The 56,812-nt window shown below is 72.0% G+C and carries 47 protein-coding genes and 1 tRNA gene (1 of these 48 only partly in view); 20 read left to right on the forward strand and 28 right to left on the reverse strand.

Going from position 1 to position 56,812, the window contains the following annotated elements:
* The 4 genes from AB0L21_RS04590 to AB0L21_RS04605 all read right to left on the reverse strand — a co-directional run.
* A partial coding sequence (locus tag AB0L21_RS04590) for an AAA domain-containing protein (RefSeq protein WP_365782192.1) occupies nt 1-1,274 on the reverse strand: 1,274 nt, incomplete at its 3' end.
* Nucleotides 1,271-2,860 (reverse strand): hypothetical protein, encoded by a 1,590-nt coding sequence (locus tag AB0L21_RS04595; protein ID WP_365782194.1) that lies wholly within the window; start codon nt 2,858-2,860, stop codon nt 1,271-1,273. The genes AB0L21_RS04595 and AB0L21_RS04590, both read right to left, overlap by 4 nt.
* Entirely contained in the window at nt 2,851-3,966 is a 1,116-nt protein-coding gene (locus AB0L21_RS04600; protein WP_365782344.1) for a hypothetical protein, read from the reverse strand. Before AB0L21_RS04600 ends, AB0L21_RS04595 begins: the two co-directional genes overlap by 10 nt.
* Before the next feature lies 1 nt (nt 3,967).
* On the reverse strand, nt 3,968-4,912 hold the full coding sequence (locus AB0L21_RS04605) for a phosphatase PAP2 family protein (protein ID WP_365782196.1): 945 nt from the start codon (nt 4,910-4,912) through the stop codon (nt 3,968-3,970).
* Between the two features lie 241 nt (nt 4,913-5,153).
* Between AB0L21_RS04605 and AB0L21_RS04610 the strand changes: the two genes are divergently transcribed.
* Nucleotides 5,154-5,750 carry a histidine phosphatase family protein gene (locus AB0L21_RS04610; protein ID WP_365782198.1) on the forward strand — a complete coding sequence of 199 codons (597 nt, stop codon included), beginning with the start codon at nt 5,154-5,156 and terminating at the stop codon, nt 5,748-5,750.
* Between the two features lie 140 nt (nt 5,751-5,890).
* Here the strand turns inward: AB0L21_RS04610 and AB0L21_RS04615 are convergent, their stop codons facing one another.
* Nucleotides 5,891-7,399, reverse strand: coding sequence for a hypothetical protein (locus AB0L21_RS04615; protein WP_365782200.1), 1,509 nt, complete (start codon nt 7,397-7,399; stop codon nt 5,891-5,893).
* Nucleotides 7,400-7,665: 266 nt separating this feature from the next.
* On the opposite strand from AB0L21_RS04615, the gene AB0L21_RS04620 reads away from it, so the two are divergent.
* Both AB0L21_RS04620 and AB0L21_RS04625 read left to right on the forward strand, forming a co-directional pair.
* Nucleotides 7,666-8,076, forward strand: coding sequence for a hypothetical protein (locus AB0L21_RS04620; protein ID WP_365699576.1), 411 nt, complete (start codon nt 7,666-7,668; stop codon nt 8,074-8,076).
* Nucleotides 8,077-8,190: 114 nt separating this feature from the next.
* Nucleotides 8,191-9,060, forward strand: a complete 870-nt coding sequence (locus AB0L21_RS04625) for a fused MFS/spermidine synthase (protein WP_365699578.1) — start codon at nt 8,191-8,193, stop codon at nt 9,058-9,060.
* A 57-nt stretch (nt 9,061-9,117) separates the two neighbouring features.
* Here the strand turns inward: AB0L21_RS04625 and AB0L21_RS04630 are convergent, their stop codons facing one another.
* Entirely contained in the window at nt 9,118-9,636 is a 519-nt protein-coding gene (locus AB0L21_RS04630; protein ID WP_365782202.1) for a hypothetical protein, read from the reverse strand.
* A gap of 99 nt (nt 9,637-9,735) precedes the next feature.
* Here AB0L21_RS04630 and AB0L21_RS04635 point away from each other — a divergent pair, with 99 nt between their 5' ends.
* The 3 genes from AB0L21_RS04635 (at nt 9,736) to AB0L21_RS04645 (ending at nt 13,411) form a co-directional block, all read left to right on the forward strand.
* Complete coding sequence (locus AB0L21_RS04635) at nt 9,736-10,443, forward strand: response regulator transcription factor (RefSeq protein ID WP_365699582.1); 708 nt, start codon at nt 9,736-9,738, stop codon at nt 10,441-10,443.
* The gene (locus AB0L21_RS04640) at nt 10,440-11,843 is read left to right on the forward strand and encodes a HAMP domain-containing sensor histidine kinase (protein WP_365782204.1); all 1,404 of its coding nucleotides are present in this window, start codon (nt 10,440-10,442) and stop codon (nt 11,841-11,843) included. Before AB0L21_RS04635 ends, AB0L21_RS04640 begins: the two co-directional genes overlap by 4 nt.
* A 110-nt stretch (nt 11,844-11,953) precedes the next feature.
* Nucleotides 11,954-13,411 carry a cellulose binding domain-containing protein gene (locus AB0L21_RS04645; RefSeq protein ID WP_365782206.1) on the forward strand — a complete coding sequence of 486 codons (1,458 nt, stop codon included), beginning with the start codon at nt 11,954-11,956 and terminating at the stop codon, nt 13,409-13,411.
* 67 nt (nt 13,412-13,478) lie between these two features.
* On the opposite strand, the gene AB0L21_RS04650 is transcribed toward AB0L21_RS04645, so the two are convergent.
* Nucleotides 13,479-14,906 (reverse strand): GH1 family beta-glucosidase, encoded by a 1,428-nt coding sequence (locus tag AB0L21_RS04650; RefSeq protein ID WP_365699588.1) that lies wholly within the window; start codon nt 14,904-14,906, stop codon nt 13,479-13,481.
* A 460-nt stretch (nt 14,907-15,366) separates the two neighbouring features.
* Entirely contained in the window at nt 15,367-16,416 is a 1,050-nt protein-coding gene (locus tag AB0L21_RS04655) for a LacI family DNA-binding transcriptional regulator (protein ID WP_365782208.1), read from the reverse strand.
* A 492-nt stretch (nt 16,417-16,908) separates the two neighbouring features.
* Here AB0L21_RS04655 and AB0L21_RS04660 point away from each other — a divergent pair, with 492 nt between their 5' ends.
* From AB0L21_RS04660 to AB0L21_RS04680, 5 genes are all read left to right on the forward strand, one after another.
* Nucleotides 16,909-18,225, forward strand: a complete 1,317-nt coding sequence (locus tag AB0L21_RS04660) for an extracellular solute-binding protein (protein ID WP_365782210.1) — start codon at nt 16,909-16,911, stop codon at nt 18,223-18,225.
* A gap of 264 nt (nt 18,226-18,489) precedes the next feature.
* The gene (locus AB0L21_RS04665; protein WP_365699594.1) at nt 18,490-19,482 is read left to right on the forward strand and encodes a sugar ABC transporter permease; all 993 of its coding nucleotides are present in this window, start codon (nt 18,490-18,492) and stop codon (nt 19,480-19,482) included.
* A 14-nt stretch (nt 19,483-19,496) separates the two neighbouring features.
* Complete coding sequence (locus AB0L21_RS04670; protein ID WP_365699596.1) at nt 19,497-20,417, forward strand: carbohydrate ABC transporter permease; 921 nt, start codon at nt 19,497-19,499, stop codon at nt 20,415-20,417.
* A gap of 264 nt (nt 20,418-20,681) precedes the next feature.
* Nucleotides 20,682-22,124, forward strand: coding sequence for a GH1 family beta-glucosidase (locus AB0L21_RS04675; protein WP_365699598.1), 1,443 nt, complete (start codon nt 20,682-20,684; stop codon nt 22,122-22,124).
* A 126-nt stretch (nt 22,125-22,250) separates the two neighbouring features.
* Complete coding sequence (locus AB0L21_RS04680) at nt 22,251-23,306, forward strand: LacI family DNA-binding transcriptional regulator (RefSeq protein ID WP_365699600.1); 1,056 nt, start codon at nt 22,251-22,253, stop codon at nt 23,304-23,306.
* Between the two features lie 70 nt (nt 23,307-23,376).
* Here the strand turns inward: AB0L21_RS04680 and AB0L21_RS04685 are convergent.
* The 4 genes from AB0L21_RS04685 to AB0L21_RS04700 form a co-directional block, all read right to left on the reverse strand.
* Nucleotides 23,377-23,449 (reverse strand) — tRNA-His (locus AB0L21_RS04685).
* 104 nt (nt 23,450-23,553) lie between these two features.
* Nucleotides 23,554-24,156 carry an oligoribonuclease gene (gene orn / locus AB0L21_RS04690; protein ID WP_365699603.1) on the reverse strand — a complete coding sequence of 201 codons (603 nt, stop codon included), beginning with the start codon at nt 24,154-24,156 and terminating at the stop codon, nt 23,554-23,556.
* A gap of 128 nt (nt 24,157-24,284) precedes the next feature.
* A complete protein-coding gene (locus tag AB0L21_RS04695) occupies nt 24,285-25,490 on the reverse strand; it encodes a helix-turn-helix domain-containing protein (protein ID WP_365782213.1) in 1,206 nt (401 codons plus the stop codon).
* A gap of 377 nt (nt 25,491-25,867) precedes the next feature.
* The gene (locus AB0L21_RS04700) at nt 25,868-26,137 is read right to left on the reverse strand and encodes a hypothetical protein (protein ID WP_365699607.1); all 270 of its coding nucleotides are present in this window, start codon (nt 26,135-26,137) and stop codon (nt 25,868-25,870) included.
* Nucleotides 26,138-26,463: 326 nt separating this feature from the next.
* Between AB0L21_RS04700 and AB0L21_RS04705 the strand changes: the two genes are divergently transcribed.
* Nucleotides 26,464-26,991 carry a universal stress protein gene (locus tag AB0L21_RS04705; protein ID WP_365699609.1) on the forward strand — a complete coding sequence of 176 codons (528 nt, stop codon included), beginning with the start codon at nt 26,464-26,466 and terminating at the stop codon, nt 26,989-26,991.
* A gap of 136 nt (nt 26,992-27,127) precedes the next feature.
* Complete coding sequence (locus AB0L21_RS04710; RefSeq protein ID WP_365699611.1) at nt 27,128-27,682, forward strand: hypothetical protein; 555 nt, start codon at nt 27,128-27,130, stop codon at nt 27,680-27,682.
* A gap of 64 nt (nt 27,683-27,746) precedes the next feature.
* On the opposite strand, the gene glmS is transcribed toward AB0L21_RS04710, so the two are convergent.
* Together glmS and AB0L21_RS04720 are read right to left on the reverse strand one after the other, a co-directional pair.
* Entirely contained in the window at nt 27,747-29,564 is a 1,818-nt protein-coding gene (glmS, locus tag AB0L21_RS04715; RefSeq protein ID WP_365699614.1) for a glutamine--fructose-6-phosphate transaminase (isomerizing), read from the reverse strand.
* A gap of 62 nt (nt 29,565-29,626) precedes the next feature.
* Complete coding sequence (locus AB0L21_RS04720; RefSeq protein WP_356123474.1) at nt 29,627-29,884, reverse strand: hypothetical protein; 258 nt, start codon at nt 29,882-29,884, stop codon at nt 29,627-29,629.
* Between the two features lie 165 nt (nt 29,885-30,049).
* On the opposite strand from AB0L21_RS04720, the gene AB0L21_RS04725 reads away from it, so the two are divergent.
* Nucleotides 30,050-31,615: a metallophosphoesterase family protein gene (locus AB0L21_RS04725; protein WP_365782214.1), complete on the forward strand. Its 1,566-nt coding sequence runs from the start codon at nt 30,050-30,052 to the stop codon at nt 31,613-31,615.
* Nucleotides 31,616-31,664: 49 nt separating this feature from the next.
* On the opposite strand, the gene AB0L21_RS04730 is transcribed toward AB0L21_RS04725, so the two are convergent.
* A complete protein-coding gene (locus AB0L21_RS04730) occupies nt 31,665-32,537 on the reverse strand; it encodes a DUF4429 domain-containing protein (RefSeq protein ID WP_365782216.1) in 873 nt (290 codons plus the stop codon).
* A gap of 80 nt (nt 32,538-32,617) precedes the next feature.
* Here AB0L21_RS04730 and AB0L21_RS04735 point away from each other — a divergent pair, with 80 nt between their 5' ends.
* The gene (locus tag AB0L21_RS04735; protein ID WP_365782218.1) at nt 32,618-34,219 is read left to right on the forward strand and encodes a beta-N-acetylhexosaminidase; all 1,602 of its coding nucleotides are present in this window, start codon (nt 32,618-32,620) and stop codon (nt 34,217-34,219) included.
* 63 nt (nt 34,220-34,282) lie between these two features.
* Here the strand turns inward: AB0L21_RS04735 and AB0L21_RS04740 are convergent, their stop codons facing one another.
* The 10 genes from AB0L21_RS04740 to AB0L21_RS04785 all read right to left on the reverse strand — a co-directional run bounded on the left by AB0L21_RS04740 (nt 34,283) and on the right by AB0L21_RS04785 (nt 47,167).
* Nucleotides 34,283-36,052 (reverse strand): IucA/IucC family siderophore biosynthesis protein, encoded by a 1,770-nt coding sequence (locus tag AB0L21_RS04740; protein WP_365782220.1) that lies wholly within the window; start codon nt 36,050-36,052, stop codon nt 34,283-34,285.
* Nucleotides 36,049-36,591 carry a GNAT family N-acetyltransferase gene (locus AB0L21_RS04745; RefSeq protein ID WP_365782222.1) on the reverse strand — a complete coding sequence of 181 codons (543 nt, stop codon included), beginning with the start codon at nt 36,589-36,591 and terminating at the stop codon, nt 36,049-36,051. The genes AB0L21_RS04740 and AB0L21_RS04745 overlap by 4 nt, the downstream gene beginning before the upstream one ends.
* Entirely contained in the window at nt 36,588-37,874 is a 1,287-nt protein-coding gene (locus AB0L21_RS04750; protein WP_365782224.1) for a lysine N(6)-hydroxylase/L-ornithine N(5)-oxygenase family protein, read from the reverse strand. The genes AB0L21_RS04745 and AB0L21_RS04750 overlap by 4 nt, the downstream gene beginning before the upstream one ends.
* The gene (gene desA, locus AB0L21_RS04755) at nt 37,858-39,324 is read right to left on the reverse strand and encodes a lysine decarboxylase DesA (RefSeq protein WP_365782226.1); all 1,467 of its coding nucleotides are present in this window, start codon (nt 39,322-39,324) and stop codon (nt 37,858-37,860) included. The genes AB0L21_RS04750 and desA overlap by 17 nt, the downstream gene beginning before the upstream one ends.
* Nucleotides 39,325-39,437: 113 nt before the next feature.
* Entirely contained in the window at nt 39,438-40,280 is an 843-nt protein-coding gene (locus tag AB0L21_RS04760; protein WP_365782228.1) for a siderophore-interacting protein, read from the reverse strand.
* 48 nt (nt 40,281-40,328) lie between these two features.
* Complete coding sequence (locus tag AB0L21_RS04765) at nt 40,329-41,375, reverse strand: ABC transporter substrate-binding protein (RefSeq protein ID WP_365699633.1); 1,047 nt, start codon at nt 41,373-41,375, stop codon at nt 40,329-40,331.
* Nucleotides 41,376-41,518: 143 nt separating this feature from the next.
* On the reverse strand, nt 41,519-42,679 hold the full coding sequence (locus AB0L21_RS04770) for an acyl-CoA dehydrogenase family protein (protein ID WP_365699635.1): 1,161 nt from the start codon (nt 42,677-42,679) through the stop codon (nt 41,519-41,521).
* Between the two features lie 5 nt (nt 42,680-42,684).
* Nucleotides 42,685-43,629, reverse strand: coding sequence for a hydroxymethylglutaryl-CoA lyase (locus AB0L21_RS04775; protein WP_365782230.1), 945 nt, complete (start codon nt 43,627-43,629; stop codon nt 42,685-42,687).
* Nucleotides 43,626-45,539, reverse strand: coding sequence for an acetyl/propionyl/methylcrotonyl-CoA carboxylase subunit alpha (locus tag AB0L21_RS04780; protein ID WP_365782232.1), 1,914 nt, complete (start codon nt 45,537-45,539; stop codon nt 43,626-43,628). The genes AB0L21_RS04775 and AB0L21_RS04780 overlap by 4 nt, the downstream gene beginning before the upstream one ends.
* An 11-nt stretch (nt 45,540-45,550) precedes the next feature.
* Entirely contained in the window at nt 45,551-47,167 is a 1,617-nt protein-coding gene (locus tag AB0L21_RS04785; RefSeq protein WP_365782234.1) for a carboxyl transferase domain-containing protein, read from the reverse strand.
* Nucleotides 47,168-47,265: 98 nt separating this feature from the next.
* On the opposite strand from AB0L21_RS04785, the gene AB0L21_RS04790 reads away from it, so the two are divergent.
* From AB0L21_RS04790 to tesB, 4 genes are all read left to right on the forward strand, one after another.
* The gene (locus tag AB0L21_RS04790; RefSeq protein WP_365699644.1) at nt 47,266-47,862 is read left to right on the forward strand and encodes a TetR/AcrR family transcriptional regulator; all 597 of its coding nucleotides are present in this window, start codon (nt 47,266-47,268) and stop codon (nt 47,860-47,862) included.
* A gap of 63 nt (nt 47,863-47,925) precedes the next feature.
* Nucleotides 47,926-50,562 carry a DUF6185 family protein gene (locus AB0L21_RS04795; protein WP_365782236.1) on the forward strand — a complete coding sequence of 879 codons (2,637 nt, stop codon included), beginning with the start codon at nt 47,926-47,928 and terminating at the stop codon, nt 50,560-50,562.
* A gap of 150 nt (nt 50,563-50,712) precedes the next feature.
* A complete protein-coding gene (locus AB0L21_RS04800; protein ID WP_365699648.1) occupies nt 50,713-51,870 on the forward strand; it encodes an acyl-CoA dehydrogenase family protein in 1,158 nt (385 codons plus the stop codon).
* Nucleotides 51,871-51,917: 47 nt separating this feature from the next.
* Nucleotides 51,918-52,790: an acyl-CoA thioesterase II gene (gene tesB, locus AB0L21_RS04805; protein WP_365782238.1), complete on the forward strand. Its 873-nt coding sequence runs from the start codon at nt 51,918-51,920 to the stop codon at nt 52,788-52,790.
* Between the two features lie 250 nt (nt 52,791-53,040).
* Here tesB and AB0L21_RS04810 read toward each other — a convergent pair whose 3' ends face one another.
* From AB0L21_RS04810 to AB0L21_RS04820, 3 genes are all read right to left on the reverse strand, one after another.
* Nucleotides 53,041-53,469: a hypothetical protein gene (locus AB0L21_RS04810; protein ID WP_365782240.1), complete on the reverse strand. Its 429-nt coding sequence runs from the start codon at nt 53,467-53,469 to the stop codon at nt 53,041-53,043.
* Between the two features lie 99 nt (nt 53,470-53,568).
* The gene (locus tag AB0L21_RS04815) at nt 53,569-54,357 is read right to left on the reverse strand and encodes a phosphatase (RefSeq protein ID WP_365699654.1); all 789 of its coding nucleotides are present in this window, start codon (nt 54,355-54,357) and stop codon (nt 53,569-53,571) included.
* 78 nt (nt 54,358-54,435) lie between these two features.
* Nucleotides 54,436-55,935: a PucR family transcriptional regulator ligand-binding domain-containing protein gene (locus AB0L21_RS04820; protein WP_365782242.1), complete on the reverse strand. Its 1,500-nt coding sequence runs from the start codon at nt 55,933-55,935 to the stop codon at nt 54,436-54,438.
* A 188-nt stretch (nt 55,936-56,123) separates the two neighbouring features.
* Between AB0L21_RS04820 and AB0L21_RS04825 the strand changes: the two genes are divergently transcribed.
* Nucleotides 56,124-56,812 carry the start of a sodium:solute symporter gene (locus tag AB0L21_RS04825; RefSeq protein WP_365699658.1) on the forward strand. The gene runs 772 nt beyond the window's last position, so 689 of the gene's 1,461 nt are visible here — the first part of the coding sequence; the start codon lies at nt 56,124-56,126; the stop codon falls past the right edge of the window.

The raw sequence follows: 56,812 nt of genomic DNA on the forward strand, positions 1-56,812 counted from the left end.
CCGTCCGGGAACTTCACCAGCGTTCCCAGCTGGACCGGTTCTGTGGAGGGGTAGTCGTCCAGCAGGTCGGTCACCCCCGCGCGGCAGATCATGATGCAGGCGTGCCGGTGCCGGGAGGCCAGGACGCACAGGCGGCCCGTCTCCAGGTGGAAGGCGGTGGCGTCGGGGCGGCCGGAGAGCGGGTGCAGGACGACCGTGACGTCGTACTCGCGGCCCTGGAGACGGTTCGCCGTGTCGACGGTCACGTCCGGGACGCCGAGGCCGGCCAGGGCCGCGCGGATCGCCGCCGCCTGGTCGCGGTGGGCCGTGCCCACGGCGATGCGGTCGGCGGTGAGGGGGGTGGGATCGGGAGCGCGTTCCGACACGGCCGCGCCGCCCCGGTCCAGCAGGCGGCGGACCACCGCCGCCACCGCCCGGACCGCCTCCGGGTCCGTGCGCGGGGTGTGCCGGGCGGGCAGCTCCAGCAGACCCCAGCCGGACTCCGCGGCCTCGTCGATCACCCGGTCCGGGCCGGAGCCGTCGGAGGGGACGGCGAAGGTCAGCCGGCGGTCGCCGTGGGACGTGCCGCTGCGGAAGGGGGTGTACGGGTAGAAGGCGTCCGAGACCAGGGGGGCCGCCGACGCCGGCAGGCGCCAGGAGACCGGCAGACGGTGCTGGGGGAGGTCCGGGTTGTGGGCCAGGAGGGTGGTGACCGCCGAGGCCGAGGGGTCGTACGACAGGCCCGCCCACTGCTCGCTGCCGACGATGGAGAAGGGGTCCAGCTGGCCCGGGTCGCCCACGAACAGCGCCCGTTCGAACAGCCCGGCCACGGCGAGCAGGGAGTCGGAGCGCATCTGGTACGCCTCGTCCACGATCGCGTGCCGCCACGGCTCGTCCACCTTCACGTGCGCCCACTTGGCGGCCGTGGAGAGGACCACCGGCAGGCCGTTCAGGTCGGCCGCCTTCGCCGACGTGCGGACCTGCGGCAAGGCGTCCAGCGCCGCATCGTAGGCGTCGGTGTCGCTGCTGTGCAGTCGGCCGACGGGCAGGTCCGGGTCCTTCTCGGCCAGACGCAGGACCAGGTCGTCCACCTGGGCGTTCGTCTGGGCCACCACCATCAGGGGGCGCCCGGCACCGGCGAGTTCGAGCGCCGCGCGGACCACCAGCGTCGACTTGCCGGCGCCCGGCGGGGAGTCCACCACCACGCCCCGCTCGGCGCCGTGCAGCGTGTCGTGCAGGATCGCGTCGGTGGCGCGGCCGGCCGCGGCTCCGGGATCGAAGTCGACAGTCGTCACAGCACGTCCTCCTCGGTCACGACGTCGGGGGCCTCCGGTGCCGGCTCGCCCGGCGGGCCGCCGTGCGTCCACGGGGTCTCCTCCGGGTCGGGCAGCTTCGCGCCGCCGCGCTGCTCGTGCTCGAACAGGGTGAAGCAGACCCGGTCGCCCTTCTCCGGCACCGAGCCGGGCTCAGGCTCCTTGCCGCGGCCCATCTTGTCCAGGACGCGCAGGACCAGCACACCGTCGGCCTCCTGACCGACGAACTCCGCCGACTGCGGCTTGCCGCCCAGCGAGCGGTACACCTTCGCCCGCTCCGCCAGATGCGGCCGGTCGTCCGTGCGGACCGTCACCAGCGGGCGCGGGCTCGGCCGCCTGCCCTCGCTGTACGCCATCACGACGTCGGTCACCTCGCCCGCGAACGCCTCCCCGGCCAGCCGCCGCCCCGCCATCACCAGCGGGTCGTCCAGCGCCTCCTGCGCCTCCAGCCGGGCCTGCTCGCGCTCGCGCGTGGCCAGCTTGTTCGCCGCCGTCACCGCGTCGTCCCGGCGCGGCTGCGGGGGTTCACCGGCCAGCACCCGGTCCCGGTGCCCGGTGAACGACCAGCGGTCCCGGGTCCAGCGCCCCTCCACGTGTGCGCCCTCCGGCAGCGTCCGCAGCAGGTCCAGGCCCCGCCACACCGCGTCCCAGGTGGGCCGGGTACGGCTCTCGACCAGGTCGCGGATCTCCCGCTCGGCCCGGGTGAGCGCGGCCAGCCGGTCGTCGGCCTCCAGCGGGTCCTCGGCGGCGGCCAGGGCCGTCCGCGCGCGGTCGTAGCGCTCGATCGCCGGGGCCAGCAGCCTGTTGTCGAACGCCGGGTCCGTGGCGGGGCCGGCCGGCGGGCACAGCAACTGGCCGTCGGCGTCCCGGGCGAGTTCGGCCCGGCGGGCGGCCTCGGCGCCGGTCAGGCCCTCCGGGGGGTCGATCCAGGCCAGCAGCGCGCCCAGGTGCTCGTCCTCCAGGCCCGACTGGCCGGTCGCCCAGTGCCGGGACAGCACATCGGTCAGGGCGAGCAGCAGCGACGAGCCGGGGACCCGGGCCCGCTCGCCGTAGTGGGTCAGCCAGCGGCCGAGCAACGGCACCCGGGGCGGCGCCGGATAGGGCGCGTCCGGGTCCTGCTCGGCGGTGCGCCGGAACCGCATGGAGCGGCCCAGCAGCCGTACGAAGTCCAGGCCCGTGCGGCTCGGCACGATCAGCTGGGGGGCGTCCGCGCACAGCTCGGCCGCCACCTTGACCCGCTTGCCGGTCTCCGGGTCGGTCTCGGTGCGCTCGGCCGCCTCCACCGAGTCGGCGTACGCGTCGATGTACGGCAGGACGATGTCGGCCAGGTCGGCGAGAAACGTGAAGCGCAGATCCCGGTCGCGGGGCTGCGGTACGACCAGCAGCCGGGGCGCGTCCCGGTCGGTGCCGACCAGCGCGCCGAGCGGGGCGCCCGTCTCACCGGCCGTGGTGAGCGGCACGAACACCAGCGGGTGGTCGGACAGATGCCGGTGCCGGACGGTCGCGGCGGGCTGCGCCCGGCCGGTGCCGACGGCTTCCAGCCGGGCGAGGGCGGTGATCAGGGACACGCGACCGCCTCCCGGGCCTCCCGCAGAGCCTCCGCGCGCAGGGCGGCCGCCCGGCGCAGGGCGGCCACCGCCGGGTCGTCCGGGTCGCCGCTCTCGCCGTGGGCCGCCGCCAGGACCTCCTCGACCGTGGCCAGGCCGCCCAGTTCGGCCCGCAGCGGCCGGCCGAGGCGGGTGACCGCGCCGGCCGCGCGGGCCCGCTCCCGGCAGTGGAAGGCCAGCTCGCAGGCGGACAGGCACTCGGGCGCGTACGTCGCCGGCACCGCCTCCACGGCCGCCGTCAGCTCTTCGGCGGGCCGGTCGGGCGCGAAGCACGTGCCCTCGGGCAGCGCGTCGGCGATCTCCTCGACGCGGGTGAGCCGGGCCAGCTGGCGGGCGGTGACCGCGCGCTGCTTGCGGACGTCCACGGCGGAGCCCGTGGGCAGGTTGGAGAAGTCCTTCGGGCACACCAGCAGCACCTGGTGCCGCACCCGCGGCACCGCAGCGCTCCCTCGGGCGCGCCCCTCCTGCTCCCCGTCGAGACGGTTCGCGACCTCCTCCAGGGCGAGCACGTACACCGCCGCCTGGCGGGCCGCCGCACCGACCTTCGCCGGGTCCGCGGCGCCGTCCACCATCGGGAAGGACTTGATCTCCACCACCGACCAGCTGCCGTCCGGGTGCACCACGACCGCGTCCGGCTCCAGGAAGGCGAGCGAACCGGCCACGTCCAGGGCGAGCATCGGATGGTCCAGCAGCGTCCAGCCGCCGGCCCGCGTGGCCTCGCGCAGCGCCAGCGCCGTACGGGCCGTACGCCCCTCGGGGCCGTGCGCGGTCAGGTCGGGTACGGCCGCCGCGGCGGGGGGTTCGGCGCCGGGGTCGAGCCGGGCGTGCGCCAGCCGCAGCAGCTCGGCGCCGCCGTCCGCCTTGACCCGCGCCTCGAACGCGTTGCCCCGGGTCAGCGCGAACTGCGACTGCCCGAAACCGGACGGCGCGCCCAGCGCACCGGCCAGCCGTGCCTTGTCCACCCCGGCGCCGTCCAGGATCGCCCGCCGGGAGCAGCCCGGGTTCGCGGCGAGCGCCGCGAGGGCGCGGGCGTCCAGGGCCTTGGCCGGTACGTCGGGACCGCGCAGCTCAGCGAGCCGGTGCCGGAGCCCCTTCGCCCGCGTCGCTGGGGGAGGCGTCCGGTCCGGCCGCGGGGTCGAGCCGCGACTCGCGCTGCCGTGGAATTCGCTCACCCGCCGAAGTCTGGCATCCGGCACTGACAATCGGGGAGCCCGTGCCGCCCGTGACCGGTGCGGTACGACGGGACAGCCGGGCCCGGACGAGGTCCGCGGCCCGCATCACCTGCGGTGCCAGCAGGAGGCCGACGCCCATCACGGCCACGCCCGCGACCGCGTCCAGGAGGTAGTGGTTGGCGGTGCCCATGACCACCAGCGCGGTCACCAGCGGGTAGACGACACCGAGGACCTTCGCCGGGCGCGTGCCGCCGTACCGCCACAGCATCACACCGCACCACAGCGCCCAGCCCACGTGCAGGCTCGGCATCGCCGCGTACTGGTTGGTCATGCCGCCCATGCCGCGCGGGGCGCTGGCCTCGCCGCCCCACCAGCCGTACGCGCTGTACTGCGCCATCGTGTCCACGAAGCCGTGACCGGCGGAGAGCAGGCGGGGCGGGCAGGTCGGCAGCAGGGTGAAGCCGATCAGGCCGATGAACGTGGACGTCATCAGCCAGGTGCGGGCCGCCCGGTAGTGAGGGGCACGCGCGCGGAACAGCCAGACCAGGATCACGGGCGTGATCAGGTAGTGCAGTGAGGCGTACCAGAAGTCGGCCGGCACCCCGAGCCAGGGCTCGCGGGTGAACAGCCGGTTCAGCGGGTGCTCGGCGTTCAGGTTCAGGGCCTTCTCGACGCGCAGTATCGCCAGGCCGTGGTCGACGGCGCTGGTGACGTCACCGCGCGCGAGGAGCCGGCCGGCCGAGTAGCAGCCGTAGACCAGCAGGATCAGCGGCAGCTCGGTCCACCAGCGCAGCCGGGGTCGCGGGGCCACCTCGGTGCCCGGTGTCTCGGTCTGCGGCATCCGATCGCCCTCCCCCTTCTGCTGTGCGGCGGCGCCCCGGCGGGCGACCGTGCCACTTTACGGTGTCCCTACTCCGCCCAGGACGGGCGCTCGGATCCCGCTCGGTGTGTGTCAGCCCTCGAAGACGCGGAGATCGCCCGGCGGGTTGCCTGGGAGCGGGGTGCGCGATGATGGAGGGACCGGCGCACCCACTCGTCGTGCGTCCCTTGTCGTGCATCCGCTTGTTCTTCGGAGAGACCCCATGGCACCGCGCATTCTGCTGGCCCGGCACGGACAGACGGCATGGTCGCTGTCCGGCAAGCACACCGGCAGGACCGATGTGCCGCTGCTGGAGGAGGGCCGGCGCGGGGCCAAGCTGCTCGGTGAGCGGCTGCATCGCGCCCCGCTGGACGGGCTGGCGGGCGTGGAGGTGCGGACCAGCCCGCTCTCACGCGCGCGGGAGACGTGCGAACTGGCCGGCTTCGGGGACCGTGCCACGGTGTGGGACACGCTGATGGAGTGGGACTACGGCGCCTACGAGGGCATGACCCCGGCCGAGATCCAGGCCGTGCGGCCCGGTTGGCTGATCTGGCGGGACGGGGTTCCGGAGGGCGAGACCCTCGACGACGTCACCGCGCGCGCGGACGAGGTGGTCTCCTGGGCCCGTTCGGCCGACCGTGACGTCCTGGTCTTCGCCCACGGGCACATCCTGCGGTCGATCGGGGCACGGTGGCTGGGGCTGCCCCTGGACTTCGCGGCGCGGATACGGCTGAATCCCACGTCGCTGTCCGTACTGGGCTGGGCCTACGGGGAACCGGCGATCGAGAGCTGGAACGATTCGGGGCATCTGGCGGGCTGACGGGGTGCCCGGTGCGGGGGCGCCCTGAAGGGGCGCGGGGCTGTGGCGATGTGCGGCTGCGCCGCGTGGGCGCGACCAGCTCCCACCGGTCCGCGGACCGATGACCACGCCGGCCCCCCCGCCCCGCACCGGGCAACCCCCTACACCCGCCGGGGAACGGACGCGTGGCGGTCCAGGAACTCCGACACCCCGGGCGCCCGCCGGTGCGGCGACAGCACCCGCGCCGTCCCCGCCAGCATCGTCTGGATGCGGGAGGACTGGACCTGGTCCAGCAGCGCCAGCACCCGCAACCCCGCCTCCGCCGCCTCGTCGGGACGGCCCTCGCGGGCGAGATCGTCGGCCAGCTCCGCGGTGTACAGCGCGATGTTCCGCGTGAAGTGCGGGTCCTGCAGACGCGCCGCCCGCCGGGCGTGCCGGGACGCCCGCCGCCAGTCGCCCAGCGTGGACCAGCACTGCGCCTCCAGCCCCTCCAGCTCGGCCTCTCCGTAGAAGCTCATCCACTCGGGGTCGGCGTCCGAGCGGCCCCGCTCGAAGAGGGCGTGCGCCCGGGCCAGGGCCTGCGCGCAGCCGGTGCGGTCGGCGAGCCCCGCCCAGCCGCCCGCCTCGCGCAGCGCCAGCAGGGACATCAGCCGGTCGGAGCCGAGCGGCCGGGCGGCGCGCTGCGCGGCCTGCGCGGCCCGTACCGCCTCCCGGGGCCGTCCGGCGTCCCGGGCCAGGAACGCGGTGTTGCAGAAGGCGTGTGCCTCCAGCGCCGGATCGCCGGTCATGCGAGCGGTGGCCAGTGCCTCCGCGTAGTGCGAACGGGCGTCGTCGAAGCGGCCGGAGTCATGGGCCAGCCAGCCGACGGAGATGGCGAGTTCACCGGCGCCCGCGTGCAGCCGGTCGGCGGTGGTCTGCCGGGTCGCGCCGGCGTCGAGCAGCTCGTACGCCGCGCGCAGCGGAGCCGCCGCGCGCCGGTAGAGGCCGTCCGCGCCGTGCCGGTCGTCGAGCAGCCGGATGCGGCGGACGGCCTCCTCCAGCGCCGCCGCCTCGGAGGTGCCGGCGCGCCGCAGCGGCCGTTCCGCCGCCGTGGCGGCGGTGGTGAGCCCCAGCGGGGCCAGCGTGGCGGCGGCCACCGTGGCGCCTCCGCCGGTCATGAATGCGCGACGCAGCACGTCGCTCTCCTCGTGGTTCAGGGGGTCTTTCGCAAACGGTTCGTGCGGTTCGTACAGCTGGTGCGGTTCCTGCGGGCCCCGTTCACCCGGGTCCCGCCTGGCGCGGGGCCCACCGGTCTCACCTGCCTCATACGGCTCGAAGGCCCCGCGAGACTCAGCGGGCACCCGCTCCGCGGGGCCCGTCTCCACCGCCGTACGCGCGGCTCGTCCGCGGACGGACGAGCGGGGGGCGAAGCCGAGGTCGGTGAGCGTGCGGCCGGGAAACATGTGCAGGAACACCCGTTCGTACGCGTAGTTGGGGCAGCGGATCTCGCCCGCCTCGACTCGGCCGATGTAGCGCGCGTCACAGCTCACCCGCTCACCGATCTCGCGCGCGGCCCGCCGTACCAGCGCCGCGAACTCCGCCGGTGAGCGCCGGCCGCGCAGCCGCCGGAAGGCGAGGTTCGGCCGTGGTGGCCGTTCGGGCTGTGACGAGGTCACGGTTGACGACGCCATGGCCGGGTCCTCTCGTGCGAACCGTCGAACCACGCCGGGACCCGGGCGATTCCGGGACGAGTTGCCCGTGTGACGCCCTGGTTCCGGCGGGCATGAACGTACCTGCTGTGAAGGACCCGCCACGCGGTGTTTGGCTACAAACCGGATATCTCATGCACGATCTGCCATGAAGTGCCATCCTTTGCGGCGCACTGGTGCCGTTGCCGTTGACGCGCTCGCGCGTTGGACCCCATGGACCGCAACAGGGCTGTGTGGTGGAGGCCGGCATGGAGACCAGCCAGAGCAACGATCCTTGTACGTCGCCGTCGTCGTCCGCGTGTGCGGGAGGTGACGCGAGATGCGACCTCGTGACGGTACCGACCCGGCAGGGGCTGGAGGCGGTCGACATCCTGCGGCGGGGCGCGGCGGACGCGGTCGGGCCCGTGCTGCACGACGACGGCTGCGGCACCCTCGGCTTCCTGGTGCCGGCCGGTACGGCCGCCGGCTGGGACGTGCCGGGCAGCACCTGCACCGAGACCGACGGACGCGGGCTGCGGCTGAACCCCGATCCGCCGGTGGAGGGCTCCGACTGGCTGCTGCCGCCCGGCGAGGCCGACCTCGCCACCGACCCGGTGGTCCTGCGCCGGGCCCTCGGCGAGGCGGCCCGTCTGATCGAGGCGGCCGACAACTGCCGGTGACGCGCGCCCGCGGTACCCGTCCGCACCGGTGACACACCTGTCCGGCGAAGAGGCCCCCTGCCCTGCCCGGCCACCGGTGACGCGCCTGCCCGCGGCGGCTGCGAAAATGGGCGGATGGGCAGGTCCAGGAACACACGGCGCAGGTCGGCCGCCGTAGCCGCGGTCGAGGAGCCGGTCGACGGCGGGCTCGCGCAGCTCGTGCCCGATCCGGACCGCGCCCGGGCCTGGACGCTGCTGATCGACGGCGCGCCCCAGTCGCACGTCGACCTGGACGACCCGGCGTACCTGTCCTTCGAGTACCAGCGCCGCCTCGGCCATGTCATCGACCTCGCCGCCCCGCCCGGCAAGCCCGTGCACGCCGTGCACCTCGGCGGCGGCGCCCTCACCCTCGCCCGGTACGTCGCCGCGACCCGGCCCCGCTCCACCCAGCAGGTCGTGGAGCGGGACGCGAGCCTGGTGCGACTCGTCCGCCGGGAGCTGCCGCTGGACCCGGGCGCGCGCATCCGGGTGCGGGCCACCGACGCCCGCGCGGGGCTCGCCAAGGTGCCGGACGGCTGGGCCGACCTGGTCGTCGCCGATGTCTTCAGCGGGGCCCGTACCCCCGCCCACCTGACCTCCACCGAGTTCCTGGACGAGGTCCGGCGCGCCCTGAAGCCCTCCGGTGTCTACACGGCCAACCTCGCCGACGGCCCGCCGCTCGCGCACCTGCGCGGCCAGATCGCCACCGCCGCCGCCCGGTTCGGTGAACTCGCGCTGATCGCCGACGCGGCCCTACTGCGCGGCAAGCGCTTCGGCAACGCGGTCCTGGTCGCCTCCGACCTCCCGCTGCCGCTCGCCGAACTCACCCGCCGCGCCGCCTCCGACCCGCACCCCGGCCGGGTCGAACACGGCAGGCAGCTCACCGACTTCACCGGTGGCGCGGTGCCCGTGACGGACGATGCCGCGGTGGCCTCCCCGGCACCGCCGCCCTCGGTGTTCCGTTAGCACCCCGCCGGCGGCACCGTCCATGTCGTCCGCGCACCCTGATCACCGCCAGGTGGGTCAGTACGTGCCCACCTCGACCCGCGGCGGCCCGTCGTGCCAGGTACAGAACACCGTCACCCGGTCCGCGCCCCGGCTGAACTCCACCCGGATCCAGCTCTCCGTCTTCCACACCTGCATCGACCAGCCCGTCCCCGGGGTCGCCGACACGAGTGTGGCGTCGGCCGGCCGCAGGTCGAACACCGCCCGGCCGCCGTCGGTGGGGTAGGACTTGACCCGGCCGGACGCGGTGGCGGAGGCGGTGGGGGGCGGGGACGGTGTGCGGGCCGGCGTGCGCGCAGGCGACGGCGTCGCCGTCGGCGGGACCGGCCGCTCGCGCGACGGGGCCGGTGACGGAGAGGGCGCCCTGGACGCGGACTTCACGTCCCGGGTGTCCGCGCCGGCGGCCGTGACCGGAAGCGCGCGCGGCGGCTCGTACGCAGTCCCCGCCATCACCGTGTGGACACCCCACCACGACAGCGTGACCGCCGCTCCCGTCGCGGCTAGCCACGCCAGTACGTGTACGAGTCCTCTGCGCATCGCGGGCCATACTGCCCCAGCAGCACCGCCGTACGCACATGCCCTGAGTTGTCCACAGGCGCCCGCCCGGTGGTGTCCGCATGGCGTACGGTGCGGCGCATGGCACGTGTTCTCGTGGTCGAGGACGACCAGTTCGTACGCTCGGCGCTCATCCGGCACCTGACCGACGCCGCACACACCGTGCGCAGCGTCGGTACGGCACTGGAGGCGCTGCGCGAGGTCGCCCATTTCCGCTTCGACCTGGTCATCCTGGACCTCGGACTGCCCGACCTGGACGGCTCCGAGGCTCTGAAGATGCTGCGCGGCATCACCGACGTGCCCGTCATCATCGCCACCGCCCGGGACGACGAGACGGAGATCGTCCGGCTGCTGAACGCCGGGGCGGACGACTATCTGACCAAGCCGTTCTCCGTCGAGCACCTCTCCGCCCGGATCGCGGCCGTGCTGCGCCGCGCCCGTTCCGGCAGCGGGGAGGCCCCGCCCTCGTCCGTGCTCCGCGTCGGCGGCCTGACCGTCGACCCACTGCGCCGCCAGGCCGAGTTGGACGGGGTCCGGCTCGACCTCACCCGCCGCGAGTTCGACCTGCTGGCCTTCCTGGCCGGGCGGCCGGGCGTCGTCGTCCCGCGCAGGGAACTCCTCGCCGAGGTCTGGCAGCAGTCCTACGGCGACGACCAGACCATCGACGTCCATCTGTCCTGGCTGCGCCGCAAGCTGGGGGAGACCGCCGCCCGGCCGCGCTATCTGCACACGCTGCGGGGCGTCGGTGTGAAGCTCGAACCACCCTCGGACGGGCAGGACCCGCGATGAGGTGGGCTCTGGTCAAGGTCTGCCTGGCGGTCACCACGATGGTCGTGGTCGCCTTCGCCGTGCCGCTCGGCCTGGTCGTCAAGGAGATGGCCCGCGACCGCGCGTTCTCAGGCGCCGAGCGGGAGGCTGCGGCGGTCGCGCCCGCGCTGTCCATCACCACCGACCGGGACCAGCTGGAGCGGGTGGTGGCCTCGGCCGGCGCCGACTCCGGGATGGCGGTCCACCTGCCCGCCGAGGGCGGCCGGGCCGCGCTCGACCTCGGCCGGCAGCGCGCCGCGGGACGCGACATCGAGGCCGTACGACGACTCGGCCGCGCCTCCACCACCACCGTGCCCGGCGGCTCCGCCCTGCTCCAGCCCGTCGCGCTCGGCTCCGGCGCGATAGCCGTGGTCGAGGTGTACGTCCCCGAGTCCGAGGTGACCCACGGCGTCGGCACGGCCTGGGCGGTGCTCGCGGCCGTCGGCCTCGCGCTGACCGTCGGCTCGGTCGCCGTCGCCGACCGGCTCGGGGTGCGCATGGTGCGGCCCGCGCGGCGGCTCGTCGAGGGCGCGCACGAGCTGGGCGAGGGCAAGCTGGGCGCCCGGGTGCCGGAGGACGGCCCGACCGAACTCCGGCTGGCCGCCGTCGCGTTCAACTCCATGGCCGACCAGGTCGTCCAGCTCCTCGCCAACGAACGGGAGCTGGCCGCCGACCTCTCGCACCGGCTGCGCACCCCGCTCACCGTTCTCCGGCTGAACGCGGCCTCCCTGGGCGCCGAACCCGCCGCCGAGCAGACCCGGGCCGCCGTCGCACAGCTGGAGCGCGAGGTCGACACCATCATCCGGACGGCCCGCGAGGCCAGGCCGCAGACGGCCGCCGCCGGACCCGGCGCGGGCTGTGACGTGGCCGAGGTGGTCCGCGAACGCATGGAGTTCTGGTCCGCGCTGGCGGAGGACGAGGGCCGCAAGTGGCGGGTGGCCGGCGTCGACCGGCCGGTGCGCATACCCGTGGCCCGCGCCGACCTGGCCGCCGCGCTCGACGCCCTGCTCGGCAACGTCTTCCGGCACACCGCCGAGGGCACCGCCTTCGCGGTCGACGTGCACAACGGCGAGGACGCGGTGATCGTGCTCGTCTCCGACGCGGGCCCCGGCATAGCCGACCCCGACGCGGCGATGGCCCGCGGCCGGGGCTCCGGACACACCGGCTCGACCGGCCTGGGCCTGGACATCGTCCGCCGGCTCGCCGAGTCCACCGGCGGTGACGTCCGTATCGGCTCCTCGGTGCTGGGCGGCACCGAGGTGCGGATCTGGTTCCAGCTGGACGCGCGCAAGCCGGTGGGGCGCCGACAGCGGGGGGCCGTACGCAGACGCCGATCGGGCACCTTGGTCCCTACCTTTAACCGTTCCCGATCGCTTCCTTAAGCGAACCCTAAGGTCTGCAACAGGCGCTGCGAACAAGCGCTTTGCCCCCTTCCTGATCGCTAGCGTGCTGCCGCACCTCACCCCGGAGAACAACGAAGGCAGGCACGCGCATGAGCACGCACCGGCGCAGGATCAGTGGCAGGAACAAGGCGATAGGCGGCCTGGTGGCCGCGGCCGTGATCGGCGGCGGCGCGGTCCTGCTCACCGGCACCGCCAACGCGGCCGGTGTGAACGCCGCGTACACCAGGACCAGTGACTGGTCCACCGGTTACACCGCCCAGTACGTCGTCACCAACAACACCGGCCAGGCCGAGAAGACCTGGACCCTGGAGTTCGACCTCCCGGCGGGCGCCAAGCTCAGCTCTCTCTGGAACGGCGAGTCGAGCGTCAGCGGTCAGCACGTCACCGTGAAGCCGGCCACGTGGGACACCGACGGCCTGGCCCCCGGCAAGTCGGTGACCGTCGGCTTCGTGGTGAACGGCAGCGGCGACCCCACGGGTTGCCGTATCGACGACGCGCGGTGTTCCGCGGACGGCGGAGCGACCCCCGAGCCGAGCGGCCGGCCGACGCAGACCACCCAGTCGCCGACCCCGGCCCCCACCTCCACGCCCACCTCGACCCCCACCCGGAGCGCGACCCCCACCCCCACCGGCAGCACCGGATCCGGCACCACCGCCTCCGCCGGCTTCGCCCCCTACGTCGACACCAGCCTCTACCCGGCCTTCGACCTCCTCGGCGCCGCCGACGCGACCGGCGTGAAGAACTACAACCTCGCCTTCGTCACCGACGGCGGCGGCTGCACCCCCAAGTGGGGCGGGGTCACGGACCTCACCGGCGACGCCGTGGCCGCGCAGATCGGCGCGCTGCGCGCGAAGGGCGGTGACGTCCGGGTCTCCTTCGGCGGCGCCTCCGGCTCCGAACTGGCCACCACCTGCTCCTCCGTGGACGCGCTGGCGGCGGCGTACGGCAAGGCGGTCGACGCGTTCAAGCTGACCAAGGTCGACTTCGACGTCGAGGGCGGCGCGCTGCCCGACACCGCCGCCAACACCCGGCGCGCCCAGGCCATCGCCAAGCTCCAGGCGCGGCACCCGGACCTGGACGTCTCCTTCACCCTCCCGGTGATGCCCGAGGGCCTCACCCAGGACGGCGTGAACCTCCTCGCCAACGCCAAGTCCAACGGCGTGAAGATCGACACCGTCAACATCATGGCGATGGACTACGGCGCCTCGTACAGCGGCGACATGGGCACCTACGCCGAGCAGGCCGCGACCGCCACCCAGGCCCAGGTCAAAAGCGTGCTGGGACTGTCCGACCCGGCCGCCTGGAAGGCCGTCGCCGTCACTCCGATGATCGGCGTCAACGACGTCTCCTCCGAGGTCTTCAAGGTCGACGACGCCACCCAGCTCGTCAACTTCGCCCAGTCCAAGGGGCTCGGCTGGCTGTCGATGTGGTCGGCGACCCGCGACAAGCAGTGCGCCGGCGGCACCAAGCCCACCGCCGACGCCACGTGCAGCTCCGTCGCCCAGGACCCGTTCGCCTTCTCCAGGGCGTTCGGGGCGTACAAGTAGTCGCGCGCAGCACCGGTCACCGGACAAGGGGCCCGGCGGATCGCACTCGCCGGGCCCCCGCCCCTTTTCAGGCCCCCGGATCCACCGGCGGCAGCACCCCCGTCCGCGCCGCCTCCCCGTACCACCGCGCGCTCGACTTCGGCGTCCGCTCCAGCGTGGCGTAGTCCACGTACACCGCGCCGAACCGCTTGCCGTACCCGTACGCCCACTCGAAGTTGTCCATCAGGGACCACAGGTAGTAGCCCCGGACATCGGCGCCGTCGGCGATGGCGTGGCGCACCTCCGACAGGTGGGCGTGCAGGTAGGCGATGCGCTCGGGGTCGTGCACCCGGCCGTCGGGGTCGGGCTTGTCGTCGTAGGCCGCGCCGTTCTCGGTGATGTGGAGGGGTAGGCCGGGTGCCTCGCGCGTGTAGCGCATGAGCAGGTCGTACAGGCCCGTCGGGTCGATCGTCCAGCCCATCTCCGTGCGGTCGCCGGGGGTCTGGTGGAAGAGGACGTCGCCGGCGGCCGGCCAGGGCGAGTGGTCACTGGAGCCGTGGCCGTCCGCCCGGGGGCCCCTGATCTCGCCGGACGCGGCCGAGACCAGCGTCGGGGTGTAGTAGTTCAGGCCCAGCGCGTCCAGCGGGGCGTTGATCGTGCGGACGTCGCCGTCCAGGACGTGGGACCAGTCGGTCACCGAGCGCGTGGCGTCGAAGAGCGACGACGGGTACTCCCCGTGCAGTATCGGTCCGTGGAACACGCCGTTGGCCAGGTCGTCGATCCGGCGGGCCGCGGCCAGGTCGGCCGGGTCCTGGGAAAGGGGCCGTACGACGGAGGAGTTGAGGCTGATCGCGATCCGGTTGCCGGCCGGCATCGCCGCGCGGAGGGCGGAAACGGCCAGCCCGTGCCCCAGGTTGAGATGGTGGGCCGCGCGCAGCGAGGCCGCCGGGTCGGTCCGGCCGGGGGCGTGCACCCCGGAGGCGTAGCCCAGGAAGGCGCTGCACCACGGCTCGTTGAGAGTGATCCACTGCTCCACCCGGTCGCCCAGCGCCTCGCCGACGAGCTGCGCGTACTCGGCGAACCGGAACGCGGTGTCCCGCTGTGGCCAGCCGCCCGCGTCCTCCAGTTCCTGCGGCAGGTCCCAGTGGTAGAGCGTGAGCGCCGGTGCGATGCCCCGGGCCAGCAGCTCGTCGACCAGACGGCGGTAGAAGTCCAGGCCCCGCTGGACCGCCGGGCCCCGGCCCGTCGGCTGCACCCGGGACCAGGAGACGGAGAAGCGGTACGCGTTCAGGCCCAGCTCCGCCATGAGCGCGACGTCGTCGCGGTAGCGGTGGTAGTGGTCGACGGCGATGTCCCCGGTCTCGCCGCCGGCCGTCCTGCCCGGAGTATGGCTGAAGGTGTCCCAGATCGAGGGGGTGCGGCCGTCCTCCCGCACCGCCCCCTCGATCTGGTACGCCGAGGTCGCGGCGCCGAAGAGGAAGGCGGGAGGAAAGGCCACGGTCGTCGGTTCGGGCATGAAGGCTCTCCCCTGGGTCGAGTGCACGCATTATGCATGGGAGCGCTCCCACGACGGAAGGGGGCAACCTCGATCGATATGGCGGGGGGGCGACTTCTGGGGCCGACGCGCGACTCCGCAGACCGACCTGTGTCCTCCCGGCCGACGTGTGACGTCTCAGGCTGGCCGCCGACTTCTCAGGCCGGCTCGGGGCTTCTCGGGCCGACCGGCGACTTCTCGGGCCGACGCGCGATTTCTCGGGCCGATGCGCGACCTAGCGGGCCGACCCGTGTCCTCTCAGACCGACAGGCGACTTCTCGGACCGCCGCCCGACCCCTCAAGGTCAACGCCCGACCCCTCAAGGTCAACGCCCGACCCCTCAAGGTCAACGCCCGCCCTCTCAGGCCAGCACCCGCCCTCTCAGGCCAGCACCCGCCCTCTCAGGCCAGCACCCGCCCTCTCAGGCCAGTACCCCGCCCTCTCAGGCCGACCCGCGCACCACCAGTTCCGTCGGCAGTACGACTTCCCGCTGCCCGGTGCCGCGTTGGGCGATCTCCTCCAGCAGGAGACTCGCCATCGTGCGGCCCATCTCCTCCAGCGGCTGGCGGACGCTGGTCAACGGGGGATCGATGTGCCGGGCCACGATCGAGTCGTCGAAGCCGATCAGCGCCACGTCGTGCGGCACCCGGCGCCCCGTCGCACGCAGCTCCAGCACCGCGCCGGAGGCCATCACGTCGGAGGCGGCGAAGACGGCGTCCAGGTCCGGGCGTCGGCGCAGCAGTTCCCGCATCGCCACGCGTCCGCCCTCCTCGGTGAAGTCGCCCACCGCGACGAGGTCTTCCTCGACGGCGATCCCGGCCTCGCGCAGGGCCTCCCGGTAGCCGTCGAGCCGCGCCCGCGCCACGTCCATGTCCAGCGGGCCCGTGATGGTGCCGATGGACCGGCGGCCGCCCGACAGCAGATGCCGGACGGCGAGCCGGGCGCCGCCCAGGTTGTCCGCGCGGACATGGCCGAGCCGCTCGCCGTCGCTGCGCCGCCCGGCCAGCACGGTCGGCACGGCCAGCTCCTCCAGCCGGTCGGGCAGGGTGTCGTCCCCGTGGACCGCCATCATCAAGACGCCGTCCACCCGTTGGGCGGCCAGGTAGGCGGCGAGCCGGCCGTGCTCCTTCTCGTCGCCCGTGAGGACCAGCAGCAACTGCATCCCGGCACCGGTGAGTCCGGTGGAAACGCCCCGGATGATCCCGGAGAAGTAGGGTTCGGAGAAGAGCCGGTTCCCGGCGTCGGGCACGACCAGCGCGACCGCGTCCGTGCGCCGTGTGGCCAGGGAGCGGGCGGCGCGGTTGGGGACGTAGCCGAGTTCCGCGATGGCCTGTTCCACGGCCGCCCGGGAGCGTGCGCTGACCTTCTCGGAGCCGTTGATCACCCGCGAGACCGTGCCGCGGCCCACGCCGGCGAGGGCGGCCACGGCGTTCAGGGTCGGGCGCCGGACGTCCGCGGTCCTGTGCGGCTGCGGCTGTTCGGCAGGGCTCATCGTTCACCTTCCGGCGGTCCGGTGGAGGGGCGCTTCATTCTGGCCCAGATGATCCGGCAACCGGTCCGGACGCGGGCGCAGTTGGCCGTGAGCGGGGATTGACCCGCCGATGACCTGCCCCGACGCTGTACGGAACGGCAGGATGACGGGCTGGTTGCGCCACGGCGCACGACACGTTCACGTGACGCGCGGAACACGCTTACGCAACAACGCCGTCTTCAAGACTTGACACTCGGCTCGGCACCAACGAGTCTTCCGGCATGCCGCGTGGGAGCGGTCCCACAGGGCGACCGGGGCTCTCTTCCGTTCGGATCGAACCACCCATGGCCTTCCCCTCTACCGTGCATGGCACACCGTTGACCAGCACCTTTCCACTGCACTGCGCGTGCTGTTGGCTAGCCGCTGCTCGAACCGAGAGGGCAGGTCCGGACCGCCGGGTCCGGCGGTCCGATTCCTGAGGTCCCGTTCCCCACTGGAACAAGGAGTAGTGGAATGCGCATCACCCGTACCGGCGGTGGACACGGCCGCAGAACGGCGACACTGGCCACGACGGTCCTGACGGCCTCCGCTCTGCTGCTGACGGGTTGCAGCAGCGACGACTCGGACGGCTCGGACGCCAACGGGAACATCACCCTCACGGTGGCCGACTTCGGACAGTTCGGCTACAAGGAGGCCGGACTGTTCGCCAAGTACCACGAGCTGCACCCGAAGATCACGGTCAAGGAAGAGACCACCGCCAACGAGCAGGACTACTACCCGAAGCTCCTTCAGCAGCTGAACACGGGCAGCGGCCTCGCGGACGTCACGGGCATCGAAGTCGGGCGTATCAAGGAGGTCGTGGACACCCAGTCGGGCAAGTTCGCCGACCTCAGCAAGACGATCAACGTGAACGACTGGGTGTCCTGGAAGGAGAAGCAGGCCACCGCCAAGGACGGCACGGTGATCGGCGCCGGCACCGACATCGGCCCCATGTCCCTGTGCTACCGCAAGGACCTCTTCGAGAAGGCCGGACTGCCCACCGACCGCGAGGCCGTCGCCAAGGCCGTCGCCGGTGGCTGGGAGGACTACCTCAAGCTCGGTGAGCAGTACAAGAAGAAGGCGCCCTCCGGCACCTATTTCATGGACTCCGCGTCCGCCATGTACAACGCGGTCGTCAGCTCCTCCGCCCAGCAGTACTACGACACCGACGGCAAGCCGGCCTACAAGGACAGCCAGTCCGTGAAGCAGGGCTGGGGCCTGGCCGCCGAGGCCGCCGACAAGAAGCTGAGCCAGGGCCTGCCCCAGTTCACCGACGCCTGGAACGCGGCGCTGCGCAAGGGCACCGTGGCCACCGTGGCCTGCCCCGCCTGGATGGCCGGCCAGATCTCCATCAACTCCGGCGACTCCTTCAAGGGCAAGTGGGACATCTCCCGCGCCCCCGGCTCGACCGCGGCCAACTGGGGCGGCTCCTTCCTCGCCGTCCCGAAGAGCGGCAAGCACGTCAAGGAGGCCACGGAGCTGGTCAAGTGGCTGACCGCCCCGGAGCAGCAGGCCGCCGTCTTCAAGGCGATCGGTGTCTTCCCGTCCAACAAGGGCGCCTATGAGCTGGCCGACGTGAAGAACGCCAAGCTGCCGTACTTCAGCGACGCCCCCATCGGCCAGATCTACGCCGAGGAGGCCAAGTCCATCCCCGAGGCGGTGCTCGGCGCGAAGGACGGCGTGATCAAGGACACGATCTCCACCCAGATCAACAACATGGAGCGGCGGGGCACCAAGCCCGCCGACGCGTGGAAGGCCGCGACCGAGTCGATCGACAAGGCGCTCGGCTAGCCGTACCGGGTGCGCGGGCCCACCGGCCGCCCGCACCCGTCCGCGCTCGACGACGTGAGCGGTGCCCGACGGCGGGCGCCGCCCACGGCACCACCCGGCGGGACCCGGCAGCCGACGGCCGGGCTCCGCCTCACACGCACGTCAGGCCGCGGCGTGGGCCGTTCGCCACCGTACCGATCCGCGCGGGGAGGGGCGGACCGACCCCGGTCCCCGAACGCGCTTCCCGCCCCACCCGGCCGAAACCTCCAGGGAAGGACTCCCTCCGTGGCAACGACAACCCCCGCCCGGGGCGCCTACACCCCGCCGCCCGGCGGCACCGGTGCCGCGTCGAACGGACGCGGCACCTGGCGCAGCCGGCTGTGGCGCTTCGACGACAAGGCCTCGCCGTACGCCTACATAGCCCCCTTCTTCCTGATCTTCGGCGCCTTCGGGCTCTACCCACTCCTGTACACGGGCTGGATCGCCCTGCACCGGGTGGAGATGACGAGCCTGGACCAGTCCCAGTGGGTCGGCTGGGACAACTTCGCCAAGATCCTCCAGGACTCCGAGTTCTGGACGGCCGTCACCAACACCTTCGTCATCGGTGTCATCTCCACCGTCCCGCAGCTGCTCGTGGCGCTGGGCCTGGCCCATCTGCTCAACTACAAGCTGCGCGCCAGCACCTTCTGGCGGACCGTCATCCTCACTCCGTACGCCACCTCGGTCGCCACGGCCGCCCTGGTCTTCGCGCTGGTCTTCCGCGCCGACGGCGGCATCCTCAACTGGGTGCTGCACTTCTTCGGCGCCGGCAACACCGACTGGGGCAACGGGGAGTGGACCTCCAAGATCGCCATCTCGGTCATCATCATCTGGCGGTGGACCGGCTACAACGCCCTCATCTACCTGGCGGCCATGCAGGCGGTCCCCACCGACCTGTACGAAGCCGCCTCCATCGACGGAGCGAGCCGGTGGCAGCAGTTCCGGAAGGTGACCATCCCCTCGCTGCGGCCCACGATCCTGTTCACCGTCGTGATCTCCACCATCGGCTCGATGCAGCTGTTCGGTGAGCCGCTGCTGCTCCAGGGCGGCACCCTCGGCTCGATCGGCGGCAGCGAGCACCAGTACGAGACGCTCAGCATCTACCTCTTCAACTACGGCTGGAAGCTGGGCCACTTGGGTCCGGCGGCGGCCGTGGCCTGGGCCATGCTCGTCCTGCTGCTGCTCATCGCCCTGATCAACTGGATCGTCGGCCGGTTCGTGCGCAAGAGCGCGGCCTGACGGGAGCGACATCGATGACCACGACCAGTCCCACCCCGACCGCGCCGGACCTCGCCCCGGCACCGCATCCCACCGCCCCCGGAAAGGGCCGTGGCCGCTTCAAGATGGGAGCCGGCCAGCAGCTCAGAGGCGGTCCGTTCACCTACGTCGCCCTCATCGTCGTCGGCCTCGGCTCGATCTTCCCGCTGTACTGGACCCTGGTGGCCGCCTCGCACGACCAGCAGCGGGTCCTGGACACCCCGCCGCCGCTCCTGCCGGGCGGCAGACTGTGGAGCAACCTCCAGGCGGCCTGGGACCAGGCCCACCTGGGCAAGGCCATCGTCAACAGCGTCATCGTGGCCGGCTGCATCACCGTCGCCACCCTGTTCTTCTGCACCCTCGCCGGCTACGCCTTCGCCAAGATGCGCTTCCGCGGCCGTGGCGTGCTGATGACCGCGGTGATCGCCACGCTGACGATCCCGCCCCAGCTCAGCGTCGTCCCGCTGTTCATGATGATGTCGGACATCGGGTGGGGCGGAAAGCTGGAGTCGGTGATCTTCCCGACCCTGGTCGGCGCCTTCGGCGTCTTCTTCATGCGCCAGTACCTGATCGAGGCCCTGCCGTACGAGCTGATCGAGGCGGCCAAGGTCGACGGGGCGAGCAACTTCCGCATCGTGTGGAGCGTGGTGCTCCCCGTGGCCCGGCCCGCGATGATGGTGCTGGGCATGCTCACCTTCGTCCAGGCGTGGAACGACTTCTTCTGGCCGTTCCTCGCGCTGAACCAGGAGAACCCCACCATCCAGGTGGCGCTCGGCCAGCTCAGTGCCTCCTACACCCCCGACCAGAGCATCGTCATGGCCGGGGCGCTGATCAGCACCCTGCCGCTGCTGCTGGTCTTCGTCGTCTTCGGCAAGCAGATCGTCGGAGGGATCATGGCGGGCGCCGTCAAGGGCTGACCCTGCCGGTGCCGCGGGGCCGGCCGCCACGGTGCCGGCCCCGCCCCGTCGCCGGCGTGCGCCGCGTCCCGTCGGCCCGCCCTCGTGTCCGGTCCGGTACCGCCCGCACAGGCCGCCCCGCAGCGGGCCGTACCGGACCGGGCGCCCCCGGCCGCGCCCGTGCCCGCGCACCCCACCCTCCCTCCTCCCCCTTACTCCGCACCGCCGCACCGCCGGACCGCCGTCCGTCGTCCGTTTCTCACCCCCTTTGGGAGCGTTCTCACCATGACCGCCGTACGACCCGAGACCACGGCCCAGCCGGCCTCGGACACCTCCTTCCCGACCGGCTTCGTCTGGGGTGCCGCCACCGCCGCCTACCAGGTGGAGGGCGCCGCCGCCGAGGACGGCCGGACCCCCTCCATCTGGGACACCTTCAGCCACACTCCCGGCAAGGTGCGCAACGGCGACACCGGTGACATCGCCGCCGACCACTACCACCGGTACCGCGACGACGTCGCCCTGATGAAGGAACTCGGCCTCAAGGCCTACCGTTTCTCCATCTCCTGGTCCCGGGTCCAGCCCACCGGCCGCGGACCCGCCGTCGAGCGCGGCCTGGACTTCTACCGCCGCCTCACCGACGCCCTCCTGGAGGCGGGCATCACGCCCGTCGCCACCCTCTACCACTGGGACCTGCCGCAGGAGCTGGAGGACGTCGGCGGCTGGCCGCACCGCGACACCGCCCACCGCTTCGCCGACTACGCCGACATCATGGCCCGCGCCCTCGGCGACCGGGTCGGAGTGTGGACCACCCTCAACGAACCGTGGTGCTCGGCGTTCCTGGGCTACGGTTCCGGCGTGCACGCGCCGGGGCGGACCGACCCGGCCGCGACCCTGCGCGCCGCGCACCACCTGAACCTGGCCCACGGCCAGGCCGTCGGCGCGCTGCGCGCGGCCCTGCCGGCGTCCGCCCAGACCTCGATCACCCTGAACCTGCACCAGGTGCGTCCGCTCACCGACAGCCCCCGCGACGCCGAGGCCGCGCGCCGCATCGACGCGGTCGGCAACCGGATCTTCACCGGCCCCCTCCTCGACGGTGCCTACCCCGAGGACCTGCTGGCCGACACCGCTCACCTGGTCGACTGGGGACAGCTGGTGCACGACGGGGACCTGGCGGAGATCTCCCGGCCCCTCGACGTCCTCGGCGTCAACTACTACTCGCCGACCGTGGTCTCCCTGCCCGCCGACGGATCCGCCAGCACCCGCAACGACGGCCACGGGGCCAGCGACCACTCCCCGTGGACCGGCTCCGAGCACGTCGCCTTCCACCTCGCCAACGACGACCTGACCGCGATGAACTGGGCCATCGACGCGAGCGGACTGCACACGCTGCTGACCGGACTGGCGGCCTCGCACCCGCACCTGCCGCTGATGGTCACCGAGAACGGCGCCGCCTTCGACGACTACGTCTCCCCGGAGGGACGGGTCAACGACCCGCAGCGGATCGCCTATCTCCGCTCCCACCTGGACGCCGTCCGCCGCGCCATCGCCGACGGCGCCGACGTGCGCGGCTACTTCCTGTGGTCGCTGCTGGACAACTTCGAGTGGTCCTACGGCTATTCGAAGCGATTCGGCGCCGTCTACGTCGATTACCCCACCCAGCGCCGCATCCCCAAGGCCAGCGCCCACTGGTACGCCGAGGTGATCCGGAACAACGCCCTGCCCGCCTGACCGACGCGAGGCGGCGGGCACGGCAGGGACCCCGGCCGTGCCCGCCGCGGCGGACGGAAGCGGAGGTGCCCCCGTCATGGCTGTTACATTCCTGGCCTGAACGGCGGTGAACGGAAGGCGGCGACCATGGCAGGCAACGGTGGGAGAGGCCGGGGCGGCCGGCGGCCGACCCTGGAAGAGGTCGCCGCCCGGGCCGGGGTCGGGCGGGGCACGGTCTCCCGGGTGATCAACGGTTCGCCCCGGGTCAGCGACGCCACCCGCGCCGCGGTGGAGGCGGCCGTAGCCGAACTCGGCTACGTGCCCAACACCGCCGCCCGCGCCCTCGCGGCCAACCGCACCGACGCCATCGCGCTGGTCGTCCCCGAGCCGGAGACCCGGTTCTTCGCCGAGCCGTACTTCTCCGACATGCTGCGCGGTGTCGGCGCCGAACTCTCCGACACCGAGATGCAGTTGCTGCTGATCTTCGCCGGCAGCGACCGTGAGCGGCAGCGCCTGGCCCAGTACCTGGCGGCCCACCGCGTCGACGGCGTCCTCCTGGTCTCCGTCCACGCCGACGACCCGCTCCCGGACCTGCTCGCCCAGCTGGAGATCCCGGCGGTGATCAGCGGCCCGCGCTCGGCGGCCGAGTCGCTCCCCTCGGTGGACTCGGACAACTACGGCGGCGCCCGCTCGGCGGTGGAGCACCTGCTGAGCCGGGGCCGCCGCCGGGTCGCGCACATCACCGGCCGCCTGGACGTCTACGGCGCCCAGCGCCGCGTCGCCGGCTACCGCGACGCCCTGCGCGACGCCGGCCACCCGGTGGACGAACTCCTCATCGAGCCGGGTGACTTCACCGACGAGGGCGGGCGCCGGGCGATGACGACCCTGCTGTCCCGTCACCCCGATCTGGACGCGGTCTTCGCCGGCTCGGACGTGATGGCGGCCGGCGCCCGGCAGGTGCTCCGCGAGGCGGGCCGCCGTATCCCCGACGACGTCGCGCTGGTCGGGTACGACGACTCCGCCATCGCCCGGCACATGGACCCGCCGCTCACCAGCGTCCGCCAGCCCATCGAGGAGATGGGCCGCGCGATGATCGACCTCCTGCTCACGGAGATCGCCGACCGCCGCCCGGCCGCGTCCCGTGGTCTCGACCGCCATCACGCGGTCCTGCCGACGGAACTGGTGGTCCGGGCGTCGTCGTGACGCACGGGGGGCCGGACAACGAAACAGCCGGTGACCCGTCTTACGACGGAGTCACCGGCTGATTACTCAGGGTGAGTGACGGGACTCGAACCCGCGACATCCTGGACCACAACCAGGTGCTCTACCAGCTGAGCTACACCCACCACGACCGGTTGTTCGAGGAGTGCTTTCCCCGACCGGCCGAGAAGAAGTCTACAGGGTCCGAAGGGGTGCTCGCGCACAGGTTTTCGCGCGGCCCCCGTGGTGGCTACCGGGCGGGCAGGACGTGCTTGGCGGCGATCGCCTTCGCGGTGTCGGAATCCGGTCCGGGCTGCGGCACGAAGATGGCCTCGCGGTAGTAGCGCAGCTCGGCGATCGACTCGCGGATGTCGGCGAGGGCCCGGTGGTTGCCGTTCTTCTCCGGGCTGTTGAAGTACGCCCGCGGGTACCAGCGGCGGGCCAGCTCCTTGACCGAGGAGACGTCGACGATGCGGTAGTGGAGGTAGTCCTCCAGCGTCGGCATGTCACGGAGGAGGAAGCCGCGGTCGGTGCCGACCGAGTTGCCGCACAGCGGGGCCTTGCCGGGCTCCTTCACGTACTCCTTCACATACGCCAGCACCTGCTCCTCGGCGTCCTTCAGCGTCGTGCCGTTCTCCAGCTCGGCGAGCAGCCCGGACGCGGTGTGCATCCGACGCACCACCTCCGGCATCGTCTCCAGCGCCCGGTCCGGCGGGCGGATGACGATGTCCACCCCCTCGCCGAGTACGTTCAGCTCGGAGTCGGTGACGAGGGCGGCCACCTCGATGAGAGCGTCGTCGGACAGCGAGAGGCCGGTCATCTCGCAGTCGATCCACACCATGCGATCGTTCATGCGACCACCCTAAAGCGGGCCTGAGCTTTTGCGTGCCCCTGTGCTGGTGCCGGGCTCGCCTAGGGCTGCCCCCGGTACGCGAACCGGTACGGGCAGGAGGGGGCGAGCGTGTGCTCGCCCCCTCCTGGTCAGTTACCGCTGCGCGGACCCGGCAGCAGGCCCACCGCGCCCGCCGCGGCCCGGCGGCTCTGCAGCGGCACCCCGCTGTCCCGGTGCTCGTGGAGCAGGGGTGCCTGGTTCACCGGGCCGGGTCCGGGCAGGCCCGTGGGCGCGCCCTGCTGGCCGGGTGGCGGTACGGCCGGTTCCGCCTCACCCGGCTTGTCGCCCTGCGGCCGGCGGGCCCGGTAGGCGGCGGGGGACGAGCCGAGCTGGCGGCGGAAGTGGCCGCGCAGGGCCACCGGCGAGCGGAACCCGCAGCGGCCCGCCACCTCGTCCACGGAGTAGTCCGACGTCTCCAGCAGACGCTGGGCCTGCAGCACGCGCTGTGTGATCAGCCACTGCAGCGGCGCGCTGCCCGTCAGCGAGCGGAACCGGCGGTCGAACGTACGGCGGCTCATGTAGGCGCGTGCCGCCAGCGTCTCCACGTCGAACTGCTCGTGGAGGTGTTCCAGCGCCCAGGCGACGACCTCGGCGAGCGGGTCGGCGCCGATCTCCTCCGGTAAAGACCGGTCGAGATAGCGCTCCTGGCCGCCCGACCGGCGCGGCGGGACCACCAGGCGCCGGGCGAGCGCACCGGCCGCCTCGTTGCCGTGGTCCGTCCGCACGATGTGGAGACAGAGATCGATTCCGGCCGCCGTACCCGCGCTCGTCAGCACGTCGCCGTCGTCGACGAACAGCTCGCGTGGATCGACGTGCACCGACGGATAGCGCTTGGCCAGCGTCGGCGCGTACATCCAGTGCGTGGTCGCCGGGCGGCCGTCCAGCAGTCCGGCCGCCGCGAGCACGAACGCGCCCGTGCACAGCCCGACGATGCGGGCGCCCTCCTCGTGGGCCCGGCGCAGCGCGTCCAGTGCTTCCGCCGGCGGCGGCGAGGTGATCGAGCGCCAGGCCGGTACGACGACCGTCCCGGCGCGTGAGATCGCCTCCAGCCCATGCGGTGCGGTGAGTTCCAGGCCCCCTGTGGTCCGCAGCGGGCCTTCCTCGCCGGCGCACACCAGAAGGCGGTAGCGCGGCACGCCGGCGTCCTGGCGGTCGATCCCGAACACCGACAGCGGAATGGAACTCTCGAAGATGGGGCCGCCGCTGAACAGCAGCACCGCGACGATCTCCTTGCGGCGTCGCCCGGACAGTTTCCGGGCTGCGGCGTCCGACGAGGCAGTGGAGTCGTGGCTCATACTGCTAAGCCCCCCTCGGTGGTCGCGGCTCCTCGGTTGTGTCGCTCCTGCACGTTTCCCCTCGGTCCTGCACGAGTCCCCCGCCGTAAGACATCAAGATCGAATCTACTGGCTCCCGCGGTCGGGCGGTGACCAGTTCCACACGCGGCACATTGTCGACATGACAACTTGGCGTGAAGCATTCGATCACGAAGCGTTGCACTCGTGAGGCGTGCAGGGAAGTGCGCCTTGTCGCAGTGGCCAAACCGCGTAGGGTGCGCAGCGGCCCGTAGGCCCTTTCCGTGCAGGTGGAACGGGGGTTGGGGGGTGGTTCGGCCCCCTCCTCGTCGATATCCAGAAGTTGGCTGAAAAGCAGCGCTCGCAGGTGTGGAAACAGGTCAGTCGACCGGTGTCTGCTCCCGGGTGTGACGTCCGCCTCTTTGCGCGGCGCAACGCTCGGCACATCGCTCGGAGCGGCGCAGCAGCAACCGGCAGGCCGCCGTGACGGCGGCGAGGCCCAGCGCGGTGCCCGTGGCGCCGGCCAGCGAGGTGCCGTACCAGAGGAGGACCACGGGCACGAGCACGCAGCTGAACGCGGCCCAGCGGATCACATCGCTCGCGCTGTCCGGGGCGGGGCGCGGGTCGCGGCGGGGTCGGGCTCCGGGCATCTCGTACTCCCTGTGGCGGTGGCTCACCCCGGTTCAACGTCCGTCCGACCGGTCGGTCACCGAACGCGCATCTGTGAATCCTGTGCAAACCGCCTGTACGGGGCAGCAACCATTGCGTTGCGGGCGCGGCTCGTGCATGCTCCGGTGAACCCCTACGGACGTCGGGGACCGCTCACGGAGCGTGCGCGGGATCTGGGCTCAGGAGGCGTGCCGCCGTACCCTTGGGGGTATGGGCTTGGGAAGATGTTTCCCGGACACAGCTCCGCAGCACGCTTCCGCCGCACACTGTCGTCCCATCCATAAAGGATCACAACGCCGAGACAGCCATGGCCGGTCACGAATTCTCCGAACCCGCGGACCGCAAGCGGCCGGTCGCCGACCCCACGGCGGCCGATCCCCTGGCGGCGGCAGAGTCACGCCCGTCCTGCGACCCCGCCTTCCGGCACGGAGTCGTCGTCGGCTTCGACGGCTCCACCTCCAGTGAGCGCGCCCTCGCCTATGCGATCGGCATGGCCCACCGTTCCCGTTCCGGCCTGATCATCGTGCATGTCGCCAACCGGCTGCCCACCACGGTGTGGGCCGGCTGCGAGCCACCCGTCTTCGTGGACGTGCCGGACCACCGCACGGAGGTCCTGGGGCTGGAGCTGGCCTGTGCGGACTATCTGGCCGAGGTCCCGTGGATCCTGGTCGAGCGGGGCGGGGACATCTGTCACGAACTGGAAGAGGTCGGCCGCGAGTACGAGGCCGACGCGATCGTGGTCGGCTCCACGCACGGCATCGTCGGCCGGATCTTCGGCTCGGTCGCGGGGCGGCTCGCCAAGCGGGCGCGGCGGCCCGTGATCGTCATCCCGTAGCCACCTCACGTCACCTCACGCCCCGTCAATTCCCTTTGTGCACGCGTGAACTACTCGCGCGTAGAAGGTGTTTGTGCTCTTGTGAAGGGCATATACCGGTCACCGCACACCTGCGCATGCATGAAGGGAGCCCGCCGTGGACAACGACGTCTCTGCGGGAAGCGTGAGCACCACCGTGGTCGGCCGACTGGCCCTGGCGATCACCTTGTTGGCATTCGGGCTCGGTACGACCGGTGTCATCGACGGCGTGGGTGCCTCCGACGCCGTGACCGTGGCCCACTACGTGGGCGGAGTCGCCCTCTTCCTCGTCGGCCTGCTGGCCCTCCGCGACGGCGCCTCCGGCGTGGGGTACGTCGCCCTCGGCGCCCTGTGGTTCACCTGGGCGGTGTCGGACCACGGCTCGGCCAACGCGGCCGGGCTGTTCCTGCTGCTGTTCGCCCTGGTCGCCCTCACGCTGACCGTCGCCGGCGGGGACACCCTCGGTCAGCTCATGCACGGGCTGCTGTTCCTGGCGATGGTGGTGCTGGCCGTGGCGGCCTTCGCCGACAGTTCCGCTCTCGCGAAGGCCGGGGGGTGGGTGGCCGTCGCCTCGGGGGCGGTGGCCTGGTACGCGGCGACGGCGGCGCTCGCCCACTGGCCGACGGCCCTTCCGGGGCGTGCTGCGGGCCGGGGGGTGACGGCCGCCGGCTGAAACCGAGCAGCACGGAAAGGACCCCCGCGTGTTTGGTGGCACACGCGGGGGTCCGTTCTGTCCGCTACTCGACCGTCACCGACTTGGCGAGGTTGCGGGGCTTGTCTATGTCCCGGCCCAGGGCCTTCGCCGTGTGGTAGGCCAGGAGCTGGAGGGGGATGCCCATCAGGATCGGGTCCAGTTCGTCCTCGTTCTTCGGGACGATGACCGTCTGGTCCGCCTTCTCCTGGTGCTGGTGGGCCACCGCCAGGATCTTGCCCTCGCGGGCCTTGATCTCCTCCAGGGCCGCGCGGTTCTTCTCCAGCAGGTCGTCGTCGGGGACGATCGCGACCGTGGGGAGGGCCGGCTCGATGAGGGCCAGCGGGCCGTGCTTCAGCTCGGAGGCGGGGTAGGCCTCGGCGTGGATGTAGGAGACCTCCTTGAGCTTCAGGGAGGCCTCGCGGGCCACCGGGTAGCCCCGGACGCGGCCGATGAAGAGCATCGAGCGGGCGTCGGCGTAGCTCTCGGCCAGCTTCTTGATCTCCTCCTCCTGGTCGAGGATCTCGGTGATCTGCTGCGGCAGCCTGCGCAGGCCCTCGATGATCCGCTTGCCGTCGCGGACGGAGAGGTCGCGGGTGCGGCCGAGGTGCAGGGCGAGCAGCGCGAAGGCGACCGTGGTGTTGGTGAAGCACTTCGTGGAGACCACGCAGACCTCGGGGCCCGCGTGCACGTAGATGCCGCCGTCGGCCTCGCGGGCGATCGCCGAGCCGACGACGTTGACCACGCCGAGGACCCGCGCGCCCTTGCGCTTCAGCTCCTGCACGGCGGCCAGCACGTCGTACGTCTCACCGGACTGGGAGACCGCGATGTACAGGGTGTCGGGGTCGACGACCGCGTTGCGGTAGCGGAACTCGGAGGCGGGCTCGGCGTCGGCGGGGATGCGGGCCAGCTCCTCGATCATCTGCGCGCCGATCATGCCCGCGTGGTAGGAGGTGCCGCAGCCGAGGATCTTCACGCGGCGGATCTGCCGGGCCTCACGGGCGTCCAGGTTGAGGCCGCCGAGGTGCACGGTGGAGAACCGGTCGTCGATGCGGCCGCGCAGCACGCGGTCCACGGCGTCGGCCTGCTCGTGGATCTCCTTGTGCATGTAGGTGTCGTGGCCGCCCATGTCGTACGACGCCGCCTCCCACTCCACGGTGGTCGGCTCGGCCGAGGTACGGGTGCCCTCGGTGGTGTACGTCCGGAAGTCGTCGGCCTTGAGGGTGGCCATCTCGCCGTCGTCCAGCGTCACTATCTGCCGGGTGTGGGCGACCAGGGCGGCGATGTCCGATGCGACGAACATCTCCTTCTCGCCGATGCCGAGGACGACCGGGGAGCCGTTGCGGGCCACCACGATGCGGTCGGAGAAGTCGGCGTGCATGACCGCGATGCCGTACGTGCCCTCGACCACCCGCAGGGCCTCGCGGACCTTGTCCTCCAGCTTCTCGGCCTGCGCGCGGGCGATCAGGTGGGTGAGGACCTCGGTGTCGGTCTCGGAGAGGAACTCGACGCCGTCGGCCTCCAGCTTGCGGCGCAGGTCGGCGGCGTTGTCGATGATGCCGTTGTGGACGACGGCGACCTTGTTGTCGGCCGACATGTGCGGGTGGGCGTTCACGTCGGAGGGGGCGCCGTGGGTGGCCCAGCGGGTGTGGGCGATGCCGGTGGTGCCCTTGAAGCGCGCCGGGACCTTGGCCTCCAGGTCGCGCACCCGGCCCTTGGCCTTGACCATCTTCAGGCCGGGCGTCTTCGGGGAGGTGACGACGATGCCCGCGGAGTCGTAGCCGCGGTACTCCAGGCGCTGGAGGCCCTCCAGGAGGAGAGGAGCGACGTCACGCTTCCCGATGTATCCGACAATTCCGCACATGTATAGAGGTATCCCTTGGCTGTCGCTGGGCCGGGCTGTCGCCGGCCGGGTGCCGGCTGGTTTCAGCCGTAGACCATGCGGCGCAGCTGCCTGAGCGTCAGCTCCGGCGGCGCCACCGCCCGGTACTTCAGGTCCGCCCCGATCCGTTCGAAGATCTCCGCGTTCACCAGGCCCTGGGCCTGGAGTTCGCGGTGGCGGCGGCGGACGAACTCCTGGATCGTCTCGTCGAAGTAGGCGAGCACGTCCTGGACCACACGCAGCGCCTCGCCCCGGCTCAGGGGCGTGGACCGCGTCAGGTGATCAACAAGTTCGTCGTGCACCCGGTAGATCCTGGAGTACCGGCGCCTGTTTCGCAAGAATCGTGCCCGATTCCGGGCAAGCAGCTGTTGAGACTCTTATGGGGCTCTGTTCGCGAGCCGTCCATCCCGTGTCCTGCGACTCGTCGCCCGAACAGACGAGTTTCAGACGCCATGGACATTCCTCGTATGGGAGTACCCGAGAAGCTGGCCGCGCGCATGAGCATGGCCGAGCAGCATGAGTACCTGCGCGCCAGATTCTCGCGGCGCACCATGATCAGGGGCGGCGCGGTCACGCTGGGCGCCGTCGCCGGTGGCGCGTTCGTGCCGGGCGCCACCGCCCAGGCGTCCGTGCCGGCCCAGCGCACGGCTCCTGCCGCCCAGCACGTCGACGGCGCCCTCGTCGCCCCCTTCGGCCGCCACCTCGCCTACGGCAACGACCCGCGCACCGAGATCACCGTCTCCTGGCAGGTCCCGGTCGCCGTCAGGAAGCCGTTCATCCGCGTCGGCGCCCACCCCTGGGACCTCTCGCGCAAGATCGAGGCCGAGGTCCGCACCCTCCACACCCCGGCCGGTGTCGGCGCGGGCGGCGACCACACCCAGTACTACCTGCACGCCAAGCTGACCCACCTGCGCCCCGGCAGGACCTACTACTACGGCGTCGGCCACCAGGGCTTCGACCCGGCCGAGCCGCACCTGCTGGGCACGGTGGGCACGTTCACCACCGCCCCCGCCCGCAAGGCGCCGTTCACCTTCACCGCCTTCGGCGACGAGGGCGTCGGCTACCACGGTCTGGCCAACAACGCCCTGATCCTCGGCCAGAACCCGGCCTTCCACCTGCACGCCGGCGACATCGCCTACGCCGACCCGGCCGGCGCCGGCAAGACCACCGACACCGGCTTCGACTCGCGCACCTGGGACTCTTTCCTCGCCCAGACCGAGTCCGTCGCCAAGCAGGTCCCGTGGATGCCCGCGTACGGCAACCACGACATGGAGGCCTGGTACTCGCCCAACGGCTACGGCGGCGAGGAAGCCCGCTGGACCCTCCCGGACAACGGCCCCGACAAGAAGAACCTGCCGGGCGTCTACTCCTTCGTCTACGGCAACACGGCGGTCATCTCGCTCGACGCCAACGACGTATCCTTCGAAATCCCGGCGAACCTGGGCATATCCGGCGGAACCCAGACCACGTGGCTGGAGGGCCGGCTGAAGAAGTTCCGTGCCGCCGACGACGTCGACTTCATCGTCGTCTTCTTCCACCACTGCGCCTACTGCACCTCCACCGCGCACGCCTCGGAGGGGGGCGTGCGCCAGGAGTGGGTGCCGCTGTTCGAGAAGTACACGGTGGACCTGGTCATCAACGGCCACAACCACCAGTACGAGCGCACCGACGTCATCAAGGCGGGCAAGGTCACCAAGAAGCTGCCGATCGGCGGCACGGCCCACCCCGAGACCGACGGTGTGGTCTACGTCACCGCGGGCGCGGCCGGCCGCAGCCTGTACGCGTTCTCCGCCCCGGACTCCTACGAGGGACACGAGCACGAGACCGACTCCGTGGCCTCGTTCGTCAACACCAAGGACGGCAAGGTCGACGAGACCGTCACCTGGTCCCGGGTGCGCTACCTCGACTACTCCTTCCTGCGCGTGGACGTCACACCCGCGCCGAAGGGCCGGCAGACCACGCTGACGGTGTCGGGCATCGCCGAGACCGGCGACCGCATCGACCACTTCACGGTCTCCCGCAAGGCCGAGTAGGCCGCAGGCGAGCGGGCGGTCCTCACCGGCTTCCGCACCGGCGCTTTCCTCACAGGCGCTTGAGGACCGCCCGCTTGGCCAGGGCGAACTCCTCGTCCGTCAGCACCCCGTCGCGGTGCAGCTCGCCCAGCTCCCGCAGCCGGCGCAGCAGCACGTCGTGGTCGTCCCCGGCGGACTCCCCGGCCGGCCGGGGCCAGTCCTGCCGCACGTCCGGCCCCGCCGCCGAAGGATGCGGCAGGCGCGCCTGCACCGCCGCCGCGACCAGGGCCATCAGCGGATCCCTCTTGAAGCCCCACAGCTCGACGGCGTTCGGGTCGTACTTGGGCGGTGCGGTGACCGGGGCGCCGCGCACGCGGAACCGCAGGTGCCCGTTCTCCAGGCCGGCCGCCGGCTGCCACTCGACGCCGGCGATGTCCGCGAGGGGGATCGTGCGCGGCCCGGCGGAGGCCTTGGCCTCCTCGGTCTTCCAGTTCCACTCCAGCCGCACCCGTTCCCCGTCGAAGCCCGCCGTGCCGTCCCCGGCCGAGGCGGACACCGGCAGGGACGGGCCCGGCAGCAGATACCCGTCGACCGGCTCCGGCGACACCCCGTCCAGCAGCAGGGCGTTGCGCACCTCGTCGGCGACGTACTCGGCGACGCCGTACCGGTCGGGCTCCACCGTCAGCTGGTACGGGTCGTGCGGCTCGGCGAGCCGGCCCCCGGTGGCGTGCAGCAGCGGATCGGCGCCGTCGCGCAGCCGCAGCCTCAGCCGCCCCGACTTCCGGCCCTGTTCGAAGGAGACACCGGCCAAAGCGCCGAGCGGTACGATGAGTTCGCCCAGCTCACGGCGGAGCAGGCCCACGTTCTTGTCCCGGCCCGGGGTGAGGCGCAGGGCGTCCCCGTCGAAGGCCCAAGTACCGTCCTTCTGGATGATTTCCGCCATGCGGGGATTGTTCCACCCGATCTGCGGGACAGTTGGTCTCGACCATGTCCGACGGTCACCCCCTTTGGAAGGGAGCGCTTGTGAGACGGAACCACAGCACGACTCCCCGCCTGTCCCGCGTCCTCGGTTCCCTGCTGCTGCTCGCGGCGGCCGGTGTCGTCACCCTCGGCGCGGACACCACGGCGCAGGCCGCCGCCCCGACCCCGCTGGACCGGGTGGTCCCGGCCCCGGCCTCGGTCACGCCGGGCGGAACGCCGTACCGCATCACCCGGGACACCCGGGTCCGGGTCGACGGATCCGCCGAGGTCCGCCGCATCGGCGCCTACCTGGCCGGCCTGCTGCGTCCGGCCACCGGCTATCCGCTGCCGGTCACCGACCACGGCACCGGCGGCATCCGGCTCGGCCTGGCGCAGGGCGACTTCGGCGCCGAGGGCTACCGGCTGCACAGCGGTGCGGGCGGTGTCACCCTCACCGCCCGCACCCCCGCCGGCCTCTTCCACGGCGTCCAGACCCTGCGCCAGCTCCTCCCGGCGGCCGTCGAGAAGAAGACCGTCCAGCCCGGCCCCTGGCGGATCGCCGGCGGCACCCTGCGGGACCGCCCCCGCTACGCGTACCGGGGCGCCATGCTCGACGTGTCCCGGCACTTCTTCACGGTCGCCCAAGTCAAGCGGTACATCGACCAGTTGGCGCTCTACAAGGTCAACGAGCTGCATCTGCACCTCAGCGACGACCAGGGCTGGCGCATCGCGATCGACTCCTGGCCGCGCCTGGCCTCCTACGGCGGCTCCACGCAGGTCGGCGGCGGCCGGGGCGGCCACTACACCAAGGCCGACTACCGGGAGATCGTGCGGTACGCGGCCTCCCGCTATCTGGAGGTCGTGCCCGAGATCGACATGCCCGGCCACACCAACGCCGCCCTCGCCTCCTACGCGCGGCTCAACTGCGACGGCGTGGCACCCCCGCTGTACACCGGCACCGAGGTCGGCTTCAGCTCGCTGTGCGTGCCCAAGGAGGTCACCTACGACTTCGTGGACGACGTCGTCCGGGAGGTGGCCGCCCTCACCCCCGGCCGTTATCTGCACATCGGCGGCGACGAGGCGCACTCCACCAGCCACGCGGACTACGTGAGGTTCATGGACCGGGTGCAGCCGGTCGTCGCCCGCTACGGCAAGACGGTCATCGGCTGGCACCAGCTCACCGGCGCGCACCCGGCGAAGGGCGCCCTCGCCCAGTACTGGGGCCTGGACGACACCAGCGCGGCGGAGAAGGCACAGGTCGCCCAGGCCGCCCGGAACGGCACGGGCCTGATCCTGTCCCCGGCCGACCGGACCTACCTCGACATGAAGTACACGCGGACCACCCGGCCCGGCACGGACTGGGCGGGCCTGGTGGAGGTGAAGCGGTCGTACAACTGGAATCCGGGCGCCTATCTCACCGGGGTACCGGCGTCGGCGGTCCGGGGCGTCGAGGCACCCCTGTGGACGGAGACCGTGACGAACTCCGCCGAGATCGACTACATGGCGTTCCCCCGGCTCGCCGGTGCGGCGGAGCTGGGCTGGTCACCGGCGGTCACCCACGACTGGAACGCCTACCGGGTCCGGCTGGCGGCGCAGGGCCCCCGCTGGGACGCCCTCGGCATCCACTACTACCGCTCGCCACAGGTGCCCTGGCCGGCACGCTGACCGAAGGCCGACGGGCACCCCGCAGGACCGTACTGCGGGGTGCCCGTCAGGTCCGGGCCGCCGTCAGAACCCGGCGATCGGGTTCTTCAGGGTGCCGACCAGCTGGAGGGCGCCGGACGGGTCGGCGAGGTCCACCATCTGCTTGTTGTCGCGCAGCTGGAGACGGTTCAGGCAGGACAGCGCGAACTCGGGGGCGAACATGTCGTACTGGCGGAACTTGTCGGCCAGCTGCGGGTTCGCCTCCTGGTACTCGCGGGTGACCTCCGCGACCGTGCGCCAGAAGTCGTCCTCCTCCAGGACGCCCTCGGCGGCGAGGTGGGCGGCGAGGAAGCGGAAGAAGCAGTCGAAGACGTCCGTGAAGACGGACAGCAGCTTCTTGTCCTCGGGGACCTCGACGCGGATCCGCCGCACCTCCGGCGGCAGGGCCGCGTCCGGGTCCATGACGGCGATCTCCTCGGCGATGTCCTTGTAGACCGCCCGCTGCACGGCCCCGTCCCGCAGCACCAGGATCGTGTTCTCGCCATGCGGCATGAACACCAGGTCGTAGGCGTAGAAGCTGTGCAGGAGCGGGGTGTAGTACGCCCGCAGGTACCGGCGCAGCCACTGGGCCGGGGCCAGGCCCGAGCGTTCGATCAGCGCGCCCGCGAACGAGGTGCCCTCGTGGTCCACGTGCAGCAGCGAGGCCATGGTGGCGAGGGTCTCGCCGTCCCGCAGCGAGGGCACCGGGCTCTCCCGCCACAGCGCGGCCAGCATCTTGCGGTACGGCGAGTAACGGTCGGTGGCCCGCTCGTACTCCCGGTGCCGGTAGCCGACGGCGGCCCGCTCCCGGATGATGGACAGGCCCGTCGACTTCAGCACCGGGTCGCTGTCGATCAGCTGGGCCAGCCAGTCGTTGATGGCCGGGGTCGCCTCCATGTAGGCGGCGGAAAGGCCGCGCATGAAGCCCATGTTGAGGACCGACAGGGCGGTCTTCACATAGTGCTTGTGCGGGTCGCTGGTGTTGAAGAAGGTCCGGATCGACTGCTGGGCCAGGTATTCGTCGTCGCCCTCGCCCAGGCAGACCAGATGCCGGCGGGCCACCTCGGCGGCGAAGGTGACGCTGAGCTTGTTCCACCACTGCCAGGGGTGGACCGGGATGAACAGGTAGTCGGCGGGTTCCAGGCCCTGGTCGGTGAGGACGGCACGGAACCGCTCCACCGTCTTCTCGCCCAGCTCGTCCCGCAGGAAGGACTCGTACTCGATCCCGGCACCGGCCGTGAACGCGGCCCGCGAGCGGTGCGCGGCCAGCCACACCAGCCGCACGGGGCTCGCCGTCTCCGGCGCGTACGACAGGTACTCGTGGACGCCGAAGCCGAGCCGCCCGTTGTTCGCGACGAAGCACGGGTGGCCCTCGGTCATCCCGGTCTCGATCGCCTGGAAGCCGCTGCGGGCCAGCTCGGCGGAGGTCACGCGGGGCTTGGCGAGCTTGTAGCAGGTGCCCGAGAGGGTGGAGGAGATCTCCTCCAGGTAGACCGGCAGGATCTCGTCGCTCAGCCCCAGCGACTCCTTCAGCTCGATGAAGAAGTCCAGGGCGGCGAGCGGGAGTTCGCCGCCGTCGCGGTGCCGGGTGAGGGAGCCGGGGTCGATCTCCCAGTGGTCGAGGGCCCGCCGCACGGCGCTGAACCGGTAGGTGGTGAGCCCGTCGTCGCTGCGGACGACGTACCGGCCGCCGTCCTCCTCCGGCGTGATCAGCCGCTCGTGTGCGAACTCGGCCAGCGCCTTGCGCAGCAGCAGCCGGTTGGCGGTCGCCCAGCGTTCGGGGGACAGATGGGCCACGGCGTCGGCGAGGGTCATGCGGTCACCGCCTTCTCGAACTGCTCGCGGGTGCAGAAGCTCAGCAGCGCGCGCTTCTCCGGCTTGTCGATCTCCCGCTCGGGCACGAACCCGACGGCCGCGTTCAGGGCGTGCACGGCCTTGTTGCGGACATCCGGCTCGACGACGACCCGCAGCACCGCCGGGTCCTCGAAGAGATGGGCCATGACGGCGGTGATGACGGCCTTGGTGAACCCGTGCACGGGGGTGTCGGTGGCCGGGGTCAGGAAGTGCATCCCGACATCGCCCGGCCGTGGCTCGTACAGCCCGGCCAGCTCCCGGTGCGCGGGGTCGTACTTCTCCATCAGGAACGCGGGTGCGCCGTCCTCGGTGAGACCGAGCAGCGCGTGATGGTGCTCGTCGGCCGCGATCTCCCTGTAGGCGCGCTCGACATCCTCCGGTCTCGCGTCCTGCATCATCCAGAAGGCCGCCTTGGGATGGGTGACCCAGGAGTGCAGCAGCCCGGCGTCGGTCAGCGGGTCGACAGGACGGAAGGTGAAGGTCATGGTCGTGCCGGTCATACCGCGAACTCCTGGAAGGCGATGCTCTTCTCGACCGGGTAGTACTCCGTGCCGAGCAGCTCACGGATGATGTACGCGTTCCGGTACGCGCCCATGCCCAGGTCGGGACTGGTGATGCTGTGGGTGTGGACGCCGGCGTTCTGCAGGAAGATCCCGCGGCCGGTGGTGTCGATGGAGTAGTTGCGGGCGACGTCGAAGCGGCCGTGGCCGTCGAAGCGGAGCCGGCCCTGGACCGGGGCCAGGAAGGCCGGCGGGGTGTAGTGGTAGCCGGTGGCCAGGACCAGACCCTCGGTGCGGATCTCGAAGTCCTTGCCCTGCTCGTCCTGGTGGAAGCCGAGCGTGTACGCCCCGTCCTGGTACGTCGCCGTGCGCAGCGTGGAGTTGGTGAGCAGCCGGGTGGGCACCGGGCGGTCGCCGCTCTCGGCGTTCTTCTGGTACAGCAAGTCGAAGATCGCGTCGATGAGGTCCGAGTTGATGCCCTTGAACAGGCCCTTCTGCTGCTTCTCCAGCCGGTAGCGGGTCTCCTCGGGCAGCGCCCGGAAGTAGTCGATGTAGTCCGGGGAGGTCATCTCCAGGGTCAGTTTGGTGTACTCCAGCGGGAAGAACCGCGGGGAGCGGGTGACCCAGTTGAGCTGGTAGCCGTGGACGTCGATCCCGGCGAGCAGCTCGTGGTAGATCTCGGCCGCGCTCTGCCCGCTGCCGACGATCGTGATGGACCGCTTCTTGAGCAGCTCCGCCTTGCGGTGCAGGTACTGGGAGGTGTGCAGGAAGTCCCCGCCCAGCCCCTGGCACGCCTGAGGCACGAGGGGGACCGTGCCGGTGCCGAGGACCAGGTGCCGGGCCCGGTAGGTGTCCCCGGCGCCGGTGCGGACGACGTACCGCTCGTCCTCGTACGTCACCTCGGTGACCGTGGCGCCGAAGCGGACGCTGCTCAGTTTGTTCGCGGCCCAGCGGCAGTAGTCGTCGTACTCGACCCGCAGCGGGTAGAAGTTCTCGCGGATGTAGAACGAGTACAGCCGGCCCTTCTCCTTCAGGTAGTTGAGGAAGGAGTACGGCGAGGTCGGGTCGGCCAGGGTGACCAGGTCCGACATGAACGGGGTCTGGAGGTGGGCGCCGTCCAGGAACATGCCGGCGTGCCACTCGAAGTCGGGCTTGGACTCCAGGAAGACGCCGTCCAGTTCGGCGATCGGCTCGGTGAGGCAGGCGAGACCCAGGTTGAAGGGGCCGAGCCCGATCCCCACGAAGTCGTAGGTCTTGCTGTGGGCTTCAGGACGCGCGGTCAAGGGACTCTCCCAGGTACTGCTCGGCGTGGCCGGCGATCAGATCGAGGACGGCGGCGATGTCGGCCGCCCGGGTCTCGGGGTTGAGCAGGGTGAACTTCAGGTAGTGGCGGCCGCCCACCGTGGTGCCCGCGACCACGGCCTCGCCGGAGGCGAACAGGGCCTTGCGGGCGTGGAGGTTGGCGCGGTCGATCTCGGCCGGGTCGGTGACGGTCGCCGGGATGTAGCGGAAGACGAGGGTGGACAGGGTGGGCTCGACGACGACGTCGTAGCGGGGGTCGGCCGCGAGGAGCCTCCAGCCCTCCCGGGCCAGGTCGCAGACCTCGTCGAAGAGCTGCCCGATGCCGTCGGCACCCATCGTGCGCAGGGTGAGCCACAGCTTCAGGGCGTCGAAGCGGCGGGTGGTCTGGAGGGACTTGTCGACCTGGTTGGGAATACGTTCCCGCACCATGCGGCGCGGGTTGAGGTACTCCGCGTGGTAGGTGGCGTGCCGCAGGGTGGCCGCGTCCCGGACCAGTACGGCGGACGAACTGACCGGCTGGAAGAAGGACTTGTGGTAGTCGACGGTGACCGAGTCGGCGCGCTCGATGCCGTCGATGCGGTCCCGGTACTTCAGGGAGGCGAGCAGTCCGCAGCCGTAGGCCGCGTCGACGTGCATCCAGACGCCGTACTGGGCGCACAGCTCGGCGATCTCCGGGAGCGGGTCGATGGAGCCGAAGTCGGTGGTGCCGGCGGTGGCGACGACGGCCATGGGGATCAGGCCGTCCTGCCGGCAGCGCTCCAGCTCATGGGCGAGGGCGACCGTCCGCATGCGCTTGTCGTGGTCGACGGGGATGGTGACGACGGCGTCCGGTCCGAGCCCGAGCAGTTTCGCGGACTTCCTGACGCTGAAGTGGCTGACCTCGGAGGCGAAGACGCGCAGTCTCGTCAGGGAGGCCCCCTCTTCCCACCCTGCCCGCCCTGGCTTGGCCTCCTCCCGGGCCAGCAGCAGCGCCTGGAGGTTGGACTGGGTGCCGCCGGAGGTGAAGACGCCGTCGGCGGCCGGGCCGAGGCCGATGCGGGCGGCCGTCCAGTCGATGAGCTTGCGCTCGATGAGGGTGCCGCCGGCCGACTGGTCCCAGGTGTCCAGCGAGGAGTTGACCGCGCAGAGCACGGCCTCGGCCAGCACCGCCGGGATGACGACCGGGCAGTTGAGGTGGGCGAGGTAGCGGGGGTGGTGGAAGTAGATCGCGTCCCGGAGGTAGACGTCCTCCAGTTCGTCCAGCACGGCGGCGGTGTCGCCCAGCGGGCGGTCCAGGTCGATCGCGTCGATGGTGGGGGAGAGGGCGTCCACGGTGACGCCGGTGAACGGACGGTCGGTGGTGGCGAGTTTGGCCGCCACCCGCTCGACTCCTTCGGTCACGGAGCGGCGGTAGTGCTCCGCGGTGAGGCCATTGAGCAGGTGCGAGCGCATGTGGGGGTCCTCCGAGGGGACGGTCCGTGCGAGATCAACTTAGGTTAGCCTAACCTAAGTTTCAGGAGTCGAGGCGTGCCGTGACCCGTGACCGATGTCACGAAAGGTCAGGTTTATTCGGCGGCCCGGAGCTGTTCCTCCGTCATCCCCTGCCGCCAGTAGCCGGTGAAGGTGACGCGCCGCCGGTCCACCCCGCGCTCGCCGACGAAGTGCCGTCGCAGCGCCTTGACCTGACCCGACTCGCCGGCGATCCACACGTACGCCCGCCCGGCGTCCGGCAGCGGGGCGGCTCGTACGGCGTCGACGGCCATGGGGGACCCGTCGTGCCGTACGAGCCACGTGATCTCCGCGTCCGCCTCCGTGCGCACGTCCTGGATGTCACCGGCGTGCGGAACCTCCAGCCAGGCCCGGGCCCGGGTGCCGGCGGGCAGGGATTCCAGGATCGCGGTCGCGGCGGGTACGGCGGTCTCGTCGCCGCACAGCACGACGGGACCGGTGTCCTCGGGCGGGCGGAACCGGATCGCCCGGTTGTCGGCGGCGGCCGGGCCGAGCAGCAGCACCCGGTCACCGGCGGCGGCACGGGCGGCCCAGCGGGAGGCCGGCCCGGCGGGCGTGGCGACACCAGGCTCCACGCCGTGCAGGGCGAAGTCGATGTCGATCTCGTCGGGGTCGCGGCGCAGCGCCCGGAGCGTGTACGAGCGCATCACCGCCCGCACGTCGTCCGGGAGTTCCCGCCACCCCTGCCACCAGCGGTCGCCCAGCTCCAGCGGGACGACGGGTTCGGCCTGTCCGGGGTGCGGGAGGAAGAGCGACAGGGACTGGTCCCGGCCGTCCGAGTGGAAGGCGTGCAGATCGGCTCCGCCGAAGGTGACCCGGACCAGGGACGGACCGAGCCGCCTCGTCCGTACGACCTGCAGGGCGAAGAAACGGAACGGGGCGGCTACGGCCGTCGTCATGTGGGCTCCTGAGAGTGGGGTTCAGGGCTTGTCGGAGGCGCTTACGGGTCAGCTGACCTTCTTGGCCTTCTCCAGGGCCTCCGCCAGGTTCGTCAGCAGCGGCACGCACTTGTCGTACGACAGGATCGGCTCGGGAGACCGGGAGATGACCTGACCCGCCTTCACCGCGGGCAGCTTCTTCCAGGTGGCCTTGGTGATGTCGGCGGGCTGGATCGCCGAGGTGCGGTCGTCCATCATGATGATGTCGGCCTGGTACTTGTCGACGTTCTCCCAGCTCAGCGACTCGTACCAGCCACCGCCCTGCTTCTTGGCGCTCTCCGGCGGCTCCACGAAGTTCACACCGAGGGCCTTGAAGTACTCCAGGTCGATGGAGAGGTTGGTACCGGAGACGTAGAAGAGCTGGTCGCTGGCGCTGCCGGCCATCACCTTGATGCCGGGCTTGGCCTTGGCGGCGGCGCGCAGCCGGGCGGCGGCCTCTTCGAACCGCTTCCTGGCGTCGGTGACCTTGGCGGCCTTCATGTCCGCGCCGAGCGACTCGGCGAGGTCCCACATGCGCTGGAGCGGCCCGGTGAGCTGGCGGTCGTAGACGGAGATGCCGACGCTGGGGGCCAGCTGGGCGATCTTCTTCTTCGACTCCTCGGGGACGTACCAGAGGGTGCCGGCGTCGTCGAACATCGTGGAGATGAGCACGTCCGGGGCGAGGGAGGCGTACTTCTCGATGCTGAACTGGCCCCAGGTGTTGCCGAGGACCGTCACCTTGCTGATGTCCATGTCGCCGGCCTGGACATCGGCCTTGCCGGCGGTGGTCTTCGTCGGGCCGAAGACGCCCTTCACCTGGATGCCGTAGTCGTACAGCGCGGCGCCGACACCGGTGAACGCGACGATGTTCGCGGGGACCTTGTCGAGCTTCACGGTCGTGCCGCGGTCGTCCTTGAAGGACCAGGGCCCGGACTTGCCGGCCTTCGCGTCCGTGCCGGAGCCGCTGTCCTTGCCCTTGTCGTCCCCGCAGGCGGCGAGCGCGGCACCGAGTCCGAGGGCGCCGCCGGCGGCGAGCAGGCCGCGACGAGTGAGGTGGGTGACACGGGCATGGGGCATGGGTATGACTGCTTTCGAACGGGGCGGAGCGCCCGCCGGACAAGTTCGAAGGTAGGTTAGCCTAACCTCAGCTGATGTCCAGGGGGCGGGCGCTTGCCCGTTCGGGTCGTGCCGGGTGCTGCCGGTGCCGGCCGGACCCCGGGTCAGCTCACCAGGCCCAGTTCACGGGCGATCAGCATCCGCTGGACCTCGCTCGTGCCCTCGCCGATCTCCAGGATCTTGGAGTCGCGCCACATACGGGCCACCGGGTACTCGTTCATGAAGCCGTAGCCGCCGTGGATCTGGGTGGCCTCGCGGGCGTTGTCGACGGCGACCGTGGAGGAGTAGAGCTTGGCCAGGGCCGCCTCCTTCTTGAAGGGCTCGCCGGCCACCAGACGGCTGGCGGCGTCACGCCAGGCGAGGCGGGCCGTGTGGGCCTTCATCTCCATGTCGGCGATCTTGAACTGGATCGCCTGGTTGGCGCCGATGGGCTTGCCGAAGGCGCGGCGTTCCTTGGCGTACTTGACCGACTCGTCCACGCAGCCCTGGGCCAGGCCCGTCGCCAGGGCCGCGATGGCGATGCGGCCCTCGTCCAGGATGCGCAGGAACTGGGCGTAGCCACGGCCCTGTTCGCCCAGGAGGTTGGCGGCGGGGACCCGGACGTCGGTGAACGACAGCTCCCGGGTGTCCGACGCGTTCCAGCCGACCTTCGAGTAGGGCGCCGCCACCGTGAAGCCCGGCGTGCCCGACGGGACGATGATCGCCGAGATCTCCGGCCGGCCGTCCGGCTTGCGGCCGGTGACGGCGGTGACGGTCACCAGCCCCGTGATGTCCGTGCCCGAGTTGGTGATGAAGCACTTCGTGCCGTTGATCACCCACTCGTCCGTGTCCGCATCGAGGCGGGCCGTCGTACGGGTCGCCCCCGCGTCACTGCCGCCGTCCGGCTCGGTCAGGCCGAACGCGCCCAGGACCTCGCCCGAGCACAGCCGCGGCAGCCACTCCCGCTTCTGCTCCTCCGTGCCGAACAGGTGCAGCGGCATCGCCCCCAGCGAGACCCCCGCCTCCAGGGTGATGGCCACCGACGAGTCGACGCGGGCCAGCTCCTCCAGTGCGATGCCGAGCGCCAGATAGTCGCCGCCCATACCGCCGTACTCCTCCGGGAACGGCAGCCCGAACAGACCCATACGGCCCATCTCCCGGACGATCTCGTACGGGAACTCGTGCCGCTCGTAGAAGTCGCCGATCTTCGGCGCCACGACATCGTGCGCGAACTCCTCCACCGTGCGGCGGAGGTCCTCCAGCTCGGGGCTGAGACGGTGGTCCATGCTGATCACTGGTCCTTGTGGGAGAGAGCGCGGACGGTACGGGACGGGCTGGGCCGGCCCAGCTGTTCGGCCATCCACACGCTGGTGGCGGTCAGACGGCCGAGGTCGACCCCCGTCTCGATGCCGAGCCCGTGCAGCATCCAGACGAGGTCTTCGGTGGCGAGGTTGCCGGTGGCGGACTTGGCGTACGGGCAGCCGCCCAGGCCGCCGGCGGAGGCGTCGACCGTGGTGACGCCGTGCTGCAGCGCCGCCAGCGTGTTGGCGAGCGCCTGGCCGTAGGTGTCGTGGAAGTGCACGCCGATCACCTCCGTCGGCACGCCCCGCTCGTTCAGCAGGCCGAGCAGCTCGCGCACATGACCGGCCGTGGCCACGCCGATCGTGTCGCCGAGGCTCAGCTCGTCGCAGCCCATGTCCCGCAGGGCCGTGCAGACCCGGGCCACCTGCTGCGGCGGCACCGCGCCCTCCCACGGGTCGCCGAAGCACATGGACACATAGCCGCGCACGTGCACGCCCCGGTCCTTGGCCTGCCGCACCACCGGCTCGAACACCGCCAGGGACTCGTCCAGCGTGCGGTTGAGGTTGGCCTTCGCGAAGGACTCGGTGGCGCTGGCGAACACGGCGACGCGCTCGGCGCCGAGGGCCAGCGCCCGGTCCAGCCCCCGCTGATTGGGGACCAGCACCGGCAGGGCCACGCCGGGAAGGTCGCTCACCAGCGGGAACAGCTGCTCGGCGTCCGCCAGTTGGGGCACCCACGTGGGGTGCACGAAGCTCGTGGCCTCGATCGTCGTCAGGCCCGCGTCGGCCAGCCGCCGGATGAACTCGGCCTTCACTGCCGTCGGCACGGCCGTCTTCTCGTTCTGCAGCCCGTCCCGCGCGCCGACCTCGTGGATCCGCACCCGCGCGGGCAGCTTCGGGGCCGGTACCACCATGGGCAGACCGTCGACGCTCATTCCGCTGCCTCCTTGGGGGCGATGACGGCCAGCACCTGGTCCATGGCGACCGTCGTGCCGGGCGTCACGTCCAGCTCGGCGACCGTGCCGGCGTGCGGGGCGGAGATGACGTGCTCCATCTTCATCGCCTCCACCACCAGAAGGCTCTGCCCGGCGGCCACTTCGTCGCCGACGGCCACCTTGACCACCGTCACCGTGCCGGGCATGGGCGCGGTGAGCGAGTCGGCACCCGCGTGGGCAGCGCGGTTCAGCGACGCGGCCACCGGGTCGTGGTCGCGCACCTGCCAGGCGTCCCCCTCGCGGCCGATCCAGTCGCCGGCCCGGTGGAAGGTGTGCCGGACACCGTCGAGGGCGACGGTCACGCGGTCGCCGGTCACGGTGTGGGTGCCCCGAGGCGTGTACGTCACCGGGTCCTGCACCCGCAGCGGGAAGGCGGGCGGCTTCGGGGTGCCGCCGAGGCGCCAGCCGCTCGGCACGGAGAAGGGGTCGACCCAGCCCTCCGTGCGCGGCTTCAGCCGCTCCAGGCGTACGGCCGCCGCCGCCTCGTAGACCTCCTCGGGGACGTCCGTGCAGACCAGCTCGTCCACCACCCGCTCGACCAGGCCCGTGTCCAGCTCGCCCGCCACGACCGCCGGGTGCGCGAGCAGCCGGCGCAGGAAGCCCGCGTTGGTCTGCACGCCCAGCGTGACCGTCTGCGCGAGTGCCGAGCGGAGCTTCCTGAGCGCCGTCTCGCGGTCGGGGCCGTACGCGATCACCTTGGACAGCATCGGGTCGTACAGGCTGCCCACCTCGGTGCCCTCGGTGAGCCCGGAGTCGGTGCGCACGCCGTCGCCCTGCGGTTCGCGCAGCAGCAGGACGGTGCCACCGGACGGCAGGAACCCGCGCGCGGGGTCCTCCGCGCAGATCCGGGCCTCCACCGCGTGGCCGGTCAGCCGCAGGTCCTCCTGCGCGAACCCCAGCGGCTCCCCGGCGGCCACCCGCAGCTGCCACTCCACCAGGTCCAGCCCGGTGACGAGTTCGGTGACCGGGTGTTCCACCTGGAGGCGGGTGTTCATCTCCATGAAGTAGTACTGCGAGGGATCGCCGCCCGGGACGATGAACTCGACCGTGCCCGCGCCCCGGTACCCGCACGAGCGGGCCGCCTGTACGGCCGCCTCGCCCATCGCGGCCCGGGTCTCCTCGTCGAGGAGCACGCTCGGCGCCTCCTCGATGATCTTCTGGTGGCGCCGCTGGAGGGAGCACTCGCGCTCGCCCAGGTGGACCACGTTGCCGTGGCCGTCGGCCAGCACCTGGATCTCGATGTGCCGGGGCCGGTCCACCCACCGCTCCACCAGCAGGGTGTCGTCGCCGAAGGAGGCGCGGGCCTCGCGGCGGGCGGCGGCGATCTCCTCCTCCAGCACGGTCATGTCCCGCACCAGCCGCATGCCCTTGCCGCCGCCCCCGGCGGACGGCTTGAGCAGCACGGGCGCGCCCAGCGCGCGGGCCGCCTCGGCGAGCTGGGGGTCCCGGCCTCCCGGCACCACCGGCACCCCCGCCGCCTGCACCGTCTCCTTGGCCCGGATCTTGTCGCCCATGAGCGCGATGGCGTCCGCCGGCGGGCCGATGAACACGAGCCCCGCCTCCTCGCACGCGCGCGCGAAGCCCGCGTTCTCCGCGAGGAAGCCGTAACCGGGGTGGACGGCCTGGGCGCCGGTGCGGGCGGCGGCCTGAAGCAGCCGCTCCACCGACAGATAGCTCTCGGCGGCCGGCGCCGGACCGATCCGTACCGCCGTGTCGGCCTCGCGGACGTGCCGCGCGTCGGCGTCCGCGTCGGAGAAGACCGCCACCGAGCGCACGCCCAGCGAGCGGAGCGTACGGATGACGCGTACGGCGATCTCGCCCCGGTTGGCCACCAGCACTGTGTCGAACACGGTTCCCCTCCTCACATCCGGAAGACGCCGAACTGGGGGTCTCCCAGGGGCGCGTTGGCGCAGGCCGTCAGGGCGAGGCCCAGCACCTGACGAGTCTGAAGCGGGTCGATGACGCCGTCGTCCCAGAGCCGGGCGGTGGCGTAGTAGGCGTTGCCCTGGCGTTCGTACTGCGCGCGGATGGGCGCCTTGAACGCCTCCTCGTCCTCGGCGGGCCAGGACTCGCCGCGCGTCTCCAGCTGGTCCCGCTTGACGGTCGCCAGCACGGAGGCGGCCTGCTCGCCGCCCATGACGGAGATCTTGGCGCCCGGCCACATCCACAGGAAGCGGGGGGAGTAGGCCCGGCCGCACATCGAGTAGTTGCCCGCGCCGTACGAGCCGCCGACGACGACCGTCAGCTTCGGCACGCGCGTGCAGGCGACCGCGGTCACCATCTTGGCGCCGTGCTTGGCGATGCCGCCGGCCTCGTAGTCCTTGCCGACCATGAAGCCGGAGATGTTCTGGAGGAACACCAGCGGGATGCCGCGCTGGTCGCACAGCTCGATGAAGTGGGCGCCCTTCTGGGCGGACTCGGAGAACAGGATGCCGTTGTTGGCGACGATCCCGACCGGGTGGCCGTGGATCCGGGCGAAGCCGGTGACCAGGGTCTGCCCGAACTCGCTCTTGAACTCGGCGAACCGGGAGCCGTCGACCACGCGCGCGATGATCTCGCGGACGTCGTAGGGGGTGCGGGAGTCGACGGGGACCGCGCCGTAGAGCTCGTAGGGGTCGACCTTCGGCTCGGCGACGGGCGCGACCTCCCAGGGCGGGGACTGCCGGGCCGGGAGCGTGGCGACGATGTTCCGGACGATCCTGAGGGCGTGCGCGTCGTCCTCGGCGAGGTGGTCGGTGACCCCGGAGATCCGGGAGTGGACCTCGCCGCCGCCCAGCTCCTCCGCCGTCACGACCTCGCCGGTGGCCGCCTTCACCAGGGGCGGGCCGCCCAGGAAGACCGTGCCCTGGTTGCGGACGATCACGGCCTCGTCGCTCATCGCCGGGACGTACGCCCCGCCGGCCGTGCAGGAGCCGAGCACGGCCGCGATCTGCGGGATGCCCGCGCCGGACATCCGGGCCTGGTTGTAGAAGATCCGCCCGAAGTGGTCCCGGTCCGGGAAGACCTCGTCCTGCATCGGCAGGAAGGCCCCGCCGGAGTCGACCAGATAGACGCAGGGCAGCCGGTTGTCGAGGGCCACCTCCTGGGCGCGCAGGTGCTTCTTCACCGTCATCGGGTAGTACGTGCCGCCCTTGACCGTGGCGTCGTTCGCGACGATCACGCACTCGCGCCCGCTGACCCGGCCGATCCCGGCGATCACCCCGGCCGCCGGGGCCTGTCCCTCGTACATCCCGTCGGCCGCGAGCGGGGCCAGCTCCAGGAAGGGCGAGCCCGGGTCGAGCAGCGTGTCCACCCTGTCCCTCGGCAGCAGCTTGCCGCGCGCGGTGTGCCGGGCCCGCGCCTTCTCGCCGCCGCCGAGGGCCGCCGCGGCCAGCTTGGCGCGCAGCTCCTCCACGAGGGCGAGATGAGCCTGTTCATTGGCCCGCCAGGCCTCCGACGCGGGATCTGCCGCGCTCTGAAGCTCCGGTGCCTCCTGCATCCTGCGGTTCCCCTCACACGGTGATCGAACCTGTTAATGAGCGTTAACCATCGCCACCAGGTTAACGACCGCTAACCTCGCTGTCTAGAATTGGCCGCATGGTCACCAGAACCGACGCCCCCACCCGCCGTGAGCAGATCCTCAAGGAGGCCGCCCGCCTGTTCGCCGAGCGCGGGTTCCACGGCGTCGGTGTCGACGAGATAGGCGCCGCGGTCGGCATCAGCGGCCCCGGCCTCTACCGGCACTTCCCGGGCAAGGACGCGATGCTCGCCGAGCTGCTGGTCGGCATCAGCGGACAGCTGCTGACCGGGGCCAAGCGCCGGCTTGCGGAGGCCGACGGGGTCCCCGCGACCCGCGTCCTCGACTCCCTGATCGAGGGCCACATCGACTTCGCCCTGGACGACCGCCCGCTGATCACCCTGCACGACCGCGAGCTGGACCGCCTGCGGGACAGCGACCGCAAGCTGGTGCGGCAGCTCCAGCGGCAGTACGTGGAGCTGTGGGTGGAGGTGGTCCGCGCGGTGTACCCCGGCCTGACCGAACCGGCCGCCCGCTCGGCCGTCCACTCGGTCTTCGGCCTGCTCAACTCCACCCCCCACCTCGGCCGCGCCGGCACGCTCCCCGGCCGGGGCACGACGGCGGCCCTGCTGCACCGCATGGCACGGGGCGCGTTCGAGGCGGCGGGCTCGAAATGAAGGGCGTTCGCCGCGCCTGATGCGCCATGATGTGGGGCACCGATGCGGTCTTAGGGGGGACTGTTGGGCGATCGGGGCTTCCGCGGGCTGCTGCCGTTGCTGGTGGCGGCACTGTGCCTGCTGGCCGCACCGGCCGTCGGGTGGGCCGCGGAGCCGGCGGCTGCGCAGTACTGCCGCAGCGCCCGCCTCGACGGTGCCCGGGTCAGCACGTCGGTGGCGCTGCGGCACGACAAGCGCACCTACACGGAGATCGTCACCAGGCTGACCCTGGATGTCCCGGGCTCCTGGCCGCTCTCCCGGGACCTGCTGCTCAGCGAGAGGAGCAGCCGCTACGCCACCGCGATGTCGTGTCTCACCAGGGCGGGCGGACGCGAGCAGCGGCGCTGGAGCGAGTGGCGCTCGGCGAACCCCGTGGTGACCTGGAAGGGCGATCGCGTCAGGGTCGTCTACCAGGCGCACGCCTGGGCCAACGAATACCGCTCCGACATCGACGTCGGGTTGTGGCGTCTTCGCGTCGGCGCCCGGTACTGGACGGTCCGGCTCATGGTGCCGCCCGCCCTGGCACACGCCCGGTGGGAAAAGATCTCCGTGGACCCCGGCGCGCCAGGAGCCGAGTGGGCGCGGCCGTCGCCCACGGGGGGCGAGGGGGCCACCACGCTGATCTGGCGGCCGAAGGGCCCGGCGGGGACGAAGGCGGGCGGAACGGCGGCGCGGCGGGACGGGGCGGCGGCGAAGGGGCGTGAGGCGGCGCCCGAGCACCGCTCGGTGCCCGCCGTCTCGGTGGGGCTCAAGCCGGGCTGGCAGCGGTCCTGGAGCGCTCAGAGCGGACGCCTGACCGCTCTGGGCCTGGACTTCCTCGGCCGCCTGCTGTGGGTGGGTCTGGTGTCCGCCCTGCTGCTGGTGGCGACTCGCTTCTATCTGCGGCGTCCCGGCACGGCCACCGCCGATCAGTCACGGACGCTGGCCAACCTGCGCCGATGGGCGTTGACGGCCGTCGGCCTCTCCGCGCTGGTCTGCGCGGATCTGCTGATCGAGCAGTGCTTCGGCCACTTCGGGGCATGGCCGGACTTCGGCGACCAGCTCTTCATCGAGTACGGCCTCGCCCTCGTCGCGGTACTCGCCCTGCTCCGAGTCGCCGGCTGGTCGCGGTGGTGGGCCCTCTGGACGGCCCTGGCGCTGAATCCCGTGGTGGCGATCTCGGCGGTGGGGTCGTCGCGCCGGTTCCTGGGCCTGGGCGGCGCGCTCGGCGTCCAGATCACCCTGTCCTGCTGCTTCGTCGCGCTGACCCTGCTGGCTGTCACGGCCGCCCTCTGGCGCATCGCCGTGGACGGGCGGCTGCTGCCCGAGAGCCGGCGCTTCCCCGGGAACGACCGGGTGCTGCGGCCCGCGGTGGCCGGGCCGGCGGTCCTCGCGGCCACGGTGGTCATCGCCGTCTGCTACGCGCTGGCGGAGCAGCGCGACTGGCTGCGGGCCACCTGGCTGAGCGACGCCACGGTTCACGCGTACGGACCGGACCGCCTGCAGGACTACCTGTGGCAGGCGATGTGGTCGGTCTCCTTCCTCCAGGAACTGGTGATCGGCGACCAGGCCTGGCTGCTCACCGCGGTCGCCGTGCTGGCCGCACTGCGCGCCTGGCGCCTTCCCGGCTCGCTGACCCCGCTCGACGACCCGGGCGACCGCCTGCTGTTCCTCACGTTCTTCGCGGTGACGGTCGGCCTGTCCGGCGGGACGCACCTGGCCAACGCCCTGCCCACCGGTGTGTGGATCCCCTTGAACATGCTGGCCCTGTACGGGACGACGGCGTTGCTCGCCCGCCGGTCCGTGCTGGCGCAGCCCTTCGAGCTGTCCGGGCGGCCGCTGGCCACGGTGGCCGGTCCGTGGGCCCGTACGAGGCTGCTGCACAAGTCGCGCGCCTACCGTGAGATCCACGCCGAACTGCGGCGCCTGGACCAAGGGCTCTTCGGTGACGAACCCCCTCAGCGGGACCGCCTGGAGAGGCGGTTGGAGAAGCTGCACGACTGGCCCGCGGGGGTGCCGCTGGTCGGCCACGACCGGCTGCCGGCCAAGATATCGGTGGTCGACGCGGCCTTGGCCCTGGGGCCGCGGGACGACTGGTGGGCCAACGGCAGACGTGGCGCGCTCTTCGCGCTGGTCCCCGGGCTGCCGGCGGCCGGGCTCGGAGCCTGGGCCTGGGGCATCCGGGGGGAAGCCTGGCAGGACACCCTCTCGGACATGGTCGGCATGCCCGCCCTCGCCTTCAACTTCCTGTACTGGATGGTCAGCTGGGCTGCGGCCGGCTTCGTGCTGGGCGCCCTGTGGAGGGTGTTGCCGGGCCGCCGCGGCGCGGTCAAGGCGATCCCCGTGACCGCGGCCTTCGCGGTGCCGGCCGGGCTGGACGCGCTGGTCGGCTGGTTCCTCCACGAGAGCACGTCCAACACCGCCCTGCAGCTGTCGATGATGCTCTTCGTCCTCACGGTCACGGGCATCATGCTCGACTTCGACACCTTCGGGGGCGAGCGGCGCTACTGGCAGAGCCGGATGGGCCTGCTGCTGTCCGTCTACCAGATGCGGTACTACTCCCTGCAGGTCGCCTATGTCATCGCGCAGGTCATCGCGATGATCACGATCTGGCAGTTCTTCACCGAGCCCGACGTGACGCCCTCGCAGGGCGGGACGCCGCCCGACGCGGGCGGCGGCTGACAGGCGGGCCGCGCCGTGCCCGGCGCCCGAGCGCGCCGCGGCGTGACGAGCGTTACGGCGCAACCCCCCTGGACGGGATTCCGTACTCGCCGGTACGGTGAGTGAGCAAGCGCTTAGACATGTCGATGTCAGGTACGTGGAGGTGGCGGCGTGCGCCGTACGGTGTTCAACGAGGATCACGAGGCGTTCCGGGAGACCCTTCGCGCCTTCATCGAGGCCGAGGTCGTACCGGTGTACGACGAGTGGTTCGCAGCCGGCCAGGCGCCGCGCGACTTCTACTACAAGCTCGGCGAGCTGGGCATCTTCGGCATCAGCGTGCCCGAGGAGTTCGGCGGCGCGGGGCTGGACACCCACAAGTTCGAGGCCGTCCTCTACGAGGAGACCGCCCGCGCCGGCGTGCAGTTCGGCGGCTCCGGCGTGCACGTGCTGCTCGCCCTGCCCTACATCAAGATGCTCGCCGACGACGAGCAGAAGAAGCGCTACCTGCCGAAGTTCGTCACCGGCGAGGAGATGTGGGCCATCGCGATGACCGAGCCGGGCACCGGCTCCGACCTCGCGGGCATGAAGACCACCGCCAAGCTCTCCGAGGACGGCACGCACTACGTCCTCAACGGCGCCAAGACCTTCATCACCGGCGGTGTGCACGCCGACAAGGTGATCGTCTGCGCCCGCACGGCCGCGCCCACCGCCGAGGACCGCCGCCACGGCATCTCCCTGTTCGCCGTGGACACCAAGTCCGAGGGCTACTCCATCGGCCGCAAGCTGGACAAGCTGGGCCTGCGCACCTCCGACACCGCCGAGCTGGCCTTCGTCGACGTCAAGGTCCCGGTCGAGGACCTGCTCGGCGAGGAGAACAAGGGCTTCTACTACCTCGGCCACAACCTGGCCTCCGAGCGCTGGGGCATCGCCTTCGGCGCCTACGCCCAGGCCAAGGCCGCCGTCCGGTTCGCCAAGCAGTACGTGCAGGAGCGCACCGTCTTCGGCAAGCCGGTCGCCCACTTCCAGAACACCAAGTTCGAGCTGGCCGCCTGCCAGGCCGAGGTGGACGCCGCCGAGGCGGTCGCCGACCGCGCCCTGGAGGCCCTGGACGCCGGCGAGCTGACCCCCGCCGAGGCCGCCTCCGCGAAGCTCTTCTGCACCGAGGTCGCCCACCGCGTGATCGACCGCTGCCTCCAGCTGCACGGCGGCTACGGCTACATGAACGAGTACCCGATCGCCCGCCTGTACGCGGACAACCGCGTCAACCGCATCTACGGCGGCACCAGCGAGATCATGAAGACGATCATCGCCAAGGACATGGGCCTGTAAGGCCCCGGACACCGACACGCGATCACTGGCCGGTACAACTGCACTCCATGAGCCAGGCACTCCAGGATCTCCTCGATCTGCTCGACCTGGAGCAGATCGAGGAGAACATCTTCCGCGGCCGGTCCCGCTCCGCCGTCGTCCCCCGCGTCTTCGGCGGGCAGGTCGCGGCGCAGGCGCTGGTCGCCGCCGGACGGACGGTCCCCGCGGACCGGCCCGCCCACTCCCTGCACGCGTACTTCCTGCGCCCCGGCGACCCTGGCGCGCCGATCGTGTACACCGTGGACCGCATCCGTGACGGCCGGTCCTTCACGACCCGCCGGGTGGTCGCCGTCCAGCACGGCAAGCCGATCTTCCACCTGTCGGCGTCCTTCCAGACGTACGAGGACGGCCTGGAGCACCAGGCGCCCATGCCCGCCGCACCCGACCCGGCGACCCTGCCGACCTCCGACGAGCGGCTGCGCGGCTACGGCCACCTCGCCCCCGACGTCGTGGAGCGGTTCCTTCAGGCGCGCGAGGCGATCGACCTCAGGTACGTGGAGGAGCCGCCGTACGGGCGGTACGGCGAGCCGCGCGAGCCGCACTCCCAGGTGTGGTTCCGCACCAACGGCAAGCTCGACGACGACCCCCTGCTGCACGTCGTCCTCGCCACCTACGTCTCCGACATGACCCTGCTCGACTCGGTGCTGCTCGCGCACGGGCGCGGCGGCTGGGCCGTCGGGGACGTCGTCGGGGCCTCCCTGGACCACGCGATGTGGTTCCACCGGCCCTTCCGGGCCGACGAATGGCTGCTGTACGACCAGGAGTCACCGTCCGCGCACGGCGGCCGGGGCCTCGGCCAGGCCCGCATCTACACCCAGGACGGGCGGCTCGCCATCTCGGTCATCCAGGAGGGTGTTGTCCGCGTGCCGAGACGGCCGTGACAGCGGTGCTCTCCGAGATGACGCGTGACTCATGTGGGACTAGGCTCTCTGAGTGAAAGCCGCAGTGAACGGCATGCCCGGCAGACCCGGTGTGTGAGGTGCCCAGCGCCGTTTCGGTTTCAACTGGCTGCGGTGACACCTGAAGACCGCGCCGCATTTCTTCCCCTTTCGCAGCGGCGACGGCCATCCACCTCGTGCCTCCTCCAGGGAGCCGCGAGAGACGATGGAGATGGAAGGTATTCCCATGCGATCACAGCGCACGAGGCGTCTTGTCGCGATTTCCGCCAGCGGTCTGCTGCTGGCCGGCGGAGCCGCGATCGGCACGGCCGGAACCGCGTCTGCCTCGGACCACAGCGACCAGAGTTCCTACAGCAGGGACTATGGAGGCGACCACGGACGTGACAGCGATCACGGCTCGTGGGGCGACGATGACGACGACTACGGCGACGGCGGCTACGGCGGTGACCACGGCGGCGGCTACGGTGGCGACCACGACGGCGGCTACGGCGGTGACCACGGCGGCGGCTACGGTGGCGACCACGGCGGCAACGGCGGAGGCCACGGCGGTGGTGGCGGAGGCCACGGCGGTGGTGGCGGAGGCCACGGCGGTGGTGGCGGAGGCCACGGCGGTGGTGGCGGAGGCCACGGAGGAGGTGGCGGAGGCCACTGAGCCGACCACGAACTGACGACGTGCGGCCCCGTCTGCGGGGCCGCACCTCGGTTTTGACGGAGAGTCAGCGCAGCACGTGACGGGGTGAGAGCGTCGCGTGACGGGAGGTCAGAGGAGACCCGCCGCGGCGAGCAGATACGCCGTCATCGGGTCGTAGTGACGCGGACTCACCACATGGTCGTCCAGGGGGACGACGACCTGCACGGTCCCCTCGGACTCGGCGAGGAACAGCGCCGGGTCGTTGCAGTCCGCGTACCCGACGGAGTCGACCCCGTGCTGTCCCGCGTACCCGGCCCAGCCGTGGTCGGCGACCACCAGGTCCGGCAGCGGGCGCCCCTCCCGTTCAAGTGCCGTGAGAATGGCCCGCATCGGCTCACCGGAGTGGGTGTGCCACAGCGTCGCCCCGTGCTCCAGCACGGCCACGTCCGCGAACTGCATCACGTACCCCTCGTCCGTCTGCAACCCGTCCGGGATGACGACGATCTCGCAGCCCGCGGCGCGCAGCGCGGCGGCCGTGGCCCGGTGGACGTCCAGCAGCCCACCCGGGTGCCCGGTCGCGAACAGCACCCGCTGCCGGTCCTCCGCCGCCTTGCGCAGCCGCGCCGCCATGCGGTCGAGGGCGTCCACCGTCAACTCGGGGTCGATGGTGTCCTGCCCGTACCGGTACTCGGGGTCGTCGTTGACACCCACCCGCTCGGCCATGACCGCGAGCACGTCCTGCTCGTCCGTCCAGCGGTCGCCCAGCTCCAGGCCGAGCCAGAAGCCCCGGACACCGTTGGCGAGCTGGCGGTAGTGGGAGAGGTTGTTCTCGCGGGGGGTGGCGACGTCCCCCGCGATACGCGTGCGCACCAGGTGGTCGACGAGCTGGGCGCGGCTGGGTGTCCCGGGTATCGGCATGCCTCCCATTGTGGGGCAGTGCGCGGCGCGCGTCCCCGGCATATTGCCCGCTGGGACGGGGGTCACTCACGGTCGCCGTCAGTCACGGCGCAGCGCGAACCACAGCTCCATGCGCACGTCCGGATGGTCCAGGTCGGCGGCCAACAGGGCGGCGCAGCGGGCGATCCGCTGCCGCACGGTGTTGCGGTGCACGTCCAGCGCCACCGCCGTACGGTCCCAACTGCCGTGCAGGGACAGCCAGGTGCGCAGCGTGTCGGCGAGGGCCGGCTGCCCCGCGAGGGGGGCGAGCAGCGTACGGGCGTGGGTCTCGGCGTCCGCCCGCGGCACCAGGTCCGCCAGCGCCGGCCGGGCCGCGTGCCGGACCAGCGAGGAGCGGGTGGCGCGGGCCCGGGCGAGGGCACGGGCGGCCTGGGCGTCGGCGGCCGGCCACTCCCGGGGCCCGGCCGGGGCACTCACCCCGAGCGTCCAGCCGGGCTGCGGCTCCGGTTCCCGGTCCGCCGGGACCAGCACCCGTACGACACCACGGGCCAGGTCGACCAGCGGCGAGCCCAGGGCGGCACCCAGCGCGGAGGCGGCGACCGCGTCCGGGGCCTGGGCCTCCGGCCGCGCGTGCACCACGAGCCACGGCCCGGAGCCGAGCAGCGGCGCCACCTCCTCGGGCGGTGCGCCCAGCAGCAGCCGGACGAGCGCGGAGGACCGGGCCGCCCCGGCCCCGCTCTGGTGCTCACCGGTCAGCAGGGCCAGCAGAACGGCGGCGACGGAGGCGATGGTGTGATCACCCGGGTCCCGCCGGGGGGCGGCCACCCCGAGCACGAACCCTTCCCCGGCCCCGAGGGCGTAGACGGCGAGGTGGGTGGCGCCGTGGGTGTCGGTGGCGGAGGTGGGATGCGGGCGGGGGACCGCGGCGGCCGGTGCGGAAGGGGCCGGGTGCCTGACCACCCCCGCCAGCTCCGCCAGTGCCGTCCGCGCGCCCTCCGGGGTCTCCCGGCCCGCCCCCGCGACCTCCGTGCCGTCGGGCCCGTAGAGCACCGCCCGGCCGCCCAGGCGCTGGGCCAGCTGGCGCAGGACCGAGGGGACCGGATCCGGCCGGGAAGCGGCGGCCGCCAGGCTCTGCTGCGCCTCGGTGACCCGGCGCAGCTCGGCCAGCCGGGCCTGCGCCATGAGCTGCCAGACCGCGCGGGCCACCCCGGAGAAGGTGGTCTGCGGCGGGACCTCCAGCAGCGGCAGCCCGTACCGGTCGCAGGCGGCGACCAGGGCGCGCGGGACTGCGTCGTGCACCGGGGCCAGCCCGAAGCCGAGGGCCGCGCCGCCCGCCGCCACGATCCGGGAGACGTAGTCGTCGAAGTAGGTGCCTGATCCGGCGGCCTCCGGGATGTGCACCCCGGCCGTGAGCAGCAGCTCGCCGCCCAGCAGATAGGGGTACGGGTCGGCCATCTCCGAGGTGTGCGCCCAGTGGATCACGATCCCGGGGTCCGTCGGCCCGGCGATCTGCCGCAGGGCGAGGTCGTCCCGGGCCAGCAGCGCCTGGAGTGTGACCGGTGGGGTCGGTGGGACCGCTGGGGCGATCGTCTCCGGCATGGTGTGCGTTCCCTCCATCCCGCCCCGTTCATATGGATGAAACGTACACTTCGCAGTCGCTTTCCGGCCACCTAGCCTCAAGGAGCACGGCAGCCGCGGGTACGGGCGGATGTCCCCGCGAGCCGCTGCCGACACATCCCCGAAGCTCTGCACGACACGCCACCGGACAGTGCGCGAAGGAGGGCCCCATGGCCGTCGACTACACAGTGATCGTCGTCTATCTCGCCGGCATGCTCGCCATGGGCTGGTGGGGCATGCGCCGCGCCAAGTCCAAGAGCGACTTCCTGGTGGCCGGCCGCCGTCTCGGCCCCGCCATGTACTCCGGCACCATGGCGGCGATCGTCCTCGGCGGCGCCTCCACCATCGGTGGCGTGGGCCTCGGCTACCAGTACGGCCTCTCCGGCGCCTGGATGGTCTTCACCATCGGCCTCGGCCTGCTCGCCCTGTCGGTCTTCTTCTCGGGCCGCATCGCCCGCCTGAAGGTGTACACGGTCTCCGAGATGCTCGACCTGCGCTACGGCGGCCGGGCCGGCGTGATCTCGGGCGTGGTCATGTGGGCGTACACCCTCATGCTGGCGGTGACCTCCACCATCGCCTACGCCACGATCTTCGACGTGCTCTTCGACATGAACCGCACGGTCGCGATCATCCTCGGCGGCTCGATCGTCGTCGCGTACTCGACCCTCGGCGGCATGTGGTCGATCACCCTGACGGACATGGTCCAGTTCGTCGTCAAGACCATCGGCGTGCTGCTCCTGCTCCTGCCGATCGCGGTCGTCAAGGCGGGCGGCTTCTCCGAGATGAAGGCCAAGCTGCCGACCGGGTACTTCGACCCGCTGGGCATCGGCGGCGAGACGATCTTCACCTACGTCCTGAT

The organism is Streptomyces sp. NPDC052721, assembly GCF_040678315.1.
In the GTDB taxonomy this organism is placed as follows: domain Bacteria; phylum Actinomycetota; class Actinomycetes; order Streptomycetales; family Streptomycetaceae; genus Streptomyces.

What these genes read in the sequence shown, in the direction of transcription:
- AB0L21_RS04605 (WP_365782196.1), bottom strand. Translation starts at nt 4,912, where the DNA reads ATGCCGCAGACCGAGACACCGGGCACCGAGGTGGCCCCGCGACCCCGG.
- AB0L21_RS04610 (WP_365782198.1), top strand. Translation starts at nt 5,154, where the DNA reads ATGGCACCGCGCATTCTGCTGGCCCGGCACGGACAGACGGCATGGTCG.
- AB0L21_RS04615 (WP_365782200.1), bottom strand. Translation starts at nt 7,399, where the DNA reads ATGGCGTCGTCAACCGTGACCTCGTCACAGCCCGAACGGCCACCACGG.
- AB0L21_RS04620 (WP_365699576.1), top strand. Translation starts at nt 7,666, where the DNA reads ATGGAGACCAGCCAGAGCAACGATCCTTGTACGTCGCCGTCGTCGTCC.
- AB0L21_RS04625 (WP_365699578.1), top strand. Translation starts at nt 8,191, where the DNA reads ATGGGCAGGTCCAGGAACACACGGCGCAGGTCGGCCGCCGTAGCCGCG.
- AB0L21_RS04630 (WP_365782202.1), bottom strand. Translation starts at nt 9,636, where the DNA reads ATGCGCAGAGGACTCGTACACGTACTGGCGTGGCTAGCCGCGACGGGA.
- AB0L21_RS04635 (WP_365699582.1), top strand. Translation starts at nt 9,736, where the DNA reads ATGGCACGTGTTCTCGTGGTCGAGGACGACCAGTTCGTACGCTCGGCG.
- AB0L21_RS04640 (WP_365782204.1), top strand. Translation starts at nt 10,440, where the DNA reads ATGAGGTGGGCTCTGGTCAAGGTCTGCCTGGCGGTCACCACGATGGTC.
- AB0L21_RS04645 (WP_365782206.1), top strand. Translation starts at nt 11,954, where the DNA reads ATGAGCACGCACCGGCGCAGGATCAGTGGCAGGAACAAGGCGATAGGC.
- AB0L21_RS04650 (WP_365699588.1), bottom strand. Translation starts at nt 14,906, where the DNA reads ATGCCCGAACCGACGACCGTGGCCTTTCCTCCCGCCTTCCTCTTCGGC.
- AB0L21_RS04655 (WP_365782208.1), bottom strand. Translation starts at nt 16,416, where the DNA reads ATGAGCCCTGCCGAACAGCCGCAGCCGCACAGGACCGCGGACGTCCGG.
- AB0L21_RS04660 (WP_365782210.1), top strand. Translation starts at nt 16,909, where the DNA reads ATGCGCATCACCCGTACCGGCGGTGGACACGGCCGCAGAACGGCGACA.
- AB0L21_RS04670 (WP_365699596.1), top strand. Translation starts at nt 19,497, where the DNA reads ATGACCACGACCAGTCCCACCCCGACCGCGCCGGACCTCGCCCCGGCA.
- AB0L21_RS04675 (WP_365699598.1), top strand. Translation starts at nt 20,682, where the DNA reads ATGACCGCCGTACGACCCGAGACCACGGCCCAGCCGGCCTCGGACACC.
- AB0L21_RS04680 (WP_365699600.1), top strand. Translation starts at nt 22,251, where the DNA reads ATGGCAGGCAACGGTGGGAGAGGCCGGGGCGGCCGGCGGCCGACCCTG.
- orn (WP_365699603.1), bottom strand. Translation starts at nt 24,156, where the DNA reads ATGAACGATCGCATGGTGTGGATCGACTGCGAGATGACCGGCCTCTCG.
- AB0L21_RS04695 (WP_365782213.1), bottom strand. Translation starts at nt 25,490, where the DNA reads ATGAGCCACGACTCCACTGCCTCGTCGGACGCCGCAGCCCGGAAACTG.
- AB0L21_RS04700 (WP_365699607.1), bottom strand. Translation starts at nt 26,137, where the DNA reads ATGCCCGGAGCCCGACCCCGCCGCGACCCGCGCCCCGCCCCGGACAGC.
- AB0L21_RS04705 (WP_365699609.1), top strand. Translation starts at nt 26,464, where the DNA reads ATGGCCGGTCACGAATTCTCCGAACCCGCGGACCGCAAGCGGCCGGTC.
- glmS (WP_365699614.1), bottom strand. Translation starts at nt 29,564, where the DNA reads ATGTGCGGAATTGTCGGATACATCGGGAAGCGTGACGTCGCTCCTCTC.
- AB0L21_RS04725 (WP_365782214.1), top strand. Translation starts at nt 30,050, where the DNA reads ATGGGAGTACCCGAGAAGCTGGCCGCGCGCATGAGCATGGCCGAGCAG.
- AB0L21_RS04730 (WP_365782216.1), bottom strand. Translation starts at nt 32,537, where the DNA reads ATGGCGGAAATCATCCAGAAGGACGGTACTTGGGCCTTCGACGGGGAC.
- AB0L21_RS04740 (WP_365782220.1), bottom strand. Translation starts at nt 36,052, where the DNA reads ATGACCCTCGCCGACGCCGTGGCCCATCTGTCCCCCGAACGCTGGGCG.
- AB0L21_RS04745 (WP_365782222.1), bottom strand. Translation starts at nt 36,591, where the DNA reads ATGACCGGCACGACCATGACCTTCACCTTCCGTCCTGTCGACCCGCTG.
- desA (WP_365782226.1), bottom strand. Translation starts at nt 39,324, where the DNA reads ATGCGCTCGCACCTGCTCAATGGCCTCACCGCGGAGCACTACCGCCGC.
- AB0L21_RS04760 (WP_365782228.1), bottom strand. Translation starts at nt 40,280, where the DNA reads ATGACGACGGCCGTAGCCGCCCCGTTCCGTTTCTTCGCCCTGCAGGTC.
- AB0L21_RS04765 (WP_365699633.1), bottom strand. Translation starts at nt 41,375, where the DNA reads ATGCCCCATGCCCGTGTCACCCACCTCACTCGTCGCGGCCTGCTCGCC.
- AB0L21_RS04770 (WP_365699635.1), bottom strand. Translation starts at nt 42,679, where the DNA reads ATGGACCACCGTCTCAGCCCCGAGCTGGAGGACCTCCGCCGCACGGTG.
- AB0L21_RS04775 (WP_365782230.1), bottom strand. Translation starts at nt 43,629, where the DNA reads ATGAGCGTCGACGGTCTGCCCATGGTGGTACCGGCCCCGAAGCTGCCC.
- AB0L21_RS04785 (WP_365782234.1), bottom strand. Translation starts at nt 47,167, where the DNA reads ATGCAGGAGGCACCGGAGCTTCAGAGCGCGGCAGATCCCGCGTCGGAG.
- AB0L21_RS04790 (WP_365699644.1), top strand. Translation starts at nt 47,266, where the DNA reads ATGGTCACCAGAACCGACGCCCCCACCCGCCGTGAGCAGATCCTCAAG.
- tesB (WP_365782238.1), top strand. Translation starts at nt 51,918, where the DNA reads ATGAGCCAGGCACTCCAGGATCTCCTCGATCTGCTCGACCTGGAGCAG.
- AB0L21_RS04815 (WP_365699654.1), bottom strand. Translation starts at nt 54,357, where the DNA reads ATGCCGATACCCGGGACACCCAGCCGCGCCCAGCTCGTCGACCACCTG.
- AB0L21_RS04820 (WP_365782242.1), bottom strand. Translation starts at nt 55,935, where the DNA reads ATGCCGGAGACGATCGCCCCAGCGGTCCCACCGACCCCACCGGTCACA.